This is a genomic window from Roseovarius sp., assembly GCF_040219995.1.
Lineage (GTDB): Bacteria > Pseudomonadota > Alphaproteobacteria > Rhodobacterales > Rhodobacteraceae > Roseovarius.
The window spans coordinates 1-56390 of sequence record NZ_JAVJUC010000012.1; the positions used below are offsets into that span (position 1 = coordinate 1).

General features: G+C 63.4%; 53 protein-coding genes, 2 tRNA genes and 2 pseudogenes (1 of these 57 running past the window's edge). 18 read left to right on the plus strand and 39 right to left on the minus strand.

Annotated features, from left to right (window positions below; translation table 11 throughout):
* Nucleotides 1–83: 83 nt before the first annotated feature.
* Together RID11_RS02745 and ygfZ are read right to left on the minus strand one after the other, a co-directional pair.
* Nucleotides 84–413, minus strand: a complete 330-nt coding sequence (locus RID11_RS02745) for a BrnA antitoxin family protein (RefSeq protein ID WP_350135813.1) — start codon at nucleotides 411–413, stop codon at nucleotides 84–86.
* Between the two features lie 118 nt (nucleotides 414–531).
* The gene (gene ygfZ, locus RID11_RS02750) at nucleotides 532–1281 is read right to left on the minus strand and encodes a CAF17-like 4Fe-4S cluster assembly/insertion protein YgfZ (RefSeq protein WP_350135815.1); all 750 of its coding nucleotides are present in this window, start codon (nucleotides 1279–1281) and stop codon (nucleotides 532–534) included.
* A 64-nt stretch (nucleotides 1282–1345) separates the two neighbouring features.
* Between ygfZ and RID11_RS02755 the strand changes: the two genes are divergently transcribed.
* Nucleotides 1346–2023, plus strand: a complete 678-nt coding sequence (locus RID11_RS02755; protein ID WP_350135817.1) for a TIGR04283 family arsenosugar biosynthesis glycosyltransferase — start codon at nucleotides 1346–1348, stop codon at nucleotides 2021–2023.
* A 99-nt stretch (nucleotides 2024–2122) separates the two neighbouring features.
* Nucleotides 2123–3319, plus strand: coding sequence for a pyridoxal-phosphate-dependent aminotransferase family protein (locus tag RID11_RS02760; protein WP_350135820.1), 1197 nt, complete (start codon nucleotides 2123–2125; stop codon nucleotides 3317–3319).
* A gap of 56 nt (nucleotides 3320–3375) precedes the next feature.
* Here the strand turns inward: RID11_RS02760 and efp are convergent, their stop codons facing one another.
* Complete coding sequence (efp, locus tag RID11_RS02765) at nucleotides 3376–3939, minus strand: elongation factor P (protein ID WP_074786789.1); 564 nt, start codon at nucleotides 3937–3939, stop codon at nucleotides 3376–3378.
* A gap of 216 nt (nucleotides 3940–4155) precedes the next feature.
* Here efp and RID11_RS02770 point away from each other — a divergent pair, with 216 nt between their 5' ends.
* Nucleotides 4156–4476 (plus strand): DUF6280 family protein, encoded by a 321-nt coding sequence (locus tag RID11_RS02770; RefSeq protein WP_037248548.1) that lies wholly within the window; start codon nucleotides 4156–4158, stop codon nucleotides 4474–4476.
* Between the two features lie 109 nt (nucleotides 4477–4585).
* Entirely contained in the window at nucleotides 4586–6037 is a 1452-nt protein-coding gene (locus RID11_RS02775) for a cobyric acid synthase (protein ID WP_350135822.1), read from the plus strand.
* On the opposite strand, the gene RID11_RS02780 is transcribed toward RID11_RS02775, so the two are convergent.
* The 3 genes from RID11_RS02780 to RID11_RS02790 form a co-directional block, all read right to left on the minus strand.
* Complete coding sequence (locus RID11_RS02780; RefSeq protein ID WP_350135824.1) at nucleotides 6034–6870, minus strand: hypothetical protein; 837 nt, start codon at nucleotides 6868–6870, stop codon at nucleotides 6034–6036. The genes RID11_RS02775 and RID11_RS02780 overlap by 4 nt on opposite strands.
* A 72-nt stretch (nucleotides 6871–6942) precedes the next feature.
* The gene (locus tag RID11_RS02785; RefSeq protein WP_350135826.1) at nucleotides 6943–8358 is read right to left on the minus strand and encodes a TolC family outer membrane protein; all 1416 of its coding nucleotides are present in this window, start codon (nucleotides 8356–8358) and stop codon (nucleotides 6943–6945) included.
* Between the two features lie 34 nt (nucleotides 8359–8392).
* Nucleotides 8393–9046, minus strand: a complete 654-nt coding sequence (locus RID11_RS02790) for a protein-L-isoaspartate O-methyltransferase family protein (RefSeq protein WP_350135828.1) — start codon at nucleotides 9044–9046, stop codon at nucleotides 8393–8395.
* 155 nt (nucleotides 9047–9201) lie between these two features.
* On the opposite strand from RID11_RS02790, the gene RID11_RS02795 reads away from it, so the two are divergent.
* A tRNA-Cys gene (locus RID11_RS02795) sits at nucleotides 9202–9275 on the plus strand.
* 241 nt (nucleotides 9276–9516) lie between these two features.
* A complete protein-coding gene (locus RID11_RS02800; protein ID WP_350135830.1) occupies nucleotides 9517–10476 on the plus strand; it encodes a DUF808 domain-containing protein in 960 nt (319 codons plus the stop codon).
* Between the two features lie 19 nt (nucleotides 10477–10495).
* Here the strand turns inward: RID11_RS02800 and RID11_RS02805 are convergent, their stop codons facing one another.
* Genes RID11_RS02805 through RID11_RS02815 form a run of 3 tightly spaced genes read right to left on the minus strand, consistent with a single transcriptional unit; the run spans nucleotide 10496 to nucleotide 13498 of the window.
* Complete coding sequence (locus RID11_RS02805; protein WP_350135832.1) at nucleotides 10496–11719, minus strand: NifU family protein; 1224 nt, start codon at nucleotides 11717–11719, stop codon at nucleotides 10496–10498.
* Complete coding sequence (locus RID11_RS02810; RefSeq protein WP_350135834.1) at nucleotides 11712–12899, minus strand: MRP-like and DUF971 domain-containing protein; 1188 nt, start codon at nucleotides 12897–12899, stop codon at nucleotides 11712–11714. The genes RID11_RS02805 and RID11_RS02810 overlap by 8 nt, the downstream gene beginning before the upstream one ends.
* On the minus strand, nucleotides 12896–13498 hold the full coding sequence (locus RID11_RS02815) for a MarR family winged helix-turn-helix transcriptional regulator (protein ID WP_350135836.1): 603 nt from the start codon (nucleotides 13496–13498) through the stop codon (nucleotides 12896–12898). Before RID11_RS02815 ends, RID11_RS02810 begins: the two co-directional genes overlap by 4 nt.
* 75 nt (nucleotides 13499–13573) lie before the next feature.
* Between RID11_RS02815 and RID11_RS02820 the strand changes: the two genes are divergently transcribed.
* A complete protein-coding gene (locus RID11_RS02820; protein WP_350135838.1) occupies nucleotides 13574–14491 on the plus strand; it encodes a sigma-70 family RNA polymerase sigma factor in 918 nt (305 codons plus the stop codon).
* Between the two features lie 107 nt (nucleotides 14492–14598).
* Here RID11_RS02820 and RID11_RS02825 read toward each other — a convergent pair whose 3' ends face one another.
* The 4 genes and pseudogenes from RID11_RS02825 to RID11_RS02840 all read right to left on the minus strand — a co-directional run bounded on the left by RID11_RS02825 (nucleotide 14599) and on the right by RID11_RS02840 (nucleotide 17439).
* Nucleotides 14599–15645, minus strand: coding sequence for a DUF2931 family protein (locus tag RID11_RS02825; protein WP_350135840.1), 1047 nt, complete (start codon nucleotides 15643–15645; stop codon nucleotides 14599–14601).
* 4 nt (nucleotides 15646–15649) lie between these two features.
* Entirely contained in the window at nucleotides 15650–15874 is a 225-nt protein-coding gene (locus tag RID11_RS02830) for a hypothetical protein (RefSeq protein WP_350136032.1), read from the minus strand.
* A gap of 322 nt (nucleotides 15875–16196) precedes the next feature.
* A pseudogene (locus RID11_RS02835) lies at nucleotides 16197–16961 on the minus strand (T6SS phospholipase effector Tle1-like catalytic domain-containing protein); the annotation flags it as partial.
* 115 nt (nucleotides 16962–17076) lie between these two features.
* The gene (locus RID11_RS02840; RefSeq protein WP_350135842.1) at nucleotides 17077–17439 is read right to left on the minus strand and encodes a hypothetical protein; all 363 of its coding nucleotides are present in this window, start codon (nucleotides 17437–17439) and stop codon (nucleotides 17077–17079) included.
* A 296-nt stretch (nucleotides 17440–17735) separates the two neighbouring features.
* On the opposite strand from RID11_RS02840, the gene RID11_RS02845 reads away from it, so the two are divergent.
* From RID11_RS02845 to RID11_RS02855, 3 genes are read left to right on the plus strand one after another with little or no spacing between them, the layout of a single operon-like run.
* The gene (locus RID11_RS02845; protein ID WP_350135844.1) at nucleotides 17736–18386 is read left to right on the plus strand and encodes an ABC transporter ATP-binding protein; all 651 of its coding nucleotides are present in this window, start codon (nucleotides 17736–17738) and stop codon (nucleotides 18384–18386) included.
* On the plus strand, nucleotides 18383–20767 hold the full coding sequence (locus RID11_RS02850) for an FtsX-like permease family protein (protein WP_350135846.1): 2385 nt from the start codon (nucleotides 18383–18385) through the stop codon (nucleotides 20765–20767). Before RID11_RS02845 ends, RID11_RS02850 begins: the two co-directional genes overlap by 4 nt.
* The gene (locus RID11_RS02855; protein WP_350135848.1) at nucleotides 20757–21794 is read left to right on the plus strand and encodes a lipocalin-like domain-containing protein; all 1038 of its coding nucleotides are present in this window, start codon (nucleotides 20757–20759) and stop codon (nucleotides 21792–21794) included. The genes RID11_RS02850 and RID11_RS02855 overlap by 11 nt, the downstream gene beginning before the upstream one ends.
* Before the next feature lie 41 nt (nucleotides 21795–21835).
* Here RID11_RS02855 and RID11_RS02860 read toward each other — a convergent pair whose 3' ends face one another.
* Nucleotides 21836–23125, minus strand: coding sequence for a PQQ-dependent sugar dehydrogenase (locus RID11_RS02860; protein ID WP_350135850.1), 1290 nt, complete (start codon nucleotides 23123–23125; stop codon nucleotides 21836–21838).
* Between the two features lie 470 nt (nucleotides 23126–23595).
* On the opposite strand from RID11_RS02860, the gene RID11_RS02870 reads away from it, so the two are divergent.
* Nucleotides 23596–24639 carry a patatin-like phospholipase family protein gene (locus RID11_RS02870; RefSeq protein WP_350135852.1) on the plus strand — a complete coding sequence of 348 codons (1044 nt, stop codon included), beginning with the start codon at nucleotides 23596–23598 and terminating at the stop codon, nucleotides 24637–24639.
* A 17-nt stretch (nucleotides 24640–24656) separates the two neighbouring features.
* Here RID11_RS02870 and RID11_RS02875 read toward each other — a convergent pair whose 3' ends face one another.
* Nucleotides 24657–24965 carry a hypothetical protein gene (locus RID11_RS02875; RefSeq protein WP_350135854.1) on the minus strand — a complete coding sequence of 103 codons (309 nt, stop codon included), beginning with the start codon at nucleotides 24963–24965 and terminating at the stop codon, nucleotides 24657–24659.
* Between the two features lie 2 nt (nucleotides 24966–24967).
* Complete coding sequence (locus RID11_RS02880) at nucleotides 24968–25939, minus strand: GAF domain-containing protein (protein WP_350135856.1); 972 nt, start codon at nucleotides 25937–25939, stop codon at nucleotides 24968–24970.
* Between RID11_RS02880 and RID11_RS20835 the strand changes: the two genes are divergently transcribed.
* Complete coding sequence (locus RID11_RS20835) at nucleotides 25895–26428, plus strand: recombinase family protein (RefSeq protein WP_502949334.1); 534 nt, start codon at nucleotides 25895–25897, stop codon at nucleotides 26426–26428. The genes RID11_RS02880 and RID11_RS20835 overlap by 45 nt on opposite strands.
* Nucleotides 26429–27268: 840 nt before the next feature.
* Here the strand turns inward: RID11_RS20835 and RID11_RS02895 are convergent.
* The 7 genes and pseudogenes from RID11_RS02895 to RID11_RS02925 form a co-directional block, all read right to left on the minus strand.
* Nucleotides 27269–28261: an adenosine kinase gene (locus RID11_RS02895; RefSeq protein ID WP_350135860.1), complete on the minus strand. Its 993-nt coding sequence runs from the start codon at nucleotides 28259–28261 to the stop codon at nucleotides 27269–27271.
* 10 nt (nucleotides 28262–28271) lie between these two features.
* Nucleotides 28272–29687 carry an adenosylhomocysteinase gene (ahcY, locus tag RID11_RS02900; RefSeq protein WP_350135862.1) on the minus strand — a complete coding sequence of 472 codons (1416 nt, stop codon included), beginning with the start codon at nucleotides 29685–29687 and terminating at the stop codon, nucleotides 28272–28274.
* A gap of 34 nt (nucleotides 29688–29721) precedes the next feature.
* The gene (metK, locus tag RID11_RS02905; protein ID WP_350135864.1) at nucleotides 29722–30912 is read right to left on the minus strand and encodes a methionine adenosyltransferase; all 1191 of its coding nucleotides are present in this window, start codon (nucleotides 30910–30912) and stop codon (nucleotides 29722–29724) included.
* Between the two features lie 64 nt (nucleotides 30913–30976).
* A pseudogene (metH, locus tag RID11_RS02910) lies at nucleotides 30977–34713 on the minus strand (methionine synthase).
* Nucleotides 34714–34728: 15 nt separating this feature from the next.
* Nucleotides 34729–35601, minus strand: a complete 873-nt coding sequence (gene metF / locus RID11_RS02915) for a methylenetetrahydrofolate reductase [NAD(P)H] (RefSeq protein ID WP_350135866.1) — start codon at nucleotides 35599–35601, stop codon at nucleotides 34729–34731.
* A gap of 79 nt (nucleotides 35602–35680) precedes the next feature.
* Nucleotides 35681–37372, minus strand: a complete 1692-nt coding sequence (locus RID11_RS02920; protein ID WP_350135868.1) for a glycine/sarcosine N-methyltransferase — start codon at nucleotides 37370–37372, stop codon at nucleotides 35681–35683.
* Nucleotides 37373–38356: 984 nt separating this feature from the next.
* Nucleotides 38357–38432, minus strand: a tRNA-Thr gene (locus RID11_RS02925).
* A gap of 138 nt (nucleotides 38433–38570) precedes the next feature.
* Here RID11_RS02925 and RID11_RS02930 point away from each other — a divergent pair.
* Nucleotides 38571–39446 (plus strand): hypothetical protein, encoded by an 876-nt coding sequence (locus RID11_RS02930; RefSeq protein WP_350135870.1) that lies wholly within the window; start codon nucleotides 38571–38573, stop codon nucleotides 39444–39446.
* 130 nt (nucleotides 39447–39576) lie between these two features.
* A complete protein-coding gene (locus RID11_RS02935) occupies nucleotides 39577–40194 on the plus strand; it encodes a hypothetical protein (RefSeq protein WP_350135872.1) in 618 nt (205 codons plus the stop codon).
* 72 nt (nucleotides 40195–40266) lie between these two features.
* Here RID11_RS02935 and RID11_RS02940 read toward each other — a convergent pair whose 3' ends face one another.
* The 7 genes from RID11_RS02940 to RID11_RS02970 all read right to left on the minus strand — a co-directional run bounded on the left by RID11_RS02940 (nucleotide 40267) and on the right by RID11_RS02970 (nucleotide 45788).
* Nucleotides 40267–40569, minus strand: coding sequence for a PAAR domain-containing protein (locus RID11_RS02940; RefSeq protein WP_350135874.1), 303 nt, complete (start codon nucleotides 40567–40569; stop codon nucleotides 40267–40269).
* Between the two features lies 1 nt (nucleotide 40570).
* Complete coding sequence (locus RID11_RS02945; RefSeq protein WP_350135876.1) at nucleotides 40571–41278, minus strand: DUF4123 domain-containing protein; 708 nt, start codon at nucleotides 41276–41278, stop codon at nucleotides 40571–40573.
* Nucleotides 41278–41643 carry a hypothetical protein gene (locus RID11_RS02950; protein ID WP_350135878.1) on the minus strand — a complete coding sequence of 122 codons (366 nt, stop codon included), beginning with the start codon at nucleotides 41641–41643 and terminating at the stop codon, nucleotides 41278–41280. The genes RID11_RS02945 and RID11_RS02950 overlap by 1 nt, the downstream gene beginning before the upstream one ends.
* On the minus strand, nucleotides 41640–42515 hold the full coding sequence (locus RID11_RS02955) for a hypothetical protein (protein WP_350135880.1): 876 nt from the start codon (nucleotides 42513–42515) through the stop codon (nucleotides 41640–41642). The genes RID11_RS02950 and RID11_RS02955 overlap by 4 nt, the downstream gene beginning before the upstream one ends.
* Entirely contained in the window at nucleotides 42512–42823 is a 312-nt protein-coding gene (locus RID11_RS02960) for a hypothetical protein (protein WP_350135882.1), read from the minus strand. Before RID11_RS02960 ends, RID11_RS02955 begins: the two co-directional genes overlap by 4 nt.
* A 69-nt stretch (nucleotides 42824–42892) precedes the next feature.
* Nucleotides 42893–45211 (minus strand): type VI secretion system Vgr family protein, encoded by a 2319-nt coding sequence (locus RID11_RS02965; protein ID WP_350135885.1) that lies wholly within the window; start codon nucleotides 45209–45211, stop codon nucleotides 42893–42895.
* Between the two features lie 316 nt (nucleotides 45212–45527).
* Entirely contained in the window at nucleotides 45528–45788 is a 261-nt protein-coding gene (locus RID11_RS02970) for a DUF2312 domain-containing protein (protein WP_050661118.1), read from the minus strand.
* 143 nt (nucleotides 45789–45931) lie between these two features.
* Here RID11_RS02970 and RID11_RS02975 point away from each other — a divergent pair, with 143 nt between their 5' ends.
* Nucleotides 45932–46147, plus strand: coding sequence for a hypothetical protein (locus tag RID11_RS02975; RefSeq protein ID WP_350135887.1), 216 nt, complete (start codon nucleotides 45932–45934; stop codon nucleotides 46145–46147).
* A gap of 18 nt (nucleotides 46148–46165) precedes the next feature.
* Here the strand turns inward: RID11_RS02975 and RID11_RS02980 are convergent, their stop codons facing one another.
* The 3 genes from RID11_RS02980 to RID11_RS02990 all read right to left on the minus strand — a co-directional run bounded on the left by RID11_RS02980 (nucleotide 46166) and on the right by RID11_RS02990 (nucleotide 48790).
* Complete coding sequence (locus RID11_RS02980; protein WP_350135889.1) at nucleotides 46166–47086, minus strand: DMT family transporter; 921 nt, start codon at nucleotides 47084–47086, stop codon at nucleotides 46166–46168.
* 97 nt (nucleotides 47087–47183) lie between these two features.
* Nucleotides 47184–48113: a pirin family protein gene (locus RID11_RS02985; protein ID WP_350135891.1), complete on the minus strand. Its 930-nt coding sequence runs from the start codon at nucleotides 48111–48113 to the stop codon at nucleotides 47184–47186.
* Nucleotides 48114–48196: 83 nt separating this feature from the next.
* Nucleotides 48197–48790, minus strand: a complete 594-nt coding sequence (locus tag RID11_RS02990) for a LysE/ArgO family amino acid transporter (protein ID WP_350135893.1) — start codon at nucleotides 48788–48790, stop codon at nucleotides 48197–48199.
* A gap of 126 nt (nucleotides 48791–48916) precedes the next feature.
* Between RID11_RS02990 and RID11_RS02995 the strand changes: the two genes are divergently transcribed.
* Entirely contained in the window at nucleotides 48917–49804 is an 888-nt protein-coding gene (locus RID11_RS02995) for a LysR family transcriptional regulator ArgP (RefSeq protein WP_350135895.1), read from the plus strand.
* A gap of 74 nt (nucleotides 49805–49878) precedes the next feature.
* Here the strand turns inward: RID11_RS02995 and RID11_RS03000 are convergent, their stop codons facing one another.
* On the minus strand, nucleotides 49879–50619 hold the full coding sequence (locus tag RID11_RS03000; RefSeq protein ID WP_350135897.1) for a YebC/PmpR family DNA-binding transcriptional regulator: 741 nt from the start codon (nucleotides 50617–50619) through the stop codon (nucleotides 49879–49881).
* Nucleotides 50620–50806: 187 nt separating this feature from the next.
* On the opposite strand from RID11_RS03000, the gene bchE reads away from it, so the two are divergent.
* The gene (gene bchE / locus RID11_RS03005) at nucleotides 50807–52468 is read left to right on the plus strand and encodes a magnesium-protoporphyrin IX monomethyl ester anaerobic oxidative cyclase (protein ID WP_350135899.1); all 1662 of its coding nucleotides are present in this window, start codon (nucleotides 50807–50809) and stop codon (nucleotides 52466–52468) included.
* A 10-nt stretch (nucleotides 52469–52478) separates the two neighbouring features.
* Nucleotides 52479–53054 (plus strand): bacteriochlorophyll 4-vinyl reductase, encoded by a 576-nt coding sequence (bchJ, locus tag RID11_RS03010; RefSeq protein WP_350135901.1) that lies wholly within the window; start codon nucleotides 52479–52481, stop codon nucleotides 53052–53054.
* On the opposite strand, the gene RID11_RS03015 is transcribed toward bchJ, so the two are convergent.
* From RID11_RS03015 to mgtE, 5 genes are all read right to left on the minus strand, one after another.
* A complete protein-coding gene (locus RID11_RS03015) occupies nucleotides 53043–53954 on the minus strand; it encodes a DMT family transporter (protein ID WP_350135903.1) in 912 nt (303 codons plus the stop codon). The genes bchJ and RID11_RS03015 overlap by 12 nt on opposite strands.
* A gap of 1 nt (nucleotide 53955) precedes the next feature.
* Nucleotides 53956–54768, minus strand: a complete 813-nt coding sequence (locus tag RID11_RS03020) for a TIGR00282 family metallophosphoesterase (RefSeq protein ID WP_350135905.1) — start codon at nucleotides 54766–54768, stop codon at nucleotides 53956–53958.
* 78 nt (nucleotides 54769–54846) lie between these two features.
* A complete protein-coding gene (locus RID11_RS03025) occupies nucleotides 54847–55317 on the minus strand; it encodes an OsmC family protein (RefSeq protein WP_350135907.1) in 471 nt (156 codons plus the stop codon).
* A 15-nt stretch (nucleotides 55318–55332) separates the two neighbouring features.
* A complete protein-coding gene (locus tag RID11_RS03030) occupies nucleotides 55333–55890 on the minus strand; it encodes a 5-formyltetrahydrofolate cyclo-ligase (protein ID WP_350135909.1) in 558 nt (185 codons plus the stop codon).
* Nucleotides 55887–56390: the 3' end of a magnesium transporter gene (gene mgtE / locus RID11_RS03035; protein WP_350135911.1), read on the minus strand. Its footprint extends 882 nt past the window's final position; only the last 504 of its 1386 coding nucleotides appear in the window; its start codon lies off the right edge, out of view; it ends in the stop codon at nucleotides 55887–55889. Before mgtE ends, RID11_RS03030 begins: the two co-directional genes overlap by 4 nt.

Consider the following 56390-nt stretch of genomic DNA (forward strand, 5'->3'; position numbering starts at 1 on the left):
GGGGAGAGTTCCTCGGGTCAAGCCCGAGGATGACAATCAGGCGGCAAGCGTAGGGTGGGTTTCCAACCCACCACACAGCCGCGTCACTCCTCCCCCGTCACCCGCTTTTCCAGATAGGCATCCAGCCGCACCTCGCCGGCGATCTTCATCTGCGCCCATGTCCGCAGCAGCCGGTTGATCCGCCCGTGATAGCCCCGCCCCATCCCGCGATAGAACCGGGCCACCGAGCGGTCGAGATAGAGCGTCACCTTCTCGCGCGGCTCCTCGACCTCCAGATCGGCCTCCAGCGTGTGCCAGGCCTCGGGCACGATCTCGGCCAGCGTGGCGGGCACCCACTCCTCGCGGCTCAGATGTATGAGGTCGCGCATCAGCATGTCGCGGGCGCGGGCTTCGGTCTTGGTCATGCGGGCCATTTGGGTCTCCGGTTTGGCGAAAACTCACCCTGCCCGCAGCCACGTTAACGCCGCCCTGCCCCCGCGCACGGGCACCGACGCGATACCGACGCAATACCGACGTGATACAGCCCGCGTCTCAGGGCTCCGCGCTGACCTGCAGCGGATCGACCCGCGCCTCGCCCGCGCGCATCCCCGGCACCGCCCGGTCATGGCGCAGATAGGCAATCGCCCGCCCCCCGGCCTGGGTGAACAGCGTCCCCGCCGCCTTGCCTTCGGGCGTGGTGACGGGCGTGCCGACGGGCGCCTCGCCATGCACCGCCACCAGCGTAAGTCCTTTGCGCAGCTCGGTTTTATGGCGCATCCGGGCGGTCACTTCCTGCCCCACGTAACAGCCCTTGCGGAAATCCACCCCGTTGATCCGGTCAAATCCGGCCTCCAGGATGAACGTATCCGGCGTCAGTTCGACCCCCGTCTCGGGGATGCAATGCGCAACACGAATAAGGTCGAAATCACTGCCATCGTCGCCCTCTTCCGCCCCATAGAGCCGCCAGCCCAAATCCGGGTGCCGCGGGTCGGTTAACGCCCCGTCCGGTGCCTCTCCCGTGCCTCTGCGGACCCGCAAATCGCTCTCGGATATCGCCACATCGGCGCGCAATTTGTACATGTTGAGCCGTTGGCCCAACCCGTCGGCAAGGCTGTCATCCACATCAAGCAGGATCGCATCACCTTGCCGCAAAAGGAAAAAATCCGCAAGAAACTTGCCCTGCGGGGTCAGCATCGCGGTATAGACAAGGCCACGGTCCAACCCGCCCAGGTCATTGGTGGTCAGGCCTTGCAGAAAATGCTCCGCATCCGTGCCGGTGATCTCGAAAATCTTTCGCGCCATGCCGTTCCCCTGCCGTCTGCCGTGTAATATAGGGCGTCATGCCTGACACGAAAGGGGTCCTCGCATGCGCGCCGCGCTCTCGGTGATCATTCCCACGCTCGACGCGGGCCAAGGCCTGCCCGCCTGCCTCGGTGCATTGGTCGAAGGGCTGGAGGCTGGTGTGATCCGCGAGTTGATCGTGAGCGACGGCGGCTCCGGCGACGCGACCCTGCGCATCGCGGACGCGGCCGGCGCGATCATCGTCCAATGCGCGCCGTCACGCGGCGGACAACTGCGGCGCGGCGCACAGGTCGCGGGCGGCGACTGGCTCCTCTTCCTACATGCCGACACGGTGCTGCCGCCCGGCTGGCCCAAAGCCGTACAGGCACAGATCGCCAAAGGCGGCCCGGCGGCCTTTCGGCTCGGCTTCGACACGTCCGGCCCAATGCCCGCACTGGTCGCGGGTTGGGCCAACCTGCGCAGCCGTCTGTTCGGCTTGCCCTATGGCGATCAGGGCCTGCTGATCGCACGCGCCGATTACGAGGCAGCGGGCGGATTTCAGGACATCCCGCTGATGGAAGACGTGGCGATGGCGCGTGCCCTCAAGGGCCGGATCACGCTATTGCCGCTGACCGTCACCACCTCATCCGCGCGCTATCGGCGCGATGGCTGGCTGCGGCGCGGGACACGCAACTTATTGACGCTGATCCGTTATCTGTGCGGAATGGACCCGAAGCGGCTGGCAAAGGCCTATCGACGCTAGTGCCTTGTGGGATGGCGGGCGCGTACTGGCCGGAGCCGGATTGACGCCGCCCGGCAACGGCGTAAGGTCTGCGCCGACCCGAACAGGAGACCGACCCATATGAGCCTTGCCAGCGGCCGCCCCTATCTTGCCATTCCCGGCCCCTCCGTCATGCCCGAAGTGGTGCTGCGCGCCATGCACCGCGCGGCCCCCAATATCTATGAGGGTGACCTGATCGAGATGACAGCGGACCTCGTCCCCGATCTGCGCTACGTGGCGCGCAGCGAGGGCCATGTGGCGATCTATATCGCCAACGGGCACGGCGCATGGGAGGCCGCACTTGCCAATGTCATCACCCCCGGCGCGCGGGTTCTGATCCCCGCGACAGGCCGGTTCGGGCATGGCTGGGCCGAGGTGGCAGAGGGCCAGGGAATCGCCGTCGACATACTCGATTTCGGCAAGCGCGCGCCGGTCGATCTGAACCGGCTGGAAGACGCGCTGCGGTCCGACAAGGCGCATGAGATCAAGGCGGTGCTGGCCACCCATGTCGATACCTCCACGTCGGTGCGCAACGATATCGCGGGGATGCGCGCGGTGCTCGACGCGGTGGGGCATCCCGCGCTCCTGATGGCCGATTGCATCGCCTCGCTGGCCTGCGACCGCTTCGAGATGGACGCCTGGGGCGTCGATGTGATGGTGGCGGGCAGCCAGAAAGGGCTGATGGTGCCGCCGGGCCTCAGCTTTGTGTTTTTCTCCGACAAGGCAGCGGATGCCCGGCGCAGGATGGAACGGGTCAGCCGCTATTGGGACTGGACCAATCGGGCCGACCCGCAGATGTTCTACCAGTATTTCGGCGGCACGGCACCGACCCATCATCTTTTCGGCCTGCGCGCGGCGCTCGATCTCATTCGGGCCGAGGGGATCGAGACGATCTGGGCGCGACACGAGACGCTGGCCCGCGCGATCTGGGCGGCCTGCGACAGATGGGGCGAAACCGGCCCGCTGGAGCTCAACATCGCCGATGAAAATCTGCGCAGCCGCGCCGTGACGGCGCTCCGGATCGGTGCACCTCATGGATCGGCACTGCGGCAATGGGTGCAGGACAATGCCGGCGTGACACTCGGCATTGGCCTCGGCATGGCAGAGCCCGGCGACCCAGCCTGGCACGGGTTTTTCCGGATCGGTCATATGGGGCATGTCAACGCGCATATGATCCTCGGCGCGCTCGGCGCGATCGAATCCGGGCTGATCGCGCTCGACATCCCGCATGGGCCGGGAGGACAGCAAGCGGCAGCGCAGGTGATCGCCGGGCGCTGAATGGCAAACGGGCCCCAAAACGGGGCCCGCATCAAATTCTGTCGCCCCAACAGCAATCAGGCGCGTTCGGCGTATTCCATGGTTTCGGTGTTGACGATGATATCCTCGTCCTGCCCGACGAAGGGCGGCACCATCACCTTGACCCCGTTGTCGAGGATCGCGGGCTTGAAGCTGTTGGCCGCGGTCTGACCTTTGACGACCGGCTCGGTCTCGGCGATCTTGCACGTGACTTTCTGCGGCAAAGTTGCGTTCAGCGCCTCGCTGTCGTGGAATTCCACGGTGATGGTCATGCCGTCCTGCAGGAAGGGGCGACGCTCGCCGAGGATCTCTGCGGGCAGTTCGATCTGCTCGTAGGTCTCGGTATCCATGAAGACGAGATTCTCGCCCTCCTGGTAGAGAAACTGCTGATCCTTCTGCTCCAGTCGCACGCGCTCGACCTTGTCGGCACTGCGAAAGCGTTCGTTCAGCTTCGATCCGTTGCGCAGGTTGCGCATCTCTACCTGAGCAAAGGCACCACCCTTGCCGGGCTTCACGTGATCGACCTTGACTGCGGCCCAGAGGCCACCATTATGCTCCAGCACGTTGCCGGGGCGTATCTCGTTTCCGTTGATCTTGGGCATTGTGTTCAAACCATGACAAAAGGTTGATAAATCATCATCGGCACCTATATCTCGCGTCATGCTAGGTGGCAAGACAACGAGATATCGTCTGGTGGACAGCGAAGCTATGCAAAAATTGCATGTATGCTATGCGTTTCCGCTCTATCCGAATCGCTCAAACTCCGTCATAACCACCCTCACGCCCAAAACACAAGAGCAATAAGAACAGGACGAATGATGAAGGATTTCGTTGACGGCACGGCTTTCAATGCTGAACAGGGCAACCGTGCGCGCAAACTTTTTGCAGCCGTTGTACTGGCTGCGTTGGATGATGCCATTTCCGACGACAAGAAATATGGCAATGGCCCCGAGCAGATCGCTCGTTGGGCGCGCTCCCGCGACGGCCGTGAGGTTCTCAGCTGTGCGGGTATCGATCCGAACGAGCGCGTTGTCTCTGGCCTGATGGACTTCGTGTCCAAGGGGGTTCGCACCTCCGTTGCCCTGTCGCGCGAGGAAAGCGAGCGGCGCAATGCCGCTGCACAGGCCGAAGCCGCCTGACCACCGACCGAACTACTTGGTTCAAGGGCCCTGCCGCACGCGGCGGGGCCTTTGCTTTATGGCATCCGGTCGGTATCACGACACGAGCGGACCACAGCAGGGGCAGGCCATGACACGCGCAATCATGATACAGGGTGCCGGGTCCAATGTCGGAAAATCCATGCTGGTGGCCGGGCTGGCACGCGCATTCACCCGGCGTGGACTGAATGTCGCCCCGTTCAAGGCGCAAAACATGTCCAACAACGCCGCCGTGACCGAGGATGGTGGCGAGATTGGCCGGCCGCAGGCCTTGCAGGCGATGGCGGCGGGCCGCGCGCCGCATACCGACATGAACCCGGTGCTTCTGAAACCCGAGAGCGAGACCGGCGCTCAGGTGATCGTGCAGGGGAAGCGCGTGGGCAGTCTTGGCGCACGCGACTATACCGGCGAAAAGCCCCGCCTGCTGGCCCCGGTGATGGAGAGTTTCACGCGCCTGAGCAGCACCGCCGATCTGGTTCTGGTCGAAGGCGCGGGCAGCCCTGCCGAGATCAACCTGCGCAAGGGCGATATCGCCAACATGGGCTTTGCCGAGGCGGCAGGGGTGCCGGTGATTCTGGTCGGCGATATCGACCGGGGCGGAGTAATCGCTCAGATCGTCGGCACGCAGACGGTGCTTGCGCCGCAAGACGCCACACGCATCATGGGCTTTACCATCAACAAGTTTCGCGGCGATGTGCGCCTCTTCGATGACGGGTTGCAAGAGATCGTCAACCGCACCGGCTGGCCCTCACTCGGGGTGGTGCCTTGGTTTCACGATGCCTGGCGCCTGCCGCCCGAGGATGTTCTGGAATTGACCTCGTCCCAGGGCGGTGCCTGCAAGATCGCCGTACCGCATCTCGGGCGCATCGCCAATTTCGACGACCTCACGCCGCTGGCGAACGAGCCGGACGTTACGGTCGAGATCGTCGAACCCGGCACCGCCCTGCCCGGCGATGCCGACCTGATCCTGATCGCAGGGAGCAAATCGACCATCGCCGATCTGGCGGCGTTCCGCGCCAACGGCTGGGATATCGACCTTGCCGCCTATGTCCGGCGCAAGGGGCACGTGCTGGGGATCTGCGGCGGCTACCAGATGCTGGGCCGCACCATTGCCGATCCGGACGGGATCGAAGGCGTGCCCGGTACGGTCGACGGGCTGGGGCATCTGGACGTACACACCGTGATGCAACCGCGCAAGCATCTCGCGCTCAGCGACGCACAGGACATTGCCACCGGTGCGCCCCTCTCGGGCTATGAAATCCACCTTGGCGAAACCAGCGGGCCGGATTGCGCCCGCGCCTGGCTAAAGGTGGGAGAGCGGCCCGACGGCGCCACCTCGGAGGACGGGCGCATCCGGGGCACCTATCTGCATGGACTGTTCGGAAATGACGCCTTCCGCGCCACCTATCTGGCCGGGCTTGGTGCGTCCTCGGCCCTGCTCTACGACAGCACGGTCGAGCGCACGCTGGATGCGCTCGCTGCGCATCTGGAGATGCATATGGATCTGGATTTGCTGTTATCGCTGAGCGCAGACCTGCCCTAGTCAAAATCCTGGCTCGTCAAGGCACGGTGGATTTCGCGACGCACCAGCTTGCGCACGTTGCGCGTGATCCGCTCGCCAAGGGTACCCTGCAATTCCTGCCGCACGATCTCCGCCACCATGTCGCGCAGCGTGTCCTCGTCGATCACGGCATCATCGAGAGAAAAGGCGTTCTCGGACACGCGTTCCTTTTCCGGCTCGTCCGCATCCCATGCCTGCGCATAGGAATCAGAGACCTGCTCGTCCGCAGCATCCAGATCCGGGTCCGACGACAACTCGTCTGCATCCTGCCAGTCAAGCGCCGTTACCGCGCCGCCAGCGTAGTCATCCTCTGACAGGCCATCCGGCTCCCATTGATCGTCGCGATTAGCCACGGCCGCCTCGAACTCCGCCGCCTGCGCGCCGAGCGGCGTTGTCTCGTCCTCGCTCTGCGTGTCGCGCGCGTCATCCCGCTCTTTGACGCCACCGGCTTCAGCGGCGCTTTCCGCGCTTTCTGCACCATCCCGCGTCATCGGACCGTATGCGTCGTTGTCCTCCACCGCAGGGCCGTCACTGTTGGGCGTGTCATCGCCGTCCTGCGGCTCCGGGTCTTCGACCGCGGTCGTGGATCGCGGCCCCGCATCAGCGACCGGCGCTATTTCCTCGGCGGCCGCCCCAGCATCAGATGCCTCGGACGCCGACTCGTCGATCCGCAAGGATGGGGTCAATACAAGCTTGTCCGACTTGCTTTCATCAGACGACGCATGATCACCCTGCCCATCATTGCTGTTGGACACGAGCCGGCGGATTGAGGACAGCACATCCTCAATATCAACATTGGTCACGGGTTCGGACATGCTCTGCTACCATTCTTGCCTGACCCGAGTTTACCCCCGGGTGCCATTTCACACAACCGATTCAGACAGTTTTCACTTTTTACCAAGCGCGCGCAGCACTTTGTCAAGCTTTTGACCCTGCGGGCTGATCGGAACCGGGGCTGTCTTGACCAGATCATAGTATGCCGCCGGATCATAAGTCTGCACCCCGAGGTTCAGATCCCCCGCCGTCAACTCGCCGATCGCGGCCAGCACCGAATAGGCGGCGATCACCACGTCGGCATTGGCCGAGATGAGATTGGCCTGCGCGTCGAGCAGGTCCTGCTCGGAATCGAGTACGTCCAGCGTGGTGCGTGCGCCCAGCTTGGCCTCTTCGCGGGTGCCCTCGAACGCGACCTGTGCGGCGCGCACGGCCTCGCGGCTCGCATCCCGACTGGCCCGCGCGGCACGCAGATTGGCATAGGCATTGCCCACGTCCTGCTTGACCTGCAGACCCACCAGATGCAGCTGCGATCGCTGTGCGTCACGCTGCGCCATGGCTTGCCGGACCTGAGACGAGAGCCGCCCACCCTGATAGATCGGGCCAGTCAGTTCCAATCCGACACTGCCGCTGCGCGACTGGTCCGAATCCATAATATCATCCGAGGTTCCCAGGCGTGCAGTCAGGTTCAGAGTCGGCTTCATCGCGGCATCTGCCGCACGCATGTTCAATTCCGCCGCCGCAACATTGCGCTGTGCTTCCAGAATATCGGGATGGCGGCGCACGGCAACCGCTTTGGCCGCGTTCACGTCGCCTGAGAGGCCGGGCAGATCCCCCGGAGCGCGTAACGCGCCCGGATCGCGGCCCACGGCCTCACGGAATTCTTCGATTGCACGGGTCAGATCACCCTGCGCCGCCGCCAATCCACTCTGCGCGAGCGCCACTGCTGATTCGGCCTGGGCCACATCGGTCCGCGTCACCTCGCCGACTTCGAACCGGTCACGCGCCGCACGTAATTCCTCGCGCAAAAGCCGCAGGTTGTTCTGCCGCAGCGCCACGAATTCCTGATTGCGGATCACATTCATATAGGCCTGTACCGCTGTCAGCAGCACGAGTTGCTCGACGCTGATCAGCGTCTGCCGCGTGGCGAGGACGGTCTCTTTAGCGGCCTCGATCAACAGGTCGTTGCGCCCGAAATCATATAGTAGAAGGCTACCGGTGATCCCGAGGTTGGCGGTGGTCCCGGTGCTTGTGGTGTTACGGGTCCGACCAGAGACACGGGCACTGCTGAAATCACGTGTGATATCCGCAGTCCAGTTGATGATCGGCCGCAGAGCCGATAGCGCCTGCGCCACATCCTCATCCGCCGAGCGCAGAAGAGCGCGGTTCTGCTCCAGCAAACCACTGTTAAGATATGCACTTTTGAGCGTATCTGCTAGGGTTTCTGCCCGTGTCGCAACCGGCGCGACCAGCATCCCAACCATCGCGACAGCGGCACAAAGACTTGCGCGGGTCCACCTGTACGTCATGTCTTCGCCCTTCCTGCGCCGTGCGCGCTAGGTTTCAGAGTGTAAAGGCCGCGTGCCGCTCGAACCCCGGCAGCACGGGTGCCCCGGCATTGAACGCATAGCGCCAGTTCAGCCGGCCATCGATCTTGTAACCTATACGCACCACGCCAAGCGCCGCCTCAATGAACAGGCACGCCATGCGCCCGCCCTCCTTGAGCTGGTCCGCGATTGCCTCGGGCAGATGCTCCACGGCACCTTGCAGAAGTATCACGTCATAGGGGCCGTGATCCGGCGCACCTGTGGCCAGATCGCCCTGCTGCATGATGACATTGTCTGCACCATGCTCAAGCAGCGTGCGCTGCGCCTCCTCGACGAGCGCCGCGTCAGCCTCAACCCCGACAACCGCTTCGGCCATCCGTGCGATGACCGCCGACGAATAGCCATGCGCAGCGCCAATATCGAGCACAAGATCGTCGCCCTCGATGTCCAGCGCGTCGAGCATCTTGGCCAATGTGCGCGGGTCGAGCATCACACGCCCCTCTCCCAGATCGAGATTCTCGCCAAGGTACGCGGCCTCGCGCAGACGATCCGGTACAAATGCCTCACGCGGGACGGACAACATGGCGTCGATGATCGGGAACTTGGTCACATCAGAGGGGCGAACCTGCGTGTCCACCATCATGGTGCGACGGGCGGCATAGTCGGTCATGAGCGAAACTCTTGCGTTCGGAATCCTATCGTTTGGGTTCTGACACAGAACCCGGGCGGCGGCAATGTCTATGGCCCCGCCTCCCGGTCAAAACGCCGCTTTGACCACTTGCACCGCCGACACGGATCGGATAATCCGTCGCAACCACCTGGAGCGGCGAGTTGGCGGAGTGGTGACGCAGCGGATTGCAAATCCGTGTACACCGGTTCGATTCCGGTACTCGCCTCCATATTGGATTAACCCCTCGGATCGCCTCCACCGCTGGTCGGCTTTTGCCGTGCAATCTCGTGCCGGGGTTCCCCCTCTTTCTGCGAATGCAATCCTGTGATGCGGCCAGGCGCCTCGGAATTCCCGCAGAGCACAGGCGTCCGTGCCTTGAACACGACGCGAAACTGAGACATCGTCGCCGGGCAGTCTTTGCTCTCGGGAAGGGTCGGCTGTCGGCGCGGCGAACCAAGGCAGAGAGTACCATGAGTGGATTACTGGCGCTTTTCGACGATGTGGCGGCAATTGCCAAGCTGGCCGCGACGCAGCTCGACGATGTGGCAGCACAGGCCAGCAAGGCCGGGACCAAAGCCGCCGGGGTGGTCATCGACGACGCCGCCGTAACCCCGAAATACGTGACCGGCTTACCTGCCGCGCGCGAATTGCCCATCGTGTGGAAGATCGCCCGCGCGTCGTTTTTCAACAAGCTGGTGATTCTCTTGCCCGCCGCACTTCTGTTGCAGGCGTTTTTACCCTGGATGCTGACGCCGCTTCTGATGATCGGCGGGGCGTATTTGTGTTTCGAGGGGGCCGAGAAGGTGTGGCACCTGATCGTGCCGCACAAAGACAAGGGGCCGCAGCAGGCCGAGACGCTCGACGCGGCGCATCTCGAGGAGCAGCGGGTGAAAGGCGCGATCAAGACCGATTTCATTCTCTCCGCCGAGATCATGACCATTTCGCTGTCGCAGATCGACATCGACAGTTTCTGGATCCAGGCATTAGCGCTGGCGGCGGTGGCCATCGGGATCACAGCGCTGGTCTACGGGGCCGTGGCGCTACTGGTCAAGGCCGACGATCTGGGAATTTTCCTGACCGCCAAGGGCCGCCTAGCCGCGACCCGTGCCTTGGGCCGCGGCATCGTCAAATCCATGCCCGCCGTGATGGTGGTGATCGCCACCATAGGCACCGTGGCCATGCTCTGGGTCGGGGGCAGCATCCTCGTGCACGGGCTGCACGATCTGGGTTGGCATCTACCCTATGAACAGATCAAGCGGGCCGCCCATCTGGTGGCAGAGGCGGTTGGCTCTGCCACGGGCTTTGTGACATGGGGGGTGACGGCGGGACTCGACGGGATCATCGGGCTGGTGGCCGGTCTGGTCCTGATGCCGGTTGTCACTCGCGCACTGGTACCTGTGTCGGGTTGGCTGTTCCCCGAAAAGGCCTGAGCCCGCGCCGGGGCACGCGTCAAGGCCGTGCGGTCGGCGTTTGCCGATACCTGGCGAGGGCCTCTGGGTCCGCCGGAATAGTCTCTCCGAGGGACTGCGCAAGGTGAAAGAACCCATTGCCGGGCAATCCAGAATGACGGTTGACCACCTGCGCCGCGACGAAGGGCCGGCCAGCAGCGGCATCCTCGCGCATCGTGGTCTCCAGTGCCTGCGTCACCTTGCGCACCGAGCCGGGCAGATAGAGCCCAACGGCCCGCGCGAGCGCGCCATAGGTGATCGGTATCTCATCGGGGCCAAGCCGCGCAAGATGCGCGCGCAGCCGGTCGGCGAGGCTGGGCTCCTGCACCTTTTCCGGGGTCGGCCTGCGCGGCGGCGGCACTTCGAAAATCCGGCCGTTGTCGTGCAGGTCCGCAGCCCAGGCCCGGGTCGGCGCAAACACGGCAACGCGGGTGATCGGGCCACTCTGACCGGCGCGCGTCTCGACATGGCGCTCGATATCGCCATTGGCGAGGCCCGCCGACAGCGTTTCCGGTGTCAGCCCGAGACGCCGCGACAAAAACTCCGGGTCGATCCGCAACTCGCCGTCACTCCGGTCCACGACCGAGGCGGGAACCGGGCGCGTCAACTTCGGCGACGGGCCATCATCGGACGTGTAATAGGGGTTCACCCCGGCGTCGTGATCGGTCACGTCGATGATCTCTGCAATCTCCGGCAGGGCCGCGCGCAGCATCGTCTCGATCCCCTCGCGCAGGGTCTGGGACGAGGCCGCACAGCCCTGGCACCCCCCGGCAAAACGCAGATGGACGCGGGCCTGCTCCACCCGGTCAACGCTGACACTGCCGCCATGCGCGGCAATCGCCGGATTGGCCTGCCGGTCGAGAAGGTCCTGCACCTCGCGCAACAGGCGCGCATCGTCGTCTTGGGGCGTCTGCGCCACGCCAAGCGGATGGTCGCTGGTATCAAGGACCGTGCGGACCGCCTCTGCAATGCGCGGCTTGAGCGCCGCCCACTCCGCCCCGTCGACGCGCCGGACATGGATCGACGCACCGCTGACCTGCACCTGCGTCACCCCGTCGATGGCGAAAAGGGCTTCGGCCAAGGGGGCGATACCCGCCTCGGCCGCCGTAAAGCGCGCACTCTGGCCGGGCTGAATATCGCTGTCTAGCAGGAACCGCATGGTCATCGGGTCACGGTCCGAGGCCTGGGCGCGGATCCGGCGCTTGGGATGGGTCACGTCAGACATCTTCGAGATCGCTCGCCTCCATCGCGCGCAGCGCCTTGAAGGTGTAAATCCCCGAACTGTGACCATCGCTGAACGCCACACCGATCCCGTAATTGCCGACATTCCAGATCCGCGTGGGTGCCACGTCGAGCGGCACGCTTTCGGGATCGAGCAGGCGCACGCCTGACATCTCGTCGCGGCAGGCCGCGCATTGGCAGGCGAGCCGCATGTCGCGCGGGCTCACGGCCATCTCGGCCCCGTCCTCCCATGTGATCCGCAGGGTCGCGTCGTCATAGCGCAGCGCCACCGGCAATTCCGGGTTGCCATCCGGGTCGACGGCACCGGGCGCGGGCTGTCCGGTGCCCTTGGCCACCTGCCAGTCAAACGGAGTGCGCAGGCCGCGCCGGGCCCCATCCACCCGGCCCTCAAGGGCCGAGGCCACATCGCGATACGCCTGCGCGGCCTTGCCCTGCGGTGCGCTCAGGATCGCAGGCCGCCCGGTATCGCCGCTTTCCACCACTTCCGGGTCCAGCGGCACGCTGCCGAGGAACGGCACGTCGAGCGCCTGCGCGATCCGCGCGCCGCCGCCCTGCCGGAAAATATCCGTGACCGTGCCGCAGCACGGGCAGGTAAAGCCGCTCATGTTCTCAACCACGCCGAGGATCGGCACGCTCACCTGCTCCATCATCCGCAACCCGCGCCGCACGACGCGCAGGCTGACATCCTGCGGCGTCGTCACCACCACCGCACCGGTGAGCGGAAAGGCCTGCGCGAGGGTGAGCTGGACATCCCCCGTCCCCGGCGGCAGGTCGAGCAGCAACAGGTCGATGCCCGCCCAATCGACCTGCGTGATGAACATCTGCAAATACTTGGTCACCATCGGGCCGCGCAGCACGGCGGGCTTGTCGTCGCTGGTCAGCATCGCCATCGAAATCACCTTGATGCCATGCCCCTCGGCGGGGATCACCTTCTTTTCGGGCGACATGGCAGGGGTTCCGCTGTCCGACAGCCCCAGCATGCCGGGAATGGAGGGGCCGTAGAGATCCGCATCGACGATCCCCACGCGCAACCCGCTCTCGCGCAGGGCGAGGGCGAGGTTGACCGTCACGGTCGATTTGCCGACGCCGCCCTTGCCGCTGCTGACCGCGATCATCGCAGGCAGGCCGCTGCGCGGGTCTTCATTCTGGCTGGTCTGGCTCATGGCTTGGATCCTGTTGGTTCGGTCTCTGTCGGGGTGGTGGAGAAATTCGCGCAAAGCTGGCCGATCTCGAACGGCGCGAGGTCGCTGGCCACGCAGGCGCAATAGGCGGCTCCGTCGCGATCCTCGAAATAGCGGCAATCGCCGCAGGTTCCAAAGCCGCGATCCCCGCGACTTCGTGCGAGGTTTGAGGCGATATCCGGTAAGGCACGCGCGAGGGTGTTATGGTCAGCCTCGCTCAGCCCGGCAAGTGCTGAAACAAGATGGCGCAACGGGTCGCGTTCGAGGATATCGCGGCCCTGCCCCGTCACCTCGAAACGCACGCTGCGCTTGTCGGTCTCCGAGGCATGGCGCTCAAGATATCCACTCTGCACCAATGACTTGATCACCTGCGAGGCCGTGCCCCGCGTCGTCGCCTGAAAGCTGGCAAAGGCCGACGGCGTGCGCGAGGCCCGGTTGGCGCGGGCGAAGAAGCGAAGGGCCGTCCATTGCGCGGCCGTCAGGATATCCTCGCGCCCCTCGGCACGCGCGGATCGCCCGACATGGACCAGCATCTCGGCCAACTGTTCAAGATTTTCAATGTGGGGGGCACGGCTTGGCATGGTGATTTAATAGCGATTCAAAACCAGTTTGACAAGGGCCGCACGATCTATATGATTTCGATTCAAAACTAACTTTTGCTCAAGATCGGTGTCATGAACAAACCCTTCATCCCGAGCGATCCCAAACACCATCGCCACCGGCCAAGGCCCGGCTTTCTGAGTGCGGATGACGAACAGCGTCTGGCGCGGGCATGGCAGGACAACCGCGATGTCGAGGCGCGCAACCGGTTGGTGCGCGCCTTCGCACCGCTCGCCATGGCCACGGCCAAACGTCATTCCAGGGACAAGAAGCTGGATGATCCCGATCTGATCCAGCATGCCCATATCGGCCTGATCAAGGCCGCGAACGGCTTTGATCCAGACAAGGGATTCCGGTTCTCGACCTATGCCGCCTGGTGGATCAGGGCCGAATTGCAGGAATATCGGCTGCGCACCTGGTCAATGGTGCAACGCACGCGCACGGCAAAATCCCGCAAGGTGTTCTTCAATCTGCATCGCCTCGAGGACGACGTGAATGCGCCCCAGGGCGAGACCCGCGACGAAAAGAATCGCCGCGTTGCCACAGCGCTCGGCCTCGAGCCATCCGAACTCGACGCCTTCAGAACCGAATTTGCAGGCAGTGACAGTTCGCTCAACCGGCCCGCAGCTGCATCAGAGGATGGCGATGACATCATCAATTTGCTGCAAGACCCCGATTGCGACGTGGAACAAGAAGTCTCCGACCGTCTCGACCGCAACAGATTCTGGCGAGAGGCAAAGACCCATTTCGGCAAGCTGCCCGACCGTGAGCGCGTGATCGTCGTCTCCACCGTCTTGAAGGACCCGCCGATGACGCTCGAACAACTCGGCACGGTCTACGGCATATCTCGTGAGCGTGTGCGGCAGTTGCGCGAACGTGGCCTCGAACGGCTGCGCCACTCTATGGGCGACATCGAGGAAAGTCGGGCCCACAGCGCAAAGGGGGAACGCGCAACGCCAGGGGCCGCGGGATAAGCCCCCTGCAGCGGCCATGCGCCATGTGGCCCACGCAGGATGCTGTCTTGCATACGGGGTCTGCGCAGAGCGATGCCGCGCTCGGTGCGGGATCAACATCATCGCTCTCAATCGCGACTGTAAATCTCCGACCGGACGTTCTCGAACTCGTAGATCACGTCGGCTGTCTCCACGGATAAGGCGAGTGCATTCGCACTTTCGCTCAGTTCGACATGGAGCGTGATCGCATCCCCCGTGGCCGCGAGTTCCTCGAAGGCCGCCAACGTCTCTTGCGCATCGAATCTCACGGTTGCCGAGCGGGATTGACCGGCAAGGCCCCTCCAGTGGAGCAGGATTTCCCGAGGGGCACCGTATCGGACATGATCCACATTGGGTTCAAGATCGTCGAAGAAATGGAAAACCTCGCCGTTCAGCGCAGAGAATCTCAGCAGGCTGATCTCCGCCGCCCCGCTCACGTTCAGATCCCAGCCCCAGCGTTGCTGTCGTCTCGGCCATGTTCCGGCCCGGTAGCCCGTTCTAAGCGCGTCCTGCGCGGCCTCTCGGCCAAGCGTGCTTTCGAGAACGCTGCGGATGAATTCGGGCCTCGACACATCCGGGTTGTCAATCAGTTCGCTCCACTCGACCGGGACTTCGCTCCCCTTGAAACGGAAAACATCGATCGTGTTGGCATGTGCCGAGAACCATATCGCGCCCTCGCCCTCTGGGCCGAAGCCAAATATCAGCCGGTCAAACGCGTGCCTCGTGCCGCGCTGCGGGCTGGCAATACCTTTTTCAGCAAGCCGCTGGAAAACATCTACGGGCAGCTTGGTATCGATCGTGTAGAACTTGTCCTCGACATAGGAAAACCAAGTCGCGCTCAGGTTTGCCGGCAGCTCCTTTTCGGCTTCGCCCACTATATGTGTCGCGCCTGGCACACCCCAGCCCTGATGTATCGTCCGGTTATCCGGAACGTAGAGTTCGGAGCCATCCGCCAGAACCAGATCGGCACGCAACAGCCTGACAGGGTAGGCTTTGGGCGCCGAGTTGGTCGCGATCCATTCGAAGCGGGCCAATTTGGTATCCTTTCCTGAGACATCCGCAGGCGCAACAAGCAGGAAAAACGCCCCGAGACAAAGAAGCGCCAGAAATGCAAAGCCACCCAGATATACGCGCATCGTTCTACCCCCTCTGCACAACGCGGCGGCGCACGCCACCATCTGACGGATGCGCCGTGTAATTCGGGGCGTGGGCCCCCGCGGAATCGCCGTAGCGCGAGGACATATGGAAGTACTTGTGGCGCACGGCGTTCAGGCTCGGCTCGCTCATTTGCAGCCAGTAATCCTTGTAGGCGTCGCCTTTCTCCACGTTGCCGGCCGCGATAGACGCGTCGATCAGGGCCCTCACCCGCGTCACTTGCGTCGCGCGGGACGGGGTGAAAGGCAGACAGTTCCGGTGTGAACGGCACGCCATGGGCCACGGCCTCATCCGCCATCATGTTGAGCGCGAGGTTGGCATAGGTGTTTCTGATATTCCTGCGATTTGCCAATATTTCCCACGCGTGGTTGGGTTCCGAAAGTTCGCTCTCGGTGTACCAGCCCCGCTGAATGAGCCAGGTCCGTTCGCGATCGAGGCTCGCCAAGTCCGCCCTGCGCCTGATGAGGCCGCGCCAGTCCAGATCGACGACCTGATGATCACTTTCTCTCGCAAGGTCATTGTAGCCGCCGCCGATATCCGAGTGGACGCTCGGAAGGAAAATCTGTCGGCCCGCGGCTGCGCTCTGGATGTCGGTCAGCCTGAAATTCTCCCGATGCTCGTCGCCGGCGGCAAGTTGAAAGGTGTATTCCGCGTTTCTGATCGCGTCGAGATTCAGGTCGCGCGTGTCGTTCGAATGCTGCACGCCATAAGAGGCAACCGTGTCGTAGAGGCCCACGAATGTCACCGTCACGTCGTTGACCGTGAAACCCCTGTCCTCCAGTTGTTTGCGCACATTGAGCGCGCGGTCGTTCAGCGCAACATGAACAAAGTGCCGCGCGGCAGCCGCGCCTCGACTGAAACCGAACGTGTCGATTTCAACCTTTTCGATCGGCCGAGCCGGGTCCAGTTGCGAAATGTCGGACACAAGCCGATTAAGGCCCGCCCGCATTTTCGCCATCACCCCGGTTATTCCGGTGCCGAGCGACATACCTTCCGGAATGTCTCTGCCGTCGGTTTGCGTACCGATTCCCTCGATGTAGTAATGCTGCCCGACATTCTCCACATCAGGATATTGACCCATCGATTCCTCGCCTTTGGCGATATTGGAGGGGGCGCTGTCATAGCTTGCCGTGCTGGCCGGGAGGTGACGCTCAACCCCGACATGACCGGTCGAAGATGCCCTTGCATTCACGCGGTTGTTCCCGGTGCCGTCGAAAAATACCACGGCACGGACCCGCTGCGGCGGTGGGGACGGCGGATCGTCCGTACCACAAGTCTCGCAAATTGTCGGATCCATAACCTCTACCTAAATCAATACCGAGCACAGGCGCCGTCAAAACTTTGAATGCGCGCCTGCGCCATGTTCCTCGTGGACGGCGCGGTTATCCTGGGCCATGCCTCCACACGGGATCTCAAACCGAATGCCTCAACAAGAGGCGCTTCTTTTTCTCCTCCAGCCCATACAAATACGCCCTGACGCGTTCGTCCTCCGAAAACCCTCTGCGGCGCAGCGGGATCGCCATGTGGTCTTCCGGTGTCGCTATTCCGAGCCTACAATGAGCACGCGCGATTTGCTGCATGTTTTTGGCCTGGAGCACCAAGTGACGCGAACAAAATGCAGCAATCTCATCAGCCCTGTCGCTCAGGTCGATGCTCTCCCGCCCGTCATCGCGCCGAGGCTGATGCCTTCTGATCGTGTCTCTTACGGACCGCGCGCTCTCCTGGACCCTGGCATCTTCGAACCTCTGGATCTGATCCTGCGACAGCCTCAGCATCGGGCAAACTCCGAAATACAGACATGATGAAAGGTGATTGCCCCTTTTCCCGGCCCGGGAAGGTGCAGGCCACGCGGTCATTCCAAATTGCATGGCGGACACGCCGCCTCCAGGCAGCACGTTGGAGCCATCCTTGACGAAAGTCCAGCGTCACGGCGGAACGCCCAGGGAAACAGCCATGCCGGTTTCATCCTGAAACGGGTCACGCGGCGGCGGGCGTGACCCGCGTCGCCAAGGCACCTTTCCGCCTTCCCATCCCTGCCTTAAGGATTATCTGGCGTCACGAAGGAGATCGCATGTTGCTTGAGGTTCAGGACGTCACCAAGAGCTATCCCGGCACCGAGACGGCGGTGCTGCGGGGGGTCTCACTGACCCTCGACGCGGGTGGAATGCTCGCTCTCACCGGCGAATCGGGATCGGGCAAAAGCACGCTTCTGCACCTGATCGGCGGGCTCGACACCGCCGATGGCGGGCGGGTCTGCATTGACGGCACTGATCTCACCCCGCTTGACGATTCGGGCCGCGCGGCATTGCGGCGCGGCACCGTGGGGGTGATCTTTCAGCAATTCAACCTGATTCCGTCGCTGACCGTGGCGGGCAATATCGCGTTTCAGGCGCGGTTGGCCGGACGGCATGACCCGGCCCGCGATGCGAATCTGGCGGCGCGCCTCGGGCTGGACGATCACCTGCAAAAATACCCCGAGCAGTTGTCGGGCGGGCAGCAACAGCGCGTGGCCATCGCCCGCACCCTTGCCGCCGGGCCGAAGCTGGTGCTGGCCGACGAGCCGACCGGCAATCTCGACGAGTCAAGCTCGGATGCGGTCATGGCCCTCTTGCAGGAATTGGTCGCGGAAACCGGCGCGGGCCTCATCCTCGTCACCCATTCCGAACGCCTCGCCGCACGCCTGCCCCGGCGGTTGCATCTGCGCGCAGGGCGGCTGACGTGAACCGCGTCATCCTCTCGGCGCTTCTGTCGCATTGGCGGCGTAACCCGTTGCAACTGATCACATTGCTGGCCGGTCTGGCGCTCGCCACCGCGCTGTGGTCGGGCGTGCAGGCGATCAATGCCGAGGCCCGCGCCAGCTATGACGCGGCGGCGGCGACGTTGGGCGAGGGGCGATATGCGCAGATCACCGCACGCGACGGCGGCGCGATTTCACACGATACCTACGTGGCCCTGCGCCGCGCCGGGTGGGCCGTCTCACCGGTGATCGAAGGACGCATCGACGGGGTGCGCCTGATCGGGCTGGAGCCGCTGACGGCCCCCGGCGGGCTTGGTCCGGTCCGCGCAGGCGGCGGGGCGGATCTTGGCGCGTTCCTGTCGGGCAAAGGGCAGATCTTTGCCCGTGCCGACACGCTCGCCCGCCTGCCGGATCTCGAGGCAGAGCCCGTGACCGCCCCCGATGTGGCCCCCAACACTGCGCTGACCGATATCGGCGTTGCGCAGCGCCTGCTGGACCGCCCCGGGCAGATCGACCGGCTGATCGTCCTACCCGATCAGCCGCTCACGCAGCCCCCGCTGGAGCAGGTCGCCCCCGACCTCATCTGCAGCGCCCCGCAAGCGGGTGGCGACGTGGCGCGGCTCACCGACAGCTTTCACCTCAACCTCACCGCCTTCGGGCTTTTGTCCTTTGCGGTGGGCCTTTTCATCGTGCAGGGCGCGATCGGTCTTGCATTCGAGCAGCGCCGCCCGATGGTGCGCACCCTGCGTGCTCTCGGCGTGCCGCTGAGGCGGCTGATTGTCCTGATGGCGGTTGAACTGGCGCTGCTGGCGCTAATCGCGGGGGGCATTGGCGTGGCGCTCGGCTATGTGATCGCGGCGGCCCTCCTGCCGGATGTGGCGGCCACCCTGCGCGGGCTTTACGGCGCGAATCTCTCGGGGCAGCTCAATCTGCGCCCGGTCTGGTGGCTCTCGGGTCTGGGCATCGCGCTCGGCGGCACGGCCCTGGCGGCGAGCGGCGCGCTCTGGTCGCTGGCGCGCATGCCGCTCCTGAGCGGGGCACAGCCGCGCGCGCTAATGATGGCGCGCTCGGGGGGCGGTCAGGCGGCGGTCGCCACACTCCTCCTTCTGGTCGCCGCCGGGCTCGCGCTCTGGGGTGAGGGGCTGCTCGCGGGTTTTGCGATGCTGGGCGCGTTGCTGATCGGCGGGGCACTGGTGTTACCTCCCGTTCTGGGGCTGGTGCTAAGGTGGGCAGAGCGACCCGCGCGCAGTGCGACGGCGGAATGGTTCTGGGCCGACACACGCCAACAGGTGCCGGGGCTGTCGCTGGCGTTGATGGCGCTGTTGCTGGCGATGGCGGCGAATGTCGGCGTCTCGACAATGGTCTCCTCCTTCCGGCTGACCTTCACCGGCTTTCTCGATCAGCGCCTCGCCTCGGAACTATACGTGCGCGTCGAGGACGCCGCACAGGCCGAGGTGATCCGTGAGGTGGCGCGCGATCACGCCGATGCGCTCCTGCCGCTTCTGTCGACCGAGCGGCAGGTTGCCGGACTGCCAGTCGAGATCTACGGCGCCCGCGATCACGCCACCTATCGCGACAACTGGCAGTTCCTGTATGCCGTGCCTGACCCGTGGGAGCGGCTTGCGCGCGGCGAGGGCGTCTTGATCAACGAACAGATGTTCCGTCGCGCCGGGCTGGAGCTTGGAAGCGCGGTGACCATCGCGCCCGGGACCCGCCTGCCGGTGCTGGGCATTTACGGCGATTACGGCAATCCCATCGGGCAGGTGATCGCGACCGAGCCGCTGTTTCGCGATCTCTACCCCGAGGTGACCGCGCTGCGCTTCGGATTGCGCAGCGATCCCGGTCAGGTCCCGGCGCTGCGCGCGGCCCTGACCGACGCCGGTATCCCGCAGGCCGCGATCACCGATCAGGCGGCGCTCAAGCGCATGTCGCTCGCGGTGTTCGAGCGTACCTTCACCGTCACCACCGCGCTCAACGTGCTGACGCTGGCGGTGGCGGGCTTCGCCATATTGATGAGCCTTCTGACGCTTGCCGCGATGCGCCTGCCACAACTGGCCCCGGTCTGGGCGCTTGGCCTGACCCGGCGCAGCCTCGCGCGGCTCGATCTGCTGCGCGCGGTGGTGCTGGCCGCGCTCACCGCCGCGCTTGCCCTGCCTCTGGGTCTGGCGCTTGCCTGGGCACTGCTGGCGGTCGTGAATGTCGAAGCGTTCGGCTGGCGGCTGCCGATGTATCTCTTTCCGCTCGATTACCTGCGGCTGACCGGGCTGGCGCTGCTGGCGGCGGCGCTCGCCGCAAGCTGGCCCGCTTGGCGGCTGTCGCGCACCCCGCCCGCGCAATTGCTGGGAGTGTTCCGCAATGAACGTTAAGACGCTTTTTCTGCTGCTGTTCCTGCCCGCGCAGGCCATGTCGCAGGGCTTTGCCGGGCTCGGCACCACCGCCGACGGCTTTGCCACGCCGCAGCCGGGCCGCGCGCTGGACTTTCCCGCCGATCACGGCCCACACCCCGCCTATCGGATCGAATGGTGGTATCTGACCGCCAACATGACCGGCCACGACGGCACGCCCTATGGGCTTCAGTGGACGCTCTTCCGCTCCGCCCTCGCCCCGAGGGATGGCGAGGGATGGGACACACCGCAGCTCTGGATGGGCCATGCGGCCATGACCACACCCGAGGCGCATCACGTGGCCGAGCGGCTGGCGCGCGGCGGCATCGGTCAGGCGGGCGTGGAGCCCGCGCCGTTTCAGGCGTGGATCGACGATTGGGCCATGCAGGGCCCCGATTTCGACACCCTCACCCTCACCGCGTCGGGCGCGGATTTCGCCTATGACGTGGATCTCACCGCAACCGGCCCGCTGGTTCTGCACGGACAGAATGGCTATTCGGTCAAATCTGCGGCAGGTCAGGCGAGTTACTACTACTCGCAGCCCTTCTACGATCTCACCGGCACGCTGACCCTGCCCGAAGGCGATGTGACGGTCACCGGGCAGGCGTGGCTTGACCGGGAATGGTCCTCGCAACCGCTGGCAGAGGATCAGCAGGGCTGGGACTGGTTCTCGCTCTCGTTCGACAGCGGTGACAAGCTGATGGGCTTCGTGCTGCGCGGGGCTAGCGATTTCACTGCCGGAACGTGGATCACTGCCGCAGGCGCGACCACCGCCCTGCCCGACGGGGCCTTTTCCGCGACGCCGCTCGCATGGCATGAGGTGGCCGGGCGAGAGGTGCCGGTCGAATGGCAAGTGCGCCTGCCAGAACAGGGCCTGGACGCGACGGTGACGGCGATAAATCCCGATGCCTGGATGACCACCTCGGTGCCCTATTGGGAAGGGCCGGTCACCATCAGCGGCAGCCACACCGGCACCGGCTATCTGGAAATGACCGGCTATGATGAGTGATCCGGTCACGCCGTGCGATCTGCGGCGTGACCGGTTGGCCCTTAGCCGCCCGGCGTGAGCTTGTGGATCGAGCCTTCTTCCATGGCGGTATAGAGACTGCCATCCGGCCCCAGAACCAGCGCGCGGAAGCGGCCCGATTGCATCGGCAGGGTCATTTCGGTGACTTCGACCACCGATATCTCCTCGTCGAGTTCGATCACGTCGATACGTTGGCCGATCGGTGTGCCACCAAAGCCGATGCCCATCAGGCTGACCGCCAGGGCGCCGTCCCAGTCGCCCCATTGCTCGCCTTCCAGGAAGGCCGCCGCCGACATGCCCTGCGACCAGCCATTATTGGTCCAGATCGGCGGCATCGCGTCGGGATAGGTCTCGAAATCGGTCATCGGCATGAACGAGGCGCGCTCGTAGCGGTTCATCCCCTCCGACTGGTTGGGCATGTAACCGCAATAACCGTCCGGGCAGTCGCCGCGCTCGGCCATGTTGTCGCGCGGATCCCAGCCGCCATTCCCGCCATTTTGCAACACGGTGATCTCGTCCGAATGCCAGGGGCCATGTTCGGCGACGATCGGTGTCCCGGTGCTGGGGTGAAAGGCGATGCCCTGCACGTTGCGATGGCCATAGGTATAGGTCCGAGTGTCAAAGTCTTCGGGCGGCGTGTTGTCTTGATGGGCATTGCCGTCGGTATCGAGCCGCAGCACCTTGGAGCCCATCATCGTCGGGCTTTGCGGGATCTCCGGATTGTGGTTGTCGCCCGTGGTCAGCCAAAGCGCCCCGTCGGGGCCAAAGCGCACGCGTCCGCCATTATGCGCGCCGGGGCCGCCGAACGGATGATCGCTGGCCTCGACCTTGTAGGGCACGTCCTCGACGATATCGGCGCGCTCTGACACGTCGGTGAAATCCTCGTTCACCACGAGGCGCATCAGCCGATTGGTGCGCGGATCGGATTTCTCGGAGGTCGAATAGACATAGATCCGGCGGTTATCGGAGAAATCCGGGTCGATCGCGACGCCCATCATGCCCGCTTGCCCTTCGCAGACAAGATCCTCGGCGGCAGAGGCATAGCCCTCGCTGCCCGACATGCCCAAAAGCGCGTTGACCGTGCCGTCGGGCATCCGCACCGAGAGCCCGTCGCATTTCTCGGTGAAGAGCATCGTGCCATCATCGAGAAAGGCCATGTCCCACGGGCTGTCGAGCCCGTCGAGCACGACCTCGTGTTGCAGGCTCGTGGTGTTCATTCCGGATTGCGCAAGCGCAGGGCTTGCGCCGATCACTGTGGCGATGGCCCCTGCTACCAGGCTGGCCAAGGCGCGGTCGGTCGGTCGAATCGTCATGGTCTCCTCCCTTCAACGGCCGTCATATGCGACCGTTCTCCTGTTTCGCAGCCCCAGAATAACCCGGAATGCGTGTGTCGCAACACCCACAAGACCCTAAGAGGGAAACCCACCGCGTCCCCGGCCCTGCTCAAAGGCGTGCCTCCCCCGCCGCGCGGGTATACCCCTTGGCGGTGCCGAACAGCGGTTTTCAGCGCCATTGCCACGGTCCGGTCAGCGTCCGCGAGCGGGCTCAACGCGACGGTCCAAGCGATCAACCCCGATGCCAAGATGACCACCTCGGTGCCCTATCGGGAGGGGCCAGTCGCCATCAGCAGCAGCCATTCCGACACCGGCTATCTGGAGAGGACCGGTTATCACGAGTGATGAACACACATGTCTGTGACACAGCGCCGGGCCATTCCCCCTACAGTCCCGCGCCGATTTCGGCTATGAGGGAACATGCCGCAATGCAGCAAGAAAGGGCCCCCATGCCGAAGAACCAAAAGCCGATCAACCTCGCCCTGCAGGGCGGTGGCGCGCACGGAGCCTTCACCTGGGGTGTACTCGACTATCTGCTCGAGGATGGACGCCTACGCATCGCGGGGGTCTCGGGCACCTCGGCGGGAGCGATGAACGCCGTGGCCCTCGCCGATGGCTACACCCGCGCAGGCCCCGAAGGCGCACGCGCCGCACTCGATCATTTCTGGCGCGCGATGAGTTCCAGCGCCCAGCACACGCCCCTGCAACGCATGCCGATGGACCGGCTCACCGGCAACTGGGGGCTGGAGAACAACCCGTTCTACCACTTCATGAACGCGCTCACCGGCGTCGCCTCGCCCTACCAACTCAACCCGATGAACATCAATCCGCTTCGTGATCTGGTCGAGGAAAGCATTGATTTCGAGATGGTGCGCAAATGCACCGCCTTCGAGCTGTTCGTCTCGGCCACCAATGTCGAGACCGGACGCGTCAAGGTTTTCCCGCGCGAGGATCTGACGGCGGATATGGTCATGGCGTCGGCCTGCCTGCCGCATCTCTACCGCGCTGTCGAGATCGACGGCGTGCCGTATTGGGATGGCGGCTACATGGGCAACCCGGCGCTGTTTCCGCTCTATGGCAAGACCGGCACCGACGACATTGTGGTCGTGCAGATCAACCCGGTCGAACGCAAGGGCGTGCCGCGCTCGGCGCAGGAGATCGAGAACCGGCTGAACGAGATCAGCTTCAACGCCAGCCTGCTGAAAGAGCTCCGCGCCATCGACTTCGTCGACCGGTTGATCGCGCAGGACAAGCTCTCAACCGATCACTATCGGCCGGTCAAGGTGCACTTGATCGAAAACGAGGACGCGCTCAAGCCGATGGGGGCGTCGTCCAAGATGAACGTGGAATGGGCCTTCCTAACGCGGCTGCGCGATATCGGACGCGAGACGGCGGCGACGTGGCTCGACAAGTGCCATGACCGCATCGGCGTGGACAGCACCATCGATCTGCGCGCCATGTTCCAGGGTATCGGGGCCGAGCATCAGGGCTGATGCACGGCCCCGGCTGCTCAAGTGACGCTGCTGGCTTCACGGTCAAAGATATAGACGGCGACCGCCGACCGCTCCGAGTAGCGCAGCGAGAACGACATCTTCAGGCTGTCGAACACCTTGAACTTTCGCTTCACGAATTGGTTCATGTCCTCCAACGTGTCGAAACGGATGGTCACGACAACCAGGCCTTCCTTGTCCAGAAGAATGCTCAGACTGGCGATATTCGACTCCATGATCGCCCCGCCGATCTCTTCAGAGAGGAACGATACGCCGATCTTGGCCTCTGTGACCGACGTGAATTTCAGGTTGTAGATCTTGCTGTACATGCTCAGGTTTCCGCCTCGTCCATCATGTCGAACATCGCATCAAGCAGATCCGCGTCCCGGATTGGCGATGCCTTGGCCTTGTACGCGGCGGGGCCAATCCCCTGCCCCGTCCGAAGCGTGTTGCCTTTAGCCGACAGGCCCAGCTCAGGCCCGTCCTCCTCAGCCAGGCCCGCTTGCAAAACTGCGGCGCGCCCGGATTTGTCGACATGCCCGCCCACACAAAGTCTCAGAAACGCCCGCGCGGTCAGGAGATCCGTGACCCCGGCCTTGGACAAGGCGTCAAGCACGCCGTCGCATTTCGCGGCCAGAATTTCCTGCTGATCGGCTTGTAACTGGATTGTCAGCGCCATATCCGCAGCTATGCCCAACAGCAAATCGACCTGCTCCGGCGACAAATACTTTGGCGTGAAATCAACCGCGCAGATCGAGCCCAGCACATAGCCCTCCTGCGTCACCAGCGGAAAGCCTGCCCAGAACACCCAATGCGGATCACCTGCCACCAGTGGGTGATGGCGAAACACATCATTCTCGCGCAGATCCGGTACAATATACGGTTTAGTGTCCAAAAGCGCGTGCTGGCATAACGTTTCCTCGCGAGCCACCTCGCTCACACCTGTCAGGCAGCCTGTGAAATTTTCGGACAGGAAATATTGCCGTGCCTCGTCAATAAGACCGCTATAGGCGACTGGCACCCCTGCCACGTGCCGAAACAAGCGGGTATAGATATCAAAGCGCGCCTTGTTGTCGGTGCCCATCAAGCCGGTGCGCCTGACCTCGGAAAGGCGACGGACCTCATTTGCAGGCATGCGCGCCGCGACGAATTCCTGGTCTGACAATGCATCCTCCATGTGCTTAGCAAGGGGATTAACGGTCACGGGAGTCAGAATATTAGCATCGACTGCATGAAATAGCGTTAGCTGTCCAAGACCATCCTCTACGCCCGCGTCTCCACGACCGAACAGACCAGCGACCACCAGCTAGAGCAGGCCCGCAAGGCAGGCTTTCAGGTTGACCATGTGGTGACCGATCACGGCACCTCAGGGGTGACCACCAAGCTCACAGACCGGGACGGCGGCAAACGCCTCTTCGACATGCTCCGCGAAGGTGACATGCTTGTGGTCCGCTGGGTGAACCGGCTGGGGCGCAATTATCAGAACGTCACCGACACCATCCGTGAATTCATCCGCAGGGGCGTCACGATCAAGACCGTGATCAACGGCATGGTCTCCGACAAACCCGGGGCAATTCATAGAGCACCACAAGGCGGTCCACCTGGAGAGGTTCAAGGGGCGCAAGCCGACCTTCGACAGGGCCAGCTTCGAGGACGTGAAGGCAATGCTGGACGCTGGTCAGGGTCACTCGGCTATTGCGAAGGCCATAGGTGTCAACCGGAACGCGGTCATCAGGATTGCCCAAGACCCCGCCAAGGCAGGTGCGCGGCATTGGTGAAGTGGGGGATGTGACGCCGCAACCCAAATACATGCCCAAGACACCATTTACATTTCAGGACCTGACCAAGCCGATAGTACTTAGCTGTTAATCTTGCATGGCAACTTCTAACACGCACGTTAGACATCAAGTAATCAGTTGGTGAGAATCTGGGCGAGACCAATTCGCGCACATCCTAGATCCAAACTCACTTGATACGCGTTCCTTGGGTTTGCCCCCACTACAAATCTAATAGTGGCATGTTTCGCTGCGACCCGATTAACCCCAATACTAGAGTTAAACGCCGAACAACCGAACTGCTGTGCCAATTAAACCAAGTGCTGCTCGCGGGCCGTTCGCTGACGGTGATGACGTTCCTTAGTGAAAGCGCGAATGCTCACTGTCATGTTCAGGGCACACAAAGCGTGAGCGCCCGACGATTGCGCGGACGAGGGCACGGCTCTGGGCATAATCAAGGCCTTTCAGGCGCTGCAGTCTGCAAGGACGCAGGTTGAACGGGGGCCAGAACTTTGGGGAGCGACATCGCCAAAGCGACCCTGGCAGGTCGTGGAATCGGGATAAACACCAACGAGCCCGGCACCGCTTTCATGAGCAACTATCCCGGTGCGGGCGGGCAACTCGCCTCGGTGCGCTCGCGCGATCCCCGGGCTCCTCGCGGCTCGACCGCCCGACGCTCACCTTGGTGCAGCGCGTCGCCCCGCACTCCCTCCGGCGAATGGACCAAGTTCTCGGTGCGGATTGAGGGGGCGGTAATACGTCTGACCGATACCTCGACTTGGTTTGTCGACGCCGACCGCTGGCATCATGGACGTTCTTCGCATACGACACCCGCGAACCGCTGCTTGCGGTTGTACTCAGGCCGCCGGTAAGTTGATCGCCTTGGCTGCGTCACCGTCGCGCGCACCGTAGTGGACAAGCACCCGGGCCGCGCTTTCCGCACCCAACTTACCAGCCTCTTGAATCGGCAAGCCGCGGGCTAACGCAGCCAGGAAACCACTCGCGTAGGCATCCCCCGCGCCGGTGCTGTCGACGACTTGTGGCACGTCGACCGCCTGGATGTGGTGGCGACCGTCGGCATCGGCCACAACGGAGCCCTTCTCGTGCTCGGTCACCGCCGCGATCGAGACCTGCGTCATTGCCCAGCCAAGCGCAGCGTCCGCGCCGCCGCATCCCGCCAGCGCGGCCACCTCGACATGGTTGCCGACAAGGATGTCGACATGACGCGAGACGGTGTTGCGCATGGCGTCAATGTTGCGCTCGACGCAGCCGGCATCCGAAGGCGTCAGCGCCACCTTCGCGCCGGCGGATTTTGCCGCCTCGGCCAGGCGTTCAATCACCGCCGCGCCATGCGGAGCGTCCCAAATGTACCCTTCGATGAACAGAATATCGAACGCTTCGGGCAGGGCCGCGAGCGCCTCCTGGGGCATGAGGGTGGTCGCCGCTCCCAGGTAAGTGCTCATGGTGCGCTCGCCGTCCGGCGTGACCAGCACGACGCAGCGGCCGGTGCCGTGATCGCCGTTCTGTGCAACGGCAACCGGCGCTGCCAGCCCCATCCCCGACATCTCCTCGCAGAAGGCATCGCCGAGATCGTCATTGGCCACCTTTCCCAGGTAGGTCCCCCGGACAGGCGTACCGGCCAGGTGCGCGATAGAATTGGCCACCGATCCGCCGGACTGGCGTATGCCGGGGCCGACATCCTCGAACAGGGCGTGGGCCGCGTCGGCATCCACCAGGTGCATGCCCCCCGGGGTCAGCCCGTGCCGCGTGACGACATCGGGCTCGACCGCGGCAACGACATCGACCAGTGCGTTGCCAAGACCCACGATATGCGGTGTTCGTTCGGTCATGTCTCGCTCCTCAATACCGGTAGTGTTCCGGCTTGTACGGCCCTTCGGGCTGCACACCGATGTAATCGGCCTGCTCTTTCGCCAACTCCGTCAGCTTCACGCCGATCCGGTCGAGATGCAGGCGCGCGACCTTCTCGTCCAGATGCTTGGGCAGGATGTAGACCTTGTTCTCGTACTCGCCGCCGTTCCGCCACAGCTCGATCTGCGCCAGAACCTGGTTGGTGAAGCTGGCCGACATGACAAAGGACGGGTGACCGGTCGCATTGCCGAGGTTCAGCAGACGCCCCTCGGACAGCAGAATGATCCGGTTGCCCGAGGGCATCTCGATCATGTCCACCTGTTCCTTGATGTTGGTCCATTTGTGGTTTTTCAGGCTGGCGACCTGAATCTCGTTGTCGAAATGGCCGATATTGCCGACGATCGCCATATCCTTCATCTCGCGCATGTGCTCGATGCGGATGACGTCTTTGTTGCCGGTGGTGGTCACGAAGATATCCGCGGTTTTAACCACGTCTTCCAGCGTGGTCACGTGGAACCCGTCCATCGCGGCCTGCAGCGCGCAGATCGGGTCGACCTCGGTCACGATCACCCGCGCACCGGCGCCTTTCAGCGATGCGGCAGAGCCTTTGCCCACGTCGCCATAGCCCATGACCACGGCGACCTTGCCGGCCATCATCGTATCGGTGGCGCGGCGGATGCCATCGACGAGGCTTTCCTTGCAACCGTACTTGTTGTCGAACTTCGACTTGGTCACTGAGTCATTCACGTTGATCGCGGGGAAGGGCAGCTGCCCCTCCTGCATCATCTTGTAAAGGCGATGCACGCCGGTCGTTGTCTCCTCGCTAACGCCCTTGATCATGTCGCGCTGTTTGGTGAACCAGCCGGGGCTTTCCGCCATGCGCTTCTTGATCTGCGCAAACAGGCATGTCTCCTCTTCCGAGGTCGGGGTCTCGATCAGCTCGGTTTCACCAGCCTCGACCCGCGCGCCGATCAGCACGTAGAGCGTGGCGTCGCCGCCATCGTCCAGGATCAGGTTGGCACCGCCCTCTTCGAATTGGAATATGCGGTCGCAATAATCCCAGTATTCCTCAAGCGTCTCGCCCTTGACCGCGAAGACCGGCGTGCCGCCCTCGGCGGTCACGGCTGCGGCGTGATCCTGCGTGGAAAAGATGTTGCACGAGGCCCAGCGGACCTCCGCGCCCAGTGCCGCCAGCGTTTCGATCAGGCAGGCGGTCTGGATCGTCATGTGCAACGACCCCGCGACGCGCGCGCCCTTGAGCGGCTTTTCCGAACCGTATTCCTCGCGCAGCGCCATCAGGCCCGGCATCTCGGTTTCGGCGATGTCCAGCTCCTTGCGGCCGAAACCGGCAAGAGCGATGTCGCGGATCGCGCTGTCCGTGGGAGTGACTCTCTCTGGCTTGTTCATGTCGCGTCTCCTTTCTTCGTTCTCGTGTTTCGGGTCACTCGGCTGCGGCGGACACGCCGAAGGTGCGGGCCAGTTCGTCGGCCAGGTCCGTGCGTTCCCAGCTGAATCCGCCGTCATCGTCCGGGACGCGCCCGAAATGGCCATAGGCGGCGGTGCGGGCATAGACCGGCTTCAGGAGGCCCAAGTGCTCGCGGATGCCGCGCGGGGTCAGGCGGACCATCTCGCGCAGGGTGCTGGCCAGCTTGGATTCATCGACCCGGCCCGTGCCGAGCGTGTCGACATAGATGGCAACCGGCTCGGGCACGCCGATGGCATAGGCCAACTGGATCTGGCACTTGTCGGCAAGACCCGCGGCAACCACGTTCTTGGCCATGTAGCGCGAGATGTAGGCCGCCGAGCGGTCCACCTTGGTCGGGTCCTTGCCGGAGAACGCGCCGCCACCATGCGGGGCCGCGCCGCCATAAGTGTCGACGATGATCTTGCGCCCTGTCAGGCCCGCGTCGCCATCCGGGCCGCCAATGACGAAATTTCCGGTCGGGTTGACAATTATCTTTTCCTGCGTCGGCAGGTTCCAGCCTTCTTCCTTGAAACAGTCGGTAATGTAGGGCTTGACCAACTGGCGCACATCGTCCTGGCTTAATCCCTCGGCATGCTGGGTCGAGACCACAACGGTGTCGATGCCAACAGGTTTGCCATTCTGATACTTGAGGGTGACCTGGCTTTTGGCATCTGGGCCGAAATTCGGCTGTTTGCCCGATTTTCGGTCCTCAGCCATGGTGCGCAGTATCTTGTGAGCGAATTGTATTGGCGCCGGCATTAGCTCTTCGGTCTCGTTGCAGGCATAGCCGAACATGATGCCCTGATCGCCGGCACCTTCCTCACCCTTGTCGCCTTCATCGACCCCCATCGCGATATCGGCCGATTGCGCATGCAGGCGACAGACAATCTCGGCGGTCTTCCACGAAAAGCCCGGTTGATCGTAACCGATGTCGCGGATCGCGTCCCGGACAATCTGCTCGACATCTTTGAGCACGCTTTCGGGGCCGCGCACTTCGCCGGCGATGGTCAGGTGATCGGTCGTCGCCAGCGTCTCGCAGGCCACGCGCGATTGCGGGTCGGCGGCGAGATAGGTATCCAGCACCGCGTCCGAAATTCGGTCGCAGACCTTGTCGGGATGCCCTTCAGACACCGATTCACTGGTGAAAAGCCATGACTTGTCGCTCATCTCGTTCCTTTCTCCACTGTTGTGGGGTTGGGTCGCTTTTGGCAAAAATTGAATTTTGCAGGGGTCAGGCGATCTTGCGATCGGCCGATGACTTGTCGGGGGTGTAGGCCAGGCTGGGTTGCAGCCATGTCTCCACCTCGGCAATCTCCATGCCCTTGCGTTCGGCATAGTCGGCCACCTGGTCGGGGCCGATCCGGCCTATCCCGAAATAGGCGGAGTCGGGATGTGCGAAATAGAGCCCGGACACAGAGGAGGCGGGCCACATCGCGCAGGATTCCGTCAGCGTCACGCCGGTATGTTCGGACGCGTCCAGCAACGCGAACAGCGTGCGCTTCTCGGTGTGGTCCGGGTTGGCCGGGTAGCCGGGCGCGGGACGGATACCGCGATATTTCTCCTGAATGAGCGCCTCGTTGTCGAGCGTCTCGTCCGAGGCATATCCCCAGAGGCTGCGACGCACGCGGGCATGCAGCGCCTCGGCATAAGCTTCGGCGATCCGGTCGCCAAGCGCCTGCACCATGATGGCATCATAGTCGTTACCCTCGGACTTCAGGCGTTCGGCGATGTCGTGCACCTCGGGACCGGCGGTGACGGCAAAGCCGCCCACCCAGTCCTCGGTGCCCTCGGGAGCCACGAAATCGGCAAGGCACATCTGCGGGCGGCCATTCGGCTTGCTGCGCTGCTGGCGCAATTGCGGCATCCTGGCGCTCACGTTCTTGCGGTTCTCATCAGCCCAGACGACGATATCGTCGCCATCCGAATTCGCCGGCCATAGCCCGACCACAGCCTTGGGGCTGAACCAGCCCTCGGCCTCGATATTGTCCAGCATCTTCTGCGCGTTGTCATAGAGCTCGCGCGCGGCGGGGCCCTTGTCGGGGTCATCGAATATCTTGGGGAACTTGCCCTTCATCTCCCAGGTATTGAAGAACGGCGTCCAGTCGATGAACGCGCGCAGCGTGGCGACATCCATGTCGTCAATCACGGTCAAGCCCGGCGTCTGCGGCGCGGGCGGCGTGTAGCTATCCCATCCGCCGTCGAACTTGGATTTGCGCGCTTCGGCCAGCGCAGCGGTGGGCCGGTCGCCGGTGCCGCTCATCCCGTCGCGCAGTTTGTCCTGCTCGGTGGCGACATCGGCCAAAAAGTCCGGCCGCGCGGTTTTGGACAGCAGCCGCGACACCACGCCGACGGCCTTGGAGGCGTCATCGACATGGATCACGCCATGTTCGTATTCCGGCGCGATCTTCAGCGCGGTATGCTTTTTCGATGTGGTCGCCCCACCGATCAGCAGCGGCAGGTCGAAATCCTGCCGCTTCATTTCAGAGGCCACATCGACCATCCGGTCCAGCGACGGGGTGATCAGGCCGGACAGTCCGATGATATCGGCCTTTTCCTTCCTGGCCGCCTCGAGAATGTCCTCGGCTGGCACCATGACGCCAAGATCGACCACGTCGTAATTGTTGCACTGCAACACGACGCCGACGATGTTCTTGCCGATGTCGTGCACGTCGCCCTTGACGGTGGCCATGATGACCTTGCCCTTGGCCGATGTGTCTCCCGAGAGGCGTTTTTCTTCCTCCATGTAGGGAAGCAGGTGGGCCACGGCGGCCTTCATGACGCGTGCCGACTTCACCACCTGCGGCAGGAACATCTTGCCCTCTCCGAAGAGGTCACCCACCACGTTCATTCCGTCCATCAGCGGGCCCTCGATCACGTCGAGCGGCTTTTCGGCGCGCTGGCGGCACTCTTCTGTGTCCTCGACGACGTAATCGGTGATGCCGTGCACCAGCGCGTGCTCCAGCCGCTTTTCGACCGCCTGCTCACGCCACTTCGGATCCTCCTTCTTGGACGCCTCGCCGGACCCCTTGTACTTGTCGGCGACATCCAGAAGCCGCTCGGTCGCGTCGTCGCGGCGGTTGAGGAGCACATCCTCGACACGCTCACGCAGTTCGTCGGGTATGTCGTCATAGACGGTGATCTGCCCGGCATTGACGATCGCCATGTCGAGCCCAAGCGGAATGGCATGATAAAGGAAGGCCGAGTGCATCGCCTCGCGCACGGCATTGTTGCCGCGAAAGCTGAACGAGACATTCGACAGCCCGCCAGACACATGCACATCGGGCATCGCGTCCTTGATCATCCGCGTTGCCTCGAAGAAGGCGTTTGCATAGTCGTTGTGCTCTTCGATCCCCGTCGCCACGGCAAAGATGTTTGGATCGAAGATGATGTCCCAGGGCTCGAATCCGGCCTTCTCGGTCAGAAGGTCATAGCAGCGCTTGCAGATGTCGAATTTGTGCTGCGCGGTCTCGGCCTGGCCGTTCTCGTCAAAGGCCATCACGACCACTGCCGCGCCGTAGCGGCGGACGGTGCGGGCCTGCTCCAGAAACGCCGCCTCGCCCTCCTTGAGCGAGATCGAGTTGACAACCGCGCGGCCCTGCACGCATTTCAGCCCCGCCTCGATCACCTCGAACTTGGAACTGTCGATCATCACCGGCACGCGGGAGATGTCCGGCTCGGACGCAATCAGGTTGAGAAAGGTCTGCATCGCCTCCTCGGAATCGAGCAGACCCTCGTCCATGTTCACATCGATGATCTGGGCACCGTTCTCGACCTGCTGGCGCGCCACATCCAGCGCGGTGGCATAGTCGCCGTCCATGATGAGCTTTTTGAACTTTGCCGAGCCGGTAACGTTGGTGCGTTCGCCGATATTGATGAAACTGGAAACACCTGTGGTCATGCTGCGCCCTCCTCTACGTCCGCGCCCTGGGTCTCGAACATCTCCAGACCGCTAAGGCGCATGTTCCGGACTTTCGGCGGAATCTTGCGTGACGCCTTGCCCTCGACCGCCTCCGCGATGGCGCGGATATGTGCTGGCGTGGTGCCGCAGCAGCCACCGACGATATTGACCAGCCCGGAGGAGGCCCATTCGGCCAGGTGCTCGGCGGTCTCTTCCGGTGTTTCGTCGTAGCCGCCCATTTCGTTGGGCAAGCCGGCATTGGGATAGGCGCTGACCCGCGTGTCGGCCACCTCTGACAGGGTGCGCACGTGCTGGCGCATCTCGCCCGCGCCAAGCGCGCAATTAAGGCCGATTGAAAAGGGCCGCGCGTGGCTCATCGACACCCAGAACGCCTCGGGCGTCTGGCCGGTCAGGGTGCGACCCGAACGATCCGTGATTGTGCCCGAGATCATGAGGGGCGGTATTGTAAGCCCTTCGTCCGACAGGCTGTCGATGGCGAAGAGAGCGGCCTTGGCGTTCAGCGTGTCAAAGATCGTCTCGATCAGCAGCAGGTCGGCCCCGGCCTCGATCAGCGCGCGGGCGGCCTCGCCATAGGCGCGGGCGAGGTCGTCGAACGTCACCGCGCGGAAGCCGGGGTCGTTCACGTCGGGCGAGATGCTGGCCGTCTGGTTGGTCGGGCCAATGCCGCCCGCGACCCAGCGCGGCCGGTCGGGCGTGGCGACCGCGTCGGCGGCCTCGCGCGCCAGGCGGATGGCTTCGGTGTTCATCTCGATCACGAGGTCGGCCATGTCATAGTCGGCTTGGCTGATGGCATTTGCGCCGAAGGTGTTGGTGCACAGGATATCGGCGCCCGCATGCAGGAAATCCTTATGGATTTTGCGAATCATGTCGGGCTGGGTCAGCGTCAGCAGCTCGTTGTTGCCGCCCACATCACTGGGATGATCCTTGAACCGCGCACCGCGATAGGCGGCCTCGTCGGGCTTTTCCTGTTGGATCATCGTGCCCATCGCCCCGTCCAGCACCAGGATGCGGTCGGCGTTGGCGGCGGCTATGTCTTTTGTCTTGGTCATGCGTCTGTCAATCCTTCAAGCAGCGTTCTCGGCCACAATGTTGGGGGTCAGCCCCAATGTTCTGCAAACGGCCAGCGTGACTTTCGGCTGGTTGAGCGTGTAAAAGTGGAAGTCGGTGATCCCGGCCTTCATCAGGCGGCGGCATTGCTCGGTGGCGACGCCGGTCGCGACCATCGCGCGGGTTTCGGGCGCGGCGTCCAGCCCGTCGAACATCTGGCCCATCCAGTCGGGAATCGAGGCGCCGCAGCCCGCGGAAAACCGCTTCAGCCCCTCGAAATTGGCGACCGGCATGATCCCGGCCACGATCGGCGCGTCGATGCCCGCAACACGCGCGCGATCAACGAACCGCAGCACGGTGTCGGTGTCGAAGGCATATTGCGTGATCGCCCGCGCCGCGCCGTTGTCGATCTTGCGCTTCAGGTGATCCATGTCGGCGGCAGCGTCGCGCGCCTCGGGGTGCACTTCCGGGTAGGCCGCCACCGAGAGGTCGAAATCGCCCTTGCGGCGCAGCGCCGCCACCAGTTCCGCCGCGTCATTGTAGCCATCATCAGGCAGGCTCTGGCCGGGCGGAAGGTCACCGCGCAGCGCGACGATCCTGTGCATGCCGCTGTCCCAGAACGCCTCGGCCTGGCGGTCGATCTCGGCCCTGCTGGCCCCGACGCAGGTGAAGTGATGCGCAACCGGCACACCCGTTCGGTTGCCGACCATCTCCACGATGCGCGCGGTGCGGTCCCGGGTGGTGCCGCCGGCACCGTAGGTGACCGAGAAATATTCCGGATCGGCCGCACTCAGTTGCCCCACGGTATCGCGCAGTCGGGTCACACCGGCCTCCGTCTTGGGCGGAAAAAGCTCGAATGAAATCGACGGCGTGTCGGACGTAACTGTCATGTGAATGTCTCCATCTCGATGATCGGGCGGGATGAGGCGAGGGGCGCGGGGGCGCGCCGCGGCGCCCCCGTCGCGTGGTTCAGTGTTTGACGGGCTTGCGGAAATGCTGGATGCCCCAGGCGAGGTGGCCGTCATCTGCGGCCTTCACCCAGTTCTGCAGGCCAAGCGCCATCTTGTCGAGATACTCCGCCGAGCACCCCTTCCCGCGCAGCTCGTCATAATGCGCAAGCAGATCTTCGCGGACCCGGGCGTAATGCGTCCTCAGGTCGCCGACCGCATCTTCCTGCTGCACCGTCTCGAAGCCAAGCGCCTCGGCGGTCTCGCGGTAGAACCCCGGCGAACCCAGGCTGTTGAGTTGCAGCCGGTCATAGACGGGCTGCAGCACCCCTTCGGACACCTCGTCTACCTGCATCGGGTCGGTAAAGATCAGGTGACCGCCCGGTTTCAACACCCGGAACGCCTCTGCCAGGACCTGGTCGCGCTGGTCGGAATGCAGGAAGGCATCCTGGCTCCAGACCACATCGACACTCTCGTCGGCCTCGGGTACGTCCTCGAACACGCCGTGGCGAATGCTGATCTTGTCGGCCAGCCGTGCAGCGCGGACCTTGCCCAGATTATACTCGTTCTGCGTCTCGGAAATGTTCAGGCAGACAGCCTCGCAGCCGGTATTCTTCACCACTGTGCGCATCGCCCCGCCATAGCCCGCACCAAGGTCCAGAACCCGGGATCCGGCTCTCAGGCCGGGCAGCGCCTCGATCATGCTTTCGATCGTCAGGTCGCTGGCTTCGCGGATGTTCTTGGTGGTCGCGTAACGCCCGATATGCAGGTCCTCGCCACCCCAGATGGTCGAGTAGAACGTATCGGCATCGTCACTGTCATAGTAGGTTTCCGCGACATCACGGATGTCCACCTGCCCATCGGCACCGTTGCCGCCCCAGCGGGCCACATGCTCGGCCGATTTCTCGGCGACGTGGATGAAGAAGTCGGGTTCCTCCTCGGCATAGGTGTCCTGGAAATCGCCATAGGTGCGCACCCGCTCGAACCCGGCTTCGCGGAACAGGCGGCGCATGTAATCCTTGCGGATCGGGCAAAGGTTGAGCGTGTAGGACGCCCCGTCGGCGAAGTCATAGCGCATCCGACACAGACCGTCGTCGATATGCTCGGGTTCGGCGCTGACGTCATCGCCGCAATAGTAATACTTGTGCTTGCTGGAAAACCCCCTGTCGAGCATCGCGTCGTAGTTCCGCTGGTCGAGGATCAGCACGCCATCATGCTTGAGCGCGGCGTAGAACTCGGCCAAGGCGCGGCGACGGTCCTGCTCTTCGTGCAGGTGGGTGAAAGAGTTGCCAAGGCAGATGATCGCGTCGTACTTGCCGTGAATGTCACGGTTCAGCCAGCGCCAGTCCGCCTGAGCCGTCTTGAGGATCAGGCCGCGGCTCTGGCCGTTCTCGAAGGCCTTGGCGACCATTGCCGCGTTGCCGTCGGCGGCGGTGACGTCAAAGCCCGCCTTGGTCAGGCGCACCGAGTGAAAGCCGGTGCCGCAGGCCACGTCCAGCACGCGTTCCTTGCCGCGCGCCTTCAGGATGTCGATGAAAAACTGCCCTTCGCTCTCGGCCCGTCCGGCCCAGTCGATCAGCTCGTCCCATTTGTCAACGAAACTCGTGACATATTCCTTGCGGTAATGTCCCGTCTCGCGGTCCGCCAGTGGATCCTTGCTGTAGGTCTGCTTGGTCATGGTCAGTTCGGCGTTGCTGGCGACATCGCTGGTCATGTCTCTCTCCGTTGTCTGATGACGGCAGCGCGCACTCGGCCGTACCCGGGGGCCCGGATCCCGCAGTGCGGAATACGGAGACGGTGCCGTCAAGGTTTTCGTTGTTCAGTCCGCACGTCGTCGCGTGGGCAGATCCCTGTGATCCTTAGCGGTCGGGCCTATTTGCACCTCGCCGCCCAGCCGGAAAACTTCGCCTATAGAAGTTTTGACCAGCCGTTGATCTCCTATTGGTTACCTTTTCAAGTGACGAGTATTCAACCTTTGTGTGCGGAATTTTCATGAAATCTGGAAAGATTTCGCTCAAGTCACTATGCTAACGTAAAAATTTTTGGCGCTCAAAAATTCATCGTCACGCCTCGTAGACCAAAATAACGGAGAATCACGCTTAAAGCCACTTCAGGTTATGCTTAGATAGCCTAAGTTTATGGGAGGCTCGAGCGATACCGGATGTGATCCTTCGTTCAGTCACCTCGTATGAGGTGGTAGGAAACGCGCCAATAGGCCCCGCCATCTGAGTTGGTACACCTTTACGTTTAGGTAACGAAGAATAACAAAAAGCAAACAGGCGACGTACTCGGGAGGTATGCCAAGCCAAAGGCCCCCATGATAGAGGTGCCCCCTCAGGTGACCCAGCATCGCTGAATTACCCTGAGCATGACCGCTCATCGGCTTCGCCTTGGGAAGACCCAGTTCTCGGAGTTCTCCTCGAAGACGAAGCAGCCCTAGCGCCACCTTAGGTGGACAGTCTCCGTCTTGGTCTTTCAGGGCATGGCCACCTGAAAGTACTCCTCCCCCAGAACCTGAGCAACAGCCACAGACCAGCGCCTGCGAAAGCGTTTGCGCCCCCCAGAGAGTTCATCAACGTACTTGAGTTTCATCATCATCACCATGGCGAATGTGTCCCATATGTGTCCCGTTTTGTGTCTCGGGATGGGCGCTAGGTGCCTGATATCCTTGAAAAACAGGGCCTTCAAGTGGCCTTGGTGGTGCCCCCACACGGACTCGAACCGCGGACCTACTGATTACAAATCAGTTGCTCTACCAGCTGAGCTATAGGGGCACGAGCAGGTCATTAGCGATGAATCCACCGCGGTTCAAGAGGGTTTGTGACCTGTGGCCGCAGGGGGAATGCGGTTTCACTTCGCCCAAAACCGCTTATATTGGCCCCTGAACCAGAAAAAGAGGCGCAAGGTCCCCCATGCAGGTCGCACTCCACGCAGGCGCACATATGACGGATGAGGACAGGTTGATTACCTGCCTCGCCGAAAACCGCGAGACGCTTGCGCGCTTCGGCACCAACGTGCCGCCGCCGCCAAGCTATCGCAAACTTTTGCGTGACATCCTCCAGCATGCGCAGGATGCGGGGCTTGCGGGTGATGCGCGCGACGTGGTGATCGACGCGATCAGCACCGAGGACGTCACCGACAGGCTCGTGCTCTCCAACCAAGGATTCTTCGGCACGCCCAAGATGGCGGTCGGCGGGCCGATCCTCTACCCGGCGGCGGATATGCGGCTCAGCCTGTTCTGGCAGATTTTCGCAGGCGACGAGATCGAGCTTTTCCTCGGGCTGCGCAACCCGGCGATGTTCCTGCCCGCCTTGCTGCGCGGCACGCCCTACACTTCCGTCGCGCGTCTTCTCAACGACAACGATCCCGCCGACATGCGCTGGTCCGAGCTGATCGCACGGATCCGCAGCGCCCATCCGGACATGCCGATCACCGTTTGGTGTAACGAAGATACCCCGCTGATCTGGTCGCAGATCGTGCGCGAGATGGCCGGGATTGATGCCACAGTGCCGATCGCCGGCGAATTCGCGCTACTGTCCGAGATCATGACCAAGCCGGGCCTGCAACGCTTTCACGCCTATCTGCAGGCGCATCCCAACATGACCGAGGTGCAGAAACGCCGTGTGATCGCGGCCTTCCTCGACAAGTTCGCCGACGAAGAGGCGATCGAAGAGGAACTCGACGCGCCAGGCTGGACCGACGAGATCGTTGCACGGCTCAGCGACCTTTACGACGAGGACCTCTACGAGATCCAGCGCATCGACGGGGTGCAGATGATCACCCCCTGACAGGCCATTCACGCGACCTGCGGCACGTGTTAAGCTAAGAGCAATGTTCGCCGCACACAGCGGTGAAGGTGGCGCGGCAAAGACGAGGCAGGTGGTGACCCAAAGACTCGGCATACGCCCTTTGGCATTGATGCTTGCGCTGCTCATCGGCGGCGGCTCGGCCCTCGCCGAGAGTGGCCAGACCACCACGTCGGCCCACCCGCCCGCCGGGTTGCTGTGGAACAGGACCGGCCTGCCAGCGGTGTTTCCGCTGCAAGTCAAGACGCCACCGGGGCCGGATTATCACCTGACCCTGATCGACACGCAGACCGGCGAGGCCGCGCTTGCCGCCTATATCAAGGGCGGCGCATTCTTCAGGGTGCTGGTGCCGCCGGGCACATTCCGCCTCCGCTTTGCCACGGGCAAGGCATGGCAGGGTGAAGACGTTCTGTTTGGCGAAGGCGACGCGACATATCGCTTTGATCTGCGCCGCCCACTGACCTTCGAGACGCGCGGTCTAGCCACCAAGGCGGGCCACATCGTGACGCTGACGCCCGGTACATCCGACGAGATCACAAGCGCCGCGCGCAAGGATCAGCTCATTTGCCAGTCCTTCAGACCGGGGTTTGCATCTCGCGCGCGCTCACCTCTCGACCGTCGGGCAGATCAAGGACCGCAGCACAAGGGTGACCTCACCATCGGCGATCTCATGTTCTATGAGCCTCTTGCTCGACCGCGCCATGACGTGCGGTCCCGCTACTGCGGCTAAACGCTCGGTCGCCCCCGCCGGATGCTGCATTACGCCACGCAACAGCCCAATCGCCCAAGAAAAATTCTGGTGTCAGCAGACCTTGATCGTCGGCACGCCACTGACGATCTTGCCACCATGGGCTGTGCCGTCACCGATCCGCATGACCCCCTTGCCATTGATCTTGACCCGCGACGAGCCTTTGACATGCTTGTCGGGGCCGGGCATGCCAGTGCACATTGCCGCGCCCCCCTCGACCGCCCATGGAATGCCATTGAAGGTCACATGCGATTGACCCGGGGTTATGACCGGGCCGCCGACATGCGGTTTGGGGCCGGGATCGACCTTGGGGCAGACATGCATCATGCCTAGGATCGCAAGGGGTTTGCTGGACATGTCAGGCTCCTGGTTCCGGGGCGTCGGCAATCTGGGTGAGAAGGGCGTCAGCCTCATCCTCGGACGGCGGCTGAACACGCAGCGGCATACCTTTTTCCAAAAGGTCGAACCGCGTACTGACCAACCTGTCACCCGACATCGCGTGCCGTTGCAGCACCTGAGGTGTACCATAGGTCTCGCCGAACACTGCGTCCAAGCCTTTCATGAAGCGCGCCACTTGTTCCGCGTCGAACTGTGGCAAGTAGGTATTAAGATGCTGCGGGCGGTAGAACTTGAAATAATAGGTATTTTTCTCGTCATCCTGGACCTTGATGAATTTCTTCAGCTGCGTCTTGAGCTTGATCATAGGCTGGCGCGTGTGGAACATGATACCCCAGTTTTGACCATAGCCCTCCTCGACATACCAGTCCCACGCATCGCCGTAGCGGCGCAATTCGACCAACCACGGGCCAACATCTCCCAGTTCCTCGAAGGCCGCGCCGTCAAAGAGACAGCGCGCGGGCTCCGAGAACGCCTCGACGCAGATCGGGATATCAGGGCTGATTGAAGCATCGAGCAAAAGAAAGGCCTTGAGTGGTGGGGTATCGCCGTCCCTGGCCTGTGCCAGCGCGGAGGCGTCGGCTGCGAGCGGATCGAAGATCAGTGCATCCAAGGCCAACTCAATGGCCTCTTTCTCGGGCGGGGGAGAGATGAATTCGGGCAGGTCCATCAGGCGGTTCCTCCAGGTACGGCTTGTGGCCAGTCGAGTTCGAGAACCTGTGCAATAAGCACTTCCCGGTCCTCGGCGTCGAGTTCGAAGTCATCGGGATCGTGGAGCAGACGCGAGATGCGCATGGCCTGCAACGGGTGCAAGCGGCCATTGAGGACGCGCCGCACGACCCGGTCTAGAAGCTGCACATCCGTCAGCCCCTGATCGCGCCAATACTGCGCAAAGCGGGCGACCGATGCCGCGCCATCGTCAAGTCCGAAGAAGTCGGCGGCGCTGTGCGCACCATGCTTCGTCTGTATATAGCGGACGGCGTCGGCGTCCTGTGCGATATCGGCGCGCTCAAAGAAGCTGTTGGGCAGTTTCATGTCACGGTCCCCCGGAATCGATTGGACCAAAGTCGGTCGAGGCAGAACGCATCGCGAGCCTCCAGATAGGGTTTGAGCCATTTGCTGGAAATCTTCTGCTCGGCATAGAGCAGTACCATGCGTTCCAGCACAGCGGCATCTCGACCAGTATCAAGATAGGCGTCGGTTTTCGCGCGCAGTATATGAGCACGGCGCATGTTATTGAGCGGGACAAGAGGGTGGCTGACAAGAACACCGGGCACGATGTTGATGTGAAACTTGGTTTTTTGCCAAGTGTCGAAATAGCTGTCGTGATTCTTGGCGATTGCCTCTTTCGCGGCCGCGTTTGCCGGGTCGTTGAGCGCCTCTTGGTAGTCGATGGCAAAGTCGCGCATGACATCTAGCACTGGGCTTTCGACCTGCGTGGTGATGTCATCGTACTTTGCGGCCCACCGGCAGGCATCGACCCAAAAGTGACGATACGGAAATTCGTGGGCGGTGCCGACAAGCCCGTTTTCCAGCCAATCGTAGAAACGATCCAGATCAGTCCGCGCCATCCCCGAGAAATCATCCTTGCGCAAGGCGGCACCGACAAGATGTTTCCAGCGGACCCAACCCATGACATTTTCTGCATCGTAGACGGCTATGGGCGCGGCCTCGGTCGCACGCACGAAAATCTGGCGCAGCGCCTCGGGGTCGTCAAGCGTCAAGCCGACCATCGGTACCAGTTCCCAGATGCCTTCAAGCGAGAGCAAAATGGCCAATTCACCCAGATGGTTGTCCGTGTAGCGGTCTATGAACGGTGTGGAGATCATGGCACAGGCACCAGATTGCGCGGCGGCTTGGGGTGCCGGACCAGCGGAAAGCATTAATTCGGACGGGTAATGTTTCACTCTGCCAGCACCTGAGAAACCGCGCGCAAGACGTTTCCAAGCCGCTCCATGTCTACTGCGGTCGGGCAGCGTGTCGAATCATCGAGCAGGTTTGAAAGCTCGCTGAGATCGTCATCGAGCGATCCGATCGGAAACGCCCCGGCAAAATCCGTTTCGAGGTCAAACATGTCTTCTGTTGGCACGGACTGGTAAAGGTGCTTGCCAGTGAGGGTGACCTCGTGAATGCCACGCTCCTTGTATTGATCGACGACACGCTGCGACAGGGCCGCAAGCACCGCCAGATTCAAAGACTCAGGGGCGTCCATCATTGAATTTCCAAAGCTCCCTCTATCTCTCGAAGCGGCCGAACTGTTGCGAACTCAACCGCAGAGTCATGCCTATTTCCCATTGCACTCCTGCGCGAACGGCTTGTCCGAACTCAGCGCATCCACCTGATCGGGCGCGCCTGAGGTGAAATCGACCTTGGGCGACTTGATCTTGAGGTGCTTGGCCTTGATCGTGATCCCGCTGCTGTCGATGATGATCGTCCCGCCGGGGCCGCCGATGATGAACTTGTCCTTGGCATGCAGCGTGTGCTTGCGCGTGCGCGAGAAGATGCTCTTCTTGGCCTCCAGATCGTAATCCTCGCCGACCTTGGTCTGCATCAGCTTGCCCACCGAGGTGGTCAGCACGTTGCCGACCAGAAGGTTCTTGGCCAGGCCCACCTGTTCGGTCGAGCCCTGACCGACGGTCTCTTTCTTGTATTTCTCGACGGTCAGATTCATTGTCCCCGTGGACGGCATGATGCTCTGCAGGAGCCGCCCCATCATGGCCCCCTTGCCCAGCTGGTCGGCACCGCCCGCGTGACGATGCCCGCCGGACCCTGTAAACTGTCCTTTCATGGCAATCGCGGCCAACTCGCGCGGCAGGTCGCTGACCCCCGCCACGATCCCGGCAAAACCCGCGACACCGGACCCTGCCCCGGCTTTCTGCACGCCTTTCTGCATGAACTTGCCGCCCGCCTGCACCAGCGGCATGAGCATCTGCAAGAGCCCCGCACCGTTGCCCCCGACAGAGATGCTCTTGTTCGCACCAACCCGCTCCATCGCGTTGGCCGCCACGTTGAGCGACGCATTCGCCCCGATCTGTTCGACGCGGTTGGCCGAGATGTTGGCGCTTTGATCGTTCAGAACCCGGATCGTCTGGTCCTTCTGCGCGTGAATGGCCATATTTTCCTGACCGGCCTGCGCCTCGAAGCTGATCTCGTTGAACCCCTCGCCCTGGTGGGTATCGGCGCGGATCACATGCTTGGTCTTGTGCGCCGGCAACTGGTAGGGGCGCGCGGTCTTGCCGTTGAACACACAGCCTGTGACCATCGGCTTGTCCGGGTCGCCATCGAGGAATTCAACGACCGCCTCCATGCCGATGCGCGGAATGACCATGCCGCCATACTCGCCCGCCGCAGAATGTTGCAGCACGCGGCAGCGCATCGAGTAGGCAGCGTCCAGATCCCAGTGGAACTGCACCAGAATGCGCCCGTAATCGTCGCAGTCGATTTCCCCCTTTCCCACCACAAACGCGGTCTGCGGACCGTGGATGCGCGGCACCGGCGTGACGCGCTCGGGCAGGATCGGCGCGTCGATCGGGGTCAGGACATAGCTGCCCTCGTAGGAGGCGTCATCGGCCGCCCGCGCACCCGAAATATAGGCATTGGCGACGTAGGAATGGCGCACTTCCAGGCAGACCAGCGTGCCAGGGGCCCGCCCGGGAATCTCTTCGCCCGTAAGATCGATCGACATGCCAGAGCAAAGCTGCGGCGCATTGCCCGCAAGCTGTTGACGATGCTCGGCGGATTGCCCCTGATCGAGCCGCAGCTTGCTAAGCCGATTGCCAAGACCCGCCTCGAGATAATCGCCGGGATAACTATAGGCCTCGATCACGGAATGTGGATGATCCTTGTCCGCAATCGAACCCACTTCCATCGCGGCCTTGGGTTTCTTGAAATTGAAATCAGTCAGCTTGACCGCTCCGGTCCGCAACCCGCGCCCCGACTTCCAGTCCCAGAAATGCTCGTCGTCGTGATTGTGGTCCGAGATCGAGTTGATGTAGTCGCGGCGGCCCCCAGCAATGACCGAAAAGCTCAGCGGGTCGTCGATCAGGACAAGCGTATGCGCCCCTTCGCGATGATCGAAGCAATATGTGATCCCGAAACGCTCCATCTGGCGGCAGGCGAAATTGAAATCAGTCTCGTTGTATTGAACGGTATATTCGAGGACCGGGTAATCCTGCGTCAGGCGGTTTTCGAACAGGGGGTGCGACGCGGCGGTCCAGTCGCCGAACACCTCTTCGATGATCTCGACCACCGTCTTGTCGTGAAAAATCCGCTGGTTTCTGCGCTGATCGGCCAGCCAGAACCATGGCCGGAGCGTGATCGCATAGAGAAACCCGCCATCGCCGACACCCAGGGTTTCGGCCTCGACCACGATACCATCGTAATATTTCGGGCCGTGCCGCGCATTGCTGAAGGCGATATGCGCATGCGTGCCCATCAGCGATTGCAGGTCCAGATCGGGTTTGAGCGAAATCGCCTCGACGCGGTATTCGAACAGCCGGTTGATGGCGTCGGTGCCATTAAATTGAAGCAGCACCAGTTCCTGATCTCCCAGAATGGTGGTCAGAATGGCGGGGCGTCGGTCCTGCTTCAGCGCAACGTTCATAATGTAAACTCACCTTAAGCGCACAATTAATCTCTTGATGATAGCGTCGACCAAACGATTCCACCATATGGAGATTCGGCACGCCGTTCAGGCCAACACGCGAGACGCGCGCAGGACGGAGTTTCGACATCTGGCGCAACGCCTTCTGGCATGGCGCAATGGTCACGTGTTCGCAACAGGATAACGGGCTTGCATACCGCCGCCGCGGCGGCTCAGGGATGGTGTGCCAGGGCAGGAAAAACGCCTGCGGACAAGACCAGCCACAGCCTTCGGGTCAAGGATCAAATGTCGTTGGTGGCAATGCACCGCTCCGGCATTACGCCATGCCGAGCGCTTCCTTGTACATCTCCAGAACAGCCTCTTCTTCGGCGATATCGTCCTTGTCGCGTTTGCGCAGCGCGATCACCTTGCGCATGACCTTGGTGTCGTAGCCGCGCGCCTTGGCCTCGGCCATGACCTCTTTCTGCTGGTCGGCGAGGTCTTTCTTCTCGGCTTCCAGCCGCTCGAACCGCTCGATGAACTGGCGCAACTCATCTGCGGTCACGCGATAGGTGCTGTCGGACGTCATATCGTTCATTGGGGCCTCCGCTCTGGACAGGGCGCATGACTAGCGGCGCACGGGTCGCCATGCAAGCGGCATCTGTGCGCGGGGCTTGCAGGACGCAGCACTTTCGCTTACGCGCAGGCGCAATCATCCGCTGACCAAGGAGAGAACCCGCAATGGAAGTCCTGATCTGGCTCGGAGCCGCTGTATCGCTTGGCGGGTTGGTCGGGCTTGTCTGGTGCATCCTCACCGTCTGGAAAGCCCGCCGCGCAGGCCAATCCGACACCGAACTGCGCGCCACCATTCAACGGGTCATGCCGCTCAATACCGGCGCCTTGTTCCTGTCGGTGCTTGGCCTGATGATGGTGGTCGTGGGCATCATGCTCGGCTAAGCCGCCAAATCTGCACGCTTAGACCTTGGTGGCCGACACCGGCGGCGTCACCCGCCGCTTGAGCATCGCCTCGCGCCACGAGATGAAGCTCACCGAGCCGACGATCACCGTGCCGCCCAGCACCACGAACATGTCCACACCCTCGCCAAAGACCAGCGCACCCAACAGCACGGCCCACACGAGTTGCAGGAAAGTCACCGGCTGCGTCACCGTCAACGGGGCTGAGCGAAACGCCAGCGTCATCGTGTAATGCCCTCCCGTGGCCAGGCACGCCACGCCGAAAAGCACCCCCAACTCCCACCATGTAGGCGTCACCCAGACCGCCCAGGCCATGGGTGCCAGACCCGCCGTCACGGTGATCGACAGCATTGCCACCACCACCCCCGCGCTGACCCGGCCCGATATCATCTTGGCCAGCAAATAAGAGCCGCCAAAAAAGATTGCGGTGAACAGCATCGCCAGGTGCCCGGTGCCCACTTCGCGAAATCCCGGTCGCAGGATGATCAGCGCGCCACATAGCGCCACCACCACCGCCATCACCCGGCGCGCCGCCAGCGTCTCGCCAAGGAAAAGGGCCGCGCCGAGCGTTACATAGATCGGCGACAGGTAATTCATCGCCGTCACATCGGCGATCGGAATGCGCGCCATCGCATAGAACCAAAGCCCGACGCCCAAGGTATGGAACGCCCCACGTGCGCCGATCAGACCCCAGGTGCCCCTGTCCAATCTCAGATCGCGCAGCGTGGTCAGCAGTGGCAGCAGAAAAATCAGGCCCATCGCATAACGCAGAAACGCCGCCTGCGGGGCGGGCACCCGCGTGCCCAGTACCTTCACCAGCGCCGTGACCCCCACAAAGAGAATCCCCGTCACCACCATCCAGAACACGCCCCATCCGGGACGCGCGGCGGCCTCCGCCGAAATGCCCTCATTCGCGCTCATGGCATGTATTAATTCACGCCGCGCACCATCTGTCGAGCGTGCCCGGCCTGCTTTCCCATGCGTCAGACACAACACCACGTCCCACTTTACGCATAGCTCAGGGCAGCGGAATGAACTCCGCGTCATCTCCCGGCGGCAGCCTGAACCGCCCCTCTGCCCAGTCACCGGCGGCCCATTCTGCCTTGGCCGCCTCGATCTTCTCGCGACTGGAGGCTACGAAATTCCACCAGATATAACGCGGCCCGTTCAGCGTCTCGCCGCCCAGCACGATCAGCCGCGCGCCCTGCCCGCCTGCGCGCAGGCTGATCCGGTCGCCGGGGCGAAAGACCATCATCTGCCCGGCCTCGAACATCTGCCCCGCCACCTCGACCGCACCCGAGATCACGTAAACGCCCCGATCCTCGTGATCCTCCGGCAGTGGCAGGCCCGCCCCCGGCTCAAGCCGCACGTCGGCATAGAATATGTCGGTAAAGGTGCTGACCGGTGCTGTCGCGCCCCAGGCGCGCCCCATGATCAGGCGCGCCTGCGCACCGCCCGCCTCCAGCACCGGCAGCGCGTCCTTGCCATGATGCTCGAAACTGGCAGTTCGCTCCTCCTCGGCATCCGGCAGCGCCACCCATGTCTGGATACCGAAGAGCTTGCTCTCACCGCGCCGGGTGGCGTCGCTCGTGCGCTCCGAATGGGTCACACCGCGCCCCGCCACCATCCAGTTGACCGCGCCGGGATGGATCATCTGATCGGTCCCCAGACTGTCGCGATGCTGAAACTCGCCGTCGAACAGATAGGTCACCGTGCCCAGCCCGATATGCGGATGCGGGCGCACGTCGATGCCCTGCCCGGTCAGAAACTCCGCCGGGCCCATCTGGTCGAAAAAGATGAACGGCCCCACCATCTGCCGTCGCGGCGCGGGCAGCGCCCGGCGCACCTCGAACCCGCCAATATCGCGGGCGCGCGGCACGATCACGGTCTCTATCGCGTCGGGCCCCGCGTCAGGGCAGACGGGCTCAACTGTCGGGTTCCAGCTCATCGCGCATCCTCCATCGTTGTGTCCAGAATAGCACGATCACGCCCGCCGCTCAGCCCCCAGCCCCGCACAGACCCTGTGCAGGCTCACCCCATCAGCAGGCTCGCGGCGATCGCCCACATCACCGCCCCCACGCCCGCGTCCAGCACCCGCCAGCTGACAGGGCGCTGAAAAAACGGGGCCAGCAACCGCGCGCCATAGCCCAATGCGAAGAAGAACACGAAACTCGCGCAGACCGCGCCGATGCCGAACCCCAGCCGGTCCTCGTATTGCGCCGAGACCGAACCCAGAAGCACCACCGTATCGAGATAGACATGCGGATTGAGCCAGGTCAGCGCCAGACAGGTCAGCACCGCGCGCCGCAGGCTGCCCGCGCCTTGGCCTGCCTCCAGCACCGCCCCGCCGCGCCAGGCGGCCCGGAAACTGCGCGCGCCGTAAACCAGCAGGAACGCCGCCCCGCCATAGCGCATCACCCGCTCCAGCCCCGGCACCCGTTCGGCCAGCACGCCAAAACCGCTGACCCCCGCCGCCACCAGCATCGCGTCGGAACAGGCACAGACCAGCACCATCGCCAGCACATGCTCGCGCCGCAGCCCCTGCCGCAGCACAAACGCATTCTGCGCCCCGATCGCGAGGATCAGCGAAAATCCAAGCGCGAACCCCGCCAACCCTGGCTGCATGCCCCTGCCCCTTCTTCTTGGTAAAAATACTCACAAGCCCGACGCCGCCGTCCTCACCACGGATTGCCTATCGCGCGGCACCGCATTATCCAAATTGATTATCTTTATCTAGCATAAGTATATCTGATGTCCGTTCCCTCCGACCACCTCGCCACCCTCTCCGCGATCCTGCACACCGGCAGTTTCGAGGGCGCGGCGCGGCATCTCGGGCTTACCCAATCGGCCGTTTCGCAGCGGCTCAAGGCACTTGAATCCCGCATCGGCGCGCAGCTGATCCACCGCACCACCCCCTGCACGGCAACCGCAGCCGGAGAGCGCCTCGCCGCCCATGCCGATCAGGTGGCACTGCTCGAATCCCGCCTGACCCGGGATCTCGCGGGGTTGGCCCCGGCCCCGCAAACCCGGCTGCGCCTCGCGATCAACGCCGACAGCCTCGCCACCTGGCTGCCCGACGCGCTTGCTCAACTGACGGGCCATCTCTTCGATCTGGTGATCGAGGATCAGGACAGCGCCCATGATCGCCTCACCCGGGGCGAGGTTCTGGGGGCGCTCACCTCGCGCGCGGCTCCGCTGCCCGGCTGCGCCGTCACCCCCCTCGGACGGCTGCGCTATATCGCTACCGCGAGCCCCGCCTTCATCGCCCGACACTTCAGCGCGGGGGTCACCGCCGAGACGCTCGCCACCGCCCCGATGCTGCAATTCGACAGCCGGGATCAGCTGCAACACCGCTGGATTATCCAAGCGACAGGGGCCATGCTCACGCCGCCCTGTCACCGGCTACCTTCGTCCGAGGGCTTTGCCACTGCCGCGCGCCTCGGCCTTGGCTGGGGTATGAACCCCGAGCCGCTCGTGGCACAGGATCTCGCACACGGCACGTTGCGCGCGCTCATCCCCGACACGCCGCTCGACACCCCGCTTTACTGGCAATCCTCGCGCCTGATGGGCACGGCACTTCAGCCTGTCACCCGTGCGTTGCGCCGCGCCGCGCGCATTGGCCTGCTACCCCCGGAGTGACGCAAAAGGCCGCCCCCAAAGAGAGCGGCCTTGCTTCATCTTACCAAAAAATATCCAACCCACGACGGGAGCCGTCAAAGTTGCTCCATCACCTCGTCCGAGGCCTCGAAATTGGTGGTGACGCGCTGCACGTCATCGTCATCCTCGAGCGCCTCGATCAGCTTCATCAGCTTTTGCATGTTCTCGAGGTCCATTTCGGTGGTGGTGGTGGGTTTCCACACCAGTTTGGTCGATGTGCTTTCGCCGAGTTCCGCCTCGAGGGCATTGGACACGTCGTTGAGGTCCGTATCGGCGCACCAGATCACATGGCCGTCCTCGGCGCTCTCGACATCCTCGGCACCCGCCTCGATCGCGGCCATCATCACCGTGTCGGCATCGCCCACATCGGCGGGATAGGTGATTTCGCCCTTGCGTTCGAACATGAAACCGACACTGCCGGTCTCGCCTAAGTTGCCGCCATTCTTGGAAAAAGTCGAGCGCACGGTCGATGCGGTGCGGTTGCGGTTGTCGGTCATCGCCTCAACGATCACGGCCACGCCGTTGGGGCCGTACCCTTCGTACCGGATTTCTTCATAATCCTCGGCGTCGCCGCCCGATGCCTTCTTGATGGCGCGCTCGATATTGTCCTTGGGCATCGACTGCGCCTTGGCCTCCTTGATCGCGAGGCGCAGGCGCGGGTTCTTGTCGGGGTCGGGGTCACCCATCTTGGCGGCGACGGTGATCTCCTTGGAAAACTTGGAGAAAAGTTTCGCCCGCACGGCATCCTGCCGCCCCTTGCGGTGTTGAATATTCGCCCATTTGGAATGGCCGGCCATGGTGCCTTCTCCTGACTCTTCGGAAATCTGCCGCCTTTTATCCGCTGTCGCGCAGCAGGGCAACGCCCCTCTCACACGGCCTGGCTGCGGGGCGGTATCACGTCGGTATTGCGTCGGTTTGATATATGTCAACTAAACTGGACACTATCCCTGATAGCCTGAGTTGACAGGAGAGGGAGACAACACCATGCGTATCGTGCTCATCCACCCCAACTATCATTCCGGCGGCGCCGAGATCGCGGGAAGCTGGCCGCCCGCCTGGGTCGCCTATCTGGCGGGCCATCTGCGCGATGCGGGTTATGATGATGTGCAGTTCATCGACGCCATGACCAACCATCTCGACGACGACACCCTGCGCGCCCGCCTGCGCGAGTTGCAGCCCGACGTGATCGGCGTCACCGCCATCACCCCGTCGATCTACGTGGCCGAGAACATCCTCAAACTCGCACAGGAGGAAGTGCCGGGCGCGCTGCGCGTGCTGGGCGGCGTGCATGCCACCTTCATGTACAAGCAGGTGCTGTCCGAGGCGCCCTGGGTCGATGTCATCGTGCGCGGCGAGGGCGAGGAGATTTTCCTGAACCTGATCCGCGCGGTGGATCAGGGCGAATGGCCCGCCGCGCGCGGCGCGATCAAGGGGCTGGCCTATCTCGACGGCGACACGATCAAGGCCACACCGGCGGCGGCGACGGTCAAGGACCTCGATTCGATCAATCCCGACTGGTCGCTGCTGGAATGGGAGAAATACATCTACGTGCCCTTGGGCAAGCGTGTCGCCATCCCCAACATGGCGCGTGGTTGCCCGTTCACCTGCTCGTTCTGCAGTCAATGGAAATTCTGGCGCGATTACCGCGTGCGCGACCCGAAAAAGGTCGTCGACGAGATCGAGAACCTCGTGAACAACCACGGCGTCGGCTTTTTCATCCTCGCCGACGAGGAGCCGACCATCAACAAGAAGAAATTCGTCCAGTTCTGCGAGGAGCTGATCAAGCGCGACCTGCCCGCCCGCGTGCAATGGGGCATCAACACCCGCGTCACGGATATCTACCGCGACCGCGATCTGCTGAAATTCTACCGCAAGGCGGGGCTGGTGCATGTCAGCCTCGGCACCGAGGCGGCGGCGCAGCTGAAACTCGACCAGTTCAACAAGGAAACCAAGGTCGAGGAGAACAAGGAGGCGATCCGCCTGCTGCGCGAGGCGGATATCTTTACCGAGGCGCAGTTCATCGTCGGGCTTGATAACGAGACCCCCGAGACGCTGGAGGAAACCTTCCAGATGGCCTGGGACTGGCAGCCTGATCTGGCCAACTGGGCGATGTATACGCCGTGGCCGTTCACGCCGCTCTTTCAGGAGTTGCGCGATCAGGTCGAGATCTTCGATTTCTCGAAATACAATTTCGTCACGCCGATCATGAAACCCGCCACCATGACGCGCGGCGAGTTGCTTGACGGGGTGATGAAGAATTATCGCCGCTTCTACATGCGCAAGGCGCTGTTTCACTATCCCTGGCGCGGCACCGGCTATCGGCGGCGCTACCTTCTGGGCTGTCTCAAGGCGTTTCTCAAGGCCGGGTTCGCCCGCACCTTCTATGATCTGGGCAAGGCCGGGTATTGGGGCCCGCAGACCAAGAACAAAGTCAGTTTCGACTTTGACGAGAGCCGCACCATCGCCGAGGCGCAGATGGAGGATTGGGAGGCCAGCGCCGACCGCGCCGCGCGGGCGGCAGAGCGCCGCGAGGCGGTGCGCGCCCAGATGAAGGACCGCGCGGGTGAGCGCAGCCAAGGCTTCAAGATGCCCAACGGGGCCGAGGTGCGCGCCTGCGGTGGATCTACCGAGCAGATGGATGCCTGACGGCGGGCACATGCCCGCGCGCATTGGCCCCAACGCAGTGCTGCAACTCGCCCCGGTGATGGATCGGATGGTGGGCGAGGCGGCGCGCCACGCGCTCTTTGCGCCTGTCGGCTTTGATCCGTTGCCCGGTGCGGAGGCGATGATCGACGAGCGCCCGGTCGCCGCGCTGCACCGTGCCTTGCGCCGGGACCATCCCGACGTTGCGGACCGGATCGCGAGGTCCGCAGGTGCCGCCACCGGCGACTACATCCTTGCCAACCGCATCCCCCGCGCCGCGCAAACCCTGTTGCGTGCGCTACCAGCATCCCTCGCCGCGCCGCTTCTCACGCGTGCGATCCTCGCGCATGGCTGGACATTTTGCGGCAGCGGTCAGTTGACGGCGACGGGCCGCGACCCGGTGACGTTCTCCCTTGAGAGCAACCCGATTCCGCAGGTGGGCGAGAGCGCCACGCCGGTCTGCCACTGGCACGCGGCTTGCTTTGAGCGGCTGTTCGCGCGGCTTGTCCATCGCCGGTCGCAGGTGATCGAAACCGCCTGCTGCGCCACCGGGGCCCCGGCCTGCCGGTTCACGGTCTCATGGCGCTGACGGGGTGGTGACGGGCGGCAGGCGCGGGCGCGGCTGCACCAGCGCAAGGCCGAGGATCATCAGGCCAAGGGCTGCCCAGACATAGCCCGAATAGACCTCGGCCAGCAGCGCGACGGACCACAGCACGCCGAACCCGGTCACCAGATACGAGACCTGCGCGGCAAACACCGATCCCGCGCGCCCCACCATCCAGACATAGCCCGAATAGACCACCGCGTGCGCCAGCGCAGAGAGCACCAGCGCCCCCTCGGCCACGCCCCAGGGCGGGCGCGGGTCGATCCACTGCCCCGACAGCACCGCCACCGGCAGCATCACCACGAGCCCGACCAGCGAGGCACCGGTAATGAGTTGGATCGGGTCGAGCCCTGCCGTGCCCCAGCGCGCGATCGCGTTGCCCTCGCAGGCATAGCAGAACGGGGCTATGAGGGCGACTGGGATGATGGCGGCCATCGCCGGGTCCGGCAGGCTCGCCTCGGGCCCGATCAGCAGCACGATGCCCGCCATGCCGCAAACCAGCCCGCCGAGCCGGATCAGGCGAAAGGTGTCGTTGCCCAGGGCAAGGGCCACCGGAAAGGCCATCATCGGCACCGTCGAGAGCAGGATCGCCAGCACCCCCGCCGGCAGGTGCTGGGCGGAGTAGTAGTAGGCCCAGCCCGGCAGGATCGTGCCCAGCGCCGCGACCATCAGGTAACGCCCCAGCGTGGCGCGCCCGAAGACCGGCCACCGGCCCCGCGCGAGGCACACCGCGCCCAGGACCGTCACCACGATTACCTTCTCCCAGAAGATCAGGCCGAAGGGCTGATGCCCGGTGCTGACCGCCAGCTTGCCCAGCGGCACCGACAGGCCCCAGCCCGCGCCCATCGCCACCAGAATGGCCGTCAGGCGCAGCCGGTCCGCCATCTCAGGGGGCCGATTGCGGAAGCCGCCCGCCCTGCCGCACCATCTCGATCCGCGTGGCGCGGCCGGTGGCGTCGTCGGTCTCGACATAGACGCCCGAGAGCGTGACCGCCCCCATCGCGGGGGTGAAGCGTTCGCGGCCCATGCCGGTCACGAAGCGGCGCATCGGCTCGGTCTTGTCCATGCCGATGACCGAATTGTAATCGCCGCACATGCCCGCATCGCCCTGAAACCCGGTGCCGCCGGGCAATATCTGGGTGTCGGCGGTGGGAATATGGGTGTGGGTGCCCACCACGAGGCTGGCGCGGCCATCGCAGAAATGCCCCATCGCCATCTTTTCACTGGTCGCCTCGCAATGCACATCAACCAGCGCCGCCTGCACCGCGCCGCCCAGGGGATGGGTGCGCAGCGTGGCGTCGATGGCCGAGAACGGATCATCAAAAGCGCGGCGCATGAAGACGTTGCCCAGCACCTGCGTCACGAGGATCTTGCGCCCGCGCCCGTCGGTGAAGACACGGTGCCCGCGCCCCGGCGCTACCTTGGAATAGTTCAGCGGGCGGAGGATGCGGGTGTCGCGCTCGATCGCCTGCAACATGTCCTTTTGATCGAAGGCATGATCGCCCAGCGTCACGCAATCGGCCCCGGCCTCGAACAGACCCTTGGCATGCGCGCCGGTGAGGCCCATCCCGCCCGAGGCGTTCTCGCCATTGACCACCACGAAATCGAGTTTCCACGCCGCGCGCAGGCCGGGCAGTTTGTCCGCCACCGCCGCGCGCCCCGCGCGCCCCATCACATCACCGAGAAACAGTATTTTCATGGCACCCCTGTTAGGGGCAGGCGGGCCAAAGGGCAAGCGGATGCAAGGCCGCCCTGCGCTTCATCTTGCCCTAAATACTCAAGTCCCGATGCGATACCGCGCCTTGTAGTCGACCGGGAAGTTCACCGAGCGCGCGATAAAGCAATAGTCATGCACCCGCGCATGCAGCGCATCGGCCTGTTTGAGATCGCTGCCCGGGGCCACGGTGATCCGGGGCCGCAGGGTGGCGCGCAGGAAGCGGCTGGCACCTTTAGCATCGGTCTCACCCACCGCCAGCGGATCATCCTCGTAGCCCGTTACCACGATACCCGCGTCGCTCGCCAGATGCAGGAACCACAGCATGTGACAGGCCGACAGCGCGGCGATCAGCATGTCCTCGGGATTGTGCAGCGTCGGATCGCCGCCCAGGAGCGGATCGTTCGAGCAGTGAATCACCGGCTTGCCCGGTGTCTCGACGTTCCACGTCCGGGCATAGCCCTTGTAGTGCCGCGTCCCCTCGCCCCGATTGCCGGTCCAGATGACACGGGCGGTATAATCATGTTCGGCCATCGGCCCCACTCCTGCTCAGAACGAGATCACCTCGGCCTCTGTCACCACCATGTCGAGCGGCTGATCGGTCGGCTCCAGCGGCAGGCCCTCGGCCTCCTGCGCGGCATAGGCGAACCCGATCGCCAGGGTCGGGCGGCGGCTGCGCAACCGCTCCAGCGTGCGGTCATAGAACCCGCCGCCATAGCCCAGCCGCCCGCCCGCGCGGTCAAACGCCACCAGCGGCACGATCAGGATTTCCGGTTCGATGAACCGGTCGACCTCGGGCACCATCGCACCGAACGGCCCCTCGCGCAGCGCGCAGCCCGGCTCCCACAGCGAGAAATCGAGCGGCAGGTCCGCGCCCGCGATGACCGGCACGGCAACAGGGCCATGCGCGGCCGCCTCGGCCATGGCCGGCAGGGGGTCGATCTCGGAGCGGATCGGCATGTAGCCCGCAAGGGGCACGCCGCGATAGCCCGCCAGAACGCCCGAGAGCAGGCCCGCGCCCGCCCCGGTATCGGCCCGGTGCGCCGCCGCCCGCCGGGCGAAGGCGGCCTTGCGCGCCGCCTGCTTGATCTCTGCCAAATCGCTCATAACAGGAACATCGCCGCCAGCCCCAGGAAGGCGAAGAAGCCGACCACATCCGTCACCGTTGTCACGAACGTGCCCGAGCCCAGCGCCGGGTCTACCCCCAGCCGATCCATGACCACGGGAATGCCCGCCCCGGCAAACCCCGCAACGACCAGATTGATGACCATTGCGGCGGCGATCACGTAGCCAAGCTCGGGCCCGCCGAACCACACCACCCCCACGATGCCCATCGTGACGGCGAAGATCACACCGTTGATCAGCCCCACCAGCACCTCGCGCATCAGCACGCGCCAGACGTTCGAGCCGGTCAAATCCTTGGTCGCGAGCGCCCGCACCGCCACGGTCAGCGACTGCGTCGCGGCATTGCCCCCCATCGAGGCCACGATCGGCATCAGCACCGCCAGCGCCACCAGTTGCGCGATGGCCGCCTCGAACTGCGCGATCACCAGCGAGGCGAGAATCGCCGTCGCGAGGTTCACTGCCAGCCACGGCACCCTTTGTTT

Bases quoted from the DNA above. Each gene is read 5' to 3' on its own strand.
- RID11_RS02745 (WP_350135813.1), bottom strand. From the start codon at position 413: ATGGCCCGCATGACCAAGACCGAAGCCCGCGCCCGCGACATGCTGATG.
- ygfZ (WP_350135815.1), bottom strand. From the start codon at position 1,281: ATGGCGCGAAAGATTTTCGAGATCACCGGCACGGATGCGGAGCATTTT.
- RID11_RS02755 (WP_350135817.1), top strand. From the start codon at position 1,346: ATGCGCGCCGCGCTCTCGGTGATCATTCCCACGCTCGACGCGGGCCAA.
- RID11_RS02760 (WP_350135820.1), top strand. From the start codon at position 2,123: ATGAGCCTTGCCAGCGGCCGCCCCTATCTTGCCATTCCCGGCCCCTCC.
- efp (WP_074786789.1), bottom strand. From the start codon at position 3,939: ATGCCCAAGATCAACGGAAACGAGATACGCCCCGGCAACGTGCTGGAG.
- RID11_RS02770 (WP_037248548.1), top strand. From the start codon at position 4,156: ATGAAGGATTTCGTTGACGGCACGGCTTTCAATGCTGAACAGGGCAAC.
- RID11_RS02775 (WP_350135822.1), top strand. From the start codon at position 4,586: ATGACACGCGCAATCATGATACAGGGTGCCGGGTCCAATGTCGGAAAA.
- RID11_RS02780 (WP_350135824.1), bottom strand. From the start codon at position 6,870: ATGTCCGAACCCGTGACCAATGTTGATATTGAGGATGTGCTGTCCTCA.
- RID11_RS02785 (WP_350135826.1), bottom strand. From the start codon at position 8,358: ATGACGTACAGGTGGACCCGCGCAAGTCTTTGTGCCGCTGTCGCGATG.
- RID11_RS02790 (WP_350135828.1), bottom strand. From the start codon at position 9,046: ATGACCGACTATGCCGCCCGTCGCACCATGATGGTGGACACGCAGGTT.
- RID11_RS02800 (WP_350135830.1), top strand. From the start codon at position 9,517: ATGAGTGGATTACTGGCGCTTTTCGACGATGTGGCGGCAATTGCCAAG.
- RID11_RS02805 (WP_350135832.1), bottom strand. From the start codon at position 11,719: ATGTCTGACGTGACCCATCCCAAGCGCCGGATCCGCGCCCAGGCCTCG.
- RID11_RS02810 (WP_350135834.1), bottom strand. From the start codon at position 12,899: ATGAGCCAGACCAGCCAGAATGAAGACCCGCGCAGCGGCCTGCCTGCG.
- RID11_RS02815 (WP_350135836.1), bottom strand. From the start codon at position 13,498: ATGCCAAGCCGTGCCCCCCACATTGAAAATCTTGAACAGTTGGCCGAG.
- RID11_RS02825 (WP_350135840.1), bottom strand. From the start codon at position 15,645: ATGCGCGTATATCTGGGTGGCTTTGCATTTCTGGCGCTTCTTTGTCTC.
- RID11_RS02840 (WP_350135842.1), bottom strand. From the start codon at position 17,439: ATGCTGAGGCTGTCGCAGGATCAGATCCAGAGGTTCGAAGATGCCAGG.
- RID11_RS02845 (WP_350135844.1), top strand. From the start codon at position 17,736: ATGTTGCTTGAGGTTCAGGACGTCACCAAGAGCTATCCCGGCACCGAG.
- RID11_RS02855 (WP_350135848.1), top strand. From the start codon at position 20,757: ATGAACGTTAAGACGCTTTTTCTGCTGCTGTTCCTGCCCGCGCAGGCC.
- RID11_RS02860 (WP_350135850.1), bottom strand. From the start codon at position 23,125: ATGACGATTCGACCGACCGACCGCGCCTTGGCCAGCCTGGTAGCAGGG.
- RID11_RS02870 (WP_350135852.1), top strand. From the start codon at position 23,596: ATGCCGAAGAACCAAAAGCCGATCAACCTCGCCCTGCAGGGCGGTGGC.
- RID11_RS02875 (WP_350135854.1), bottom strand. From the start codon at position 24,965: ATGTACAGCAAGATCTACAACCTGAAATTCACGTCGGTCACAGAGGCC.
- RID11_RS02895 (WP_350135860.1), bottom strand. From the start codon at position 28,261: ATGACCGAACGAACACCGCATATCGTGGGTCTTGGCAACGCACTGGTC.
- ahcY (WP_350135862.1), bottom strand. From the start codon at position 29,687: ATGAACAAGCCAGAGAGAGTCACTCCCACGGACAGCGCGATCCGCGAC.
- metK (WP_350135864.1), bottom strand. From the start codon at position 30,912: ATGAGCGACAAGTCATGGCTTTTCACCAGTGAATCGGTGTCTGAAGGG.
- metF (WP_350135866.1), bottom strand. From the start codon at position 35,601: ATGACAGTTACGTCCGACACGCCGTCGATTTCATTCGAGCTTTTTCCG.
- RID11_RS02920 (WP_350135868.1), bottom strand. From the start codon at position 37,372: ATGACCAGCGATGTCGCCAGCAACGCCGAACTGACCATGACCAAGCAG.
- RID11_RS02930 (WP_350135870.1), top strand. From the start codon at position 38,571: ATGCAGGTCGCACTCCACGCAGGCGCACATATGACGGATGAGGACAGG.
- RID11_RS02935 (WP_350135872.1), top strand. From the start codon at position 39,577: ATGCTTGCGCTGCTCATCGGCGGCGGCTCGGCCCTCGCCGAGAGTGGC.
- RID11_RS02940 (WP_350135874.1), bottom strand. From the start codon at position 40,569: ATGTCCAGCAAACCCCTTGCGATCCTAGGCATGATGCATGTCTGCCCC.
- RID11_RS02945 (WP_350135876.1), bottom strand. From the start codon at position 41,278: ATGGACCTGCCCGAATTCATCTCTCCCCCGCCCGAGAAAGAGGCCATT.
- RID11_RS02950 (WP_350135878.1), bottom strand. From the start codon at position 41,643: ATGAAACTGCCCAACAGCTTCTTTGAGCGCGCCGATATCGCACAGGAC.
- RID11_RS02960 (WP_350135882.1), bottom strand. From the start codon at position 42,823: ATGATGGACGCCCCTGAGTCTTTGAATCTGGCGGTGCTTGCGGCCCTG.
- RID11_RS02965 (WP_350135885.1), bottom strand. From the start codon at position 45,211: ATGAACGTTGCGCTGAAGCAGGACCGACGCCCCGCCATTCTGACCACC.
- RID11_RS02970 (WP_050661118.1), bottom strand. From the start codon at position 45,788: ATGAACGATATGACGTCCGACAGCACCTATCGCGTGACCGCAGATGAG.
- RID11_RS02975 (WP_350135887.1), top strand. From the start codon at position 45,932: ATGGAAGTCCTGATCTGGCTCGGAGCCGCTGTATCGCTTGGCGGGTTG.
- RID11_RS02980 (WP_350135889.1), bottom strand. From the start codon at position 47,086: ATGAGCGCGAATGAGGGCATTTCGGCGGAGGCCGCCGCGCGTCCCGGA.
- RID11_RS02985 (WP_350135891.1), bottom strand. From the start codon at position 48,113: ATGAGCTGGAACCCGACAGTTGAGCCCGTCTGCCCTGACGCGGGGCCC.
- RID11_RS02990 (WP_350135893.1), bottom strand. From the start codon at position 48,790: ATGCAGCCAGGGTTGGCGGGGTTCGCGCTTGGATTTTCGCTGATCCTC.
- RID11_RS02995 (WP_350135895.1), top strand. From the start codon at position 48,917: ATGTCCGTTCCCTCCGACCACCTCGCCACCCTCTCCGCGATCCTGCAC.
- RID11_RS03000 (WP_350135897.1), bottom strand. From the start codon at position 50,619: ATGGCCGGCCATTCCAAATGGGCGAATATTCAACACCGCAAGGGGCGG.
- bchE (WP_350135899.1), top strand. From the start codon at position 50,807: ATGCGTATCGTGCTCATCCACCCCAACTATCATTCCGGCGGCGCCGAG.
- bchJ (WP_350135901.1), top strand. From the start codon at position 52,479: ATGCCCGCGCGCATTGGCCCCAACGCAGTGCTGCAACTCGCCCCGGTG.
- RID11_RS03015 (WP_350135903.1), bottom strand. From the start codon at position 53,954: ATGGCGGACCGGCTGCGCCTGACGGCCATTCTGGTGGCGATGGGCGCG.
- RID11_RS03020 (WP_350135905.1), bottom strand. From the start codon at position 54,768: ATGAAAATACTGTTTCTCGGTGATGTGATGGGGCGCGCGGGGCGCGCG.
- RID11_RS03025 (WP_350135907.1), bottom strand. From the start codon at position 55,317: ATGGCCGAACATGATTATACCGCCCGTGTCATCTGGACCGGCAATCGG.
- RID11_RS03030 (WP_350135909.1), bottom strand. From the start codon at position 55,890: ATGAGCGATTTGGCAGAGATCAAGCAGGCGGCGCGCAAGGCCGCCTTC.